Below are 55,465 nucleotides of genomic sequence, written 5' to 3'. Positions count from 1 at the left end.
CGGGGACGGCTCTGCCGAGCGAGTTGACCACCTGGAAGAGGCCGTTGGAGAGAATTTCGTCCTCTACGAAGGCGCTGATTTTCCCGGGCGGGGCCGCGGGGCCCGCGCTGCGGTTGTTGCGCTTGGTGGTGCAGTTGCCGGTGTGCGGGAACCAGTAGAACTCGAAGTGCTCGTTCTCGGCGTAGAGCGCGTCGAACTCGCCGGTGACCTTGTCGAAGGTCATCGGTTCCTCGCGGGCGGTGAGGAAGAAGATCGGTTCGACGGCGAAGGTGATCGCGCTGATCACGCCGAGCGCGCCGAGGCCGATCCGGGCCGCGGCGAAGACCTCGGGATTCTCCTTCTCGGAGCAGGTGAGGACCCTGCCGTCCGCCGTGACCAGCTCAAGTGCCGTGATCTGTGCGGAGATGGACGCCGAGTCACGGCCCGTGCCGTGCGTTCCGGTGCTGATCGCGCCCGAGACCGTCTGCTCCATGATGTCGCCCATGTTCGTGAGCGAGAGGCCCTCGCGGGCGAGCGCCGCGTTCAGGCGCTTCAGCGGAGTCCCGGCCTCCACGGTGACCGTGCCGGCCTCGCGGTCGATCTTCCTGATGCCGGTGAGGAGTTCGGGGCGTATCAGGAGGCCGTCGGTGGCCGCCGCCGCCGTGAAGGAGTGGCCGGTGCCGACCGGCTTCACCCTCAGGCCGTCCTCCCTGGCCTGCCGCAGCGCGGCGGAGAGCTCGTCGACCGACGCGGGGGTGACCTCCCTGGCCGGGCGGGCGGTGACGTTGCCCGCCCAGTTACGCCATGCTGCCGCGCTCTTCCCGCTGCCCGTGCCCGTTGCCGTGCTCATGGGTCCCTCCCCGTTGCGGAACCGGCTTCTTCAGCCGGCGATACCCAAGGAACCCGACCGCCACCGCGGCGGCCCCGGAGAATCCGGGGACCGCGTACCCGGCGTCCGATCCGGCGGAGTCGATGACCCAGCCGGCCGCGGAGGAGCCGAGCGCGACGCCGACCGCGAGTCCGGTGCTCACCCAGGTCATGCCCTCGGTCAGCTTCGCGCGTGGTACGTGCTGTTCGACGAGGGCCATCGTCGTGATCATGGTCGGTGCTATGGAGAGGCCCGCGATGAACAACGCCACGGCCAGAAACGGCAGGTTCCCGACCAACTGAAGCGGGATCATACTCACGGCCATCGCACAGACACCCAGCAGCCACCTCGGGGCCGGAGCGCCCTTGAAGTGCATGAGACCGAAGGCCGCCCCCGCAACACAGGAGCCGAGCGCGTACACCGCGAGCACCAGACTCGCCGCGGCCTTGTGGCCGTGGTCCTCGGCGTACGCGACGGTCACCACGTCGATCGAGCCGAAGATCGCACCTGTCGCCACGAAGGTCGCGACCAGGACCTGCAGCCCTCCGGAGCGCAACGCCGAGCCCTTGGTGTGGTGTTCACGCCCCTGCGGCACCGGCTCGGTGGCGCGCTGGGCCGTCAGCCAGAAGACACCCACGGCCAGGAAGACCCCTGCCAGGAGCGGCCCGGCCTCGGGGAACCACGCCGTGGAGAGCCCGATCGAGATGATCGGTCCGAAGATGAAGCAGACCTCGTCCACCACGGACTCGAAGGAGTACGCGGTGTGCAGCTGGGGAGTGTCCCGGTAGAGGACCGCCCAGCGCGACCTGATCATCGAGCCCACGCTCGGCACACAGCCCACGAGGGCGGCGAAGACGAAGAGCGTGAAGTCCGGGAGCGCGAGCTTCGCGGAGAGCAGGAGACCGGCGACCGCGGTCAGGGACGCCAGGGTCGCGGGGCGCAGCACCCGGCGCTGGCCGTACCGGTCGACCAGGCGCGAGATCTGCGGGCCGATCGCCGCGGCGGACAGCGCGACGGTCGCGGAGAGCGCGCCCGCGAGTCCGTACCGCCCGGTGAGCTGGGACACCATCGTCACGATGCCGATGCCCATCATCGACAGCGGCATCCGGCCGAGGAAGCCGGCCGTGGAGAACCCCTTGGTGCCGGGGGCGGCGAAGATGGCGCGGTAGGGGCTCGGCACGTGGGACTCCGCTGAGGCGCCGGGGCGGTTCCGTGGGGACCCTGTACAGAGCTGCTCCGGTAAGGCGTAAAGGTGGTCGATACAGCTTACGGCTCCGACAGGGCCGAACGCACCGGGATTCTCCGGCTGTCAGTGGCGGGTGGCAGGATCGGATGCATGTCCGATGCGCTCGATGCCACTCCCTATGACGCCCTGCTGCTGCTCTCCTTCGGCGGCCCCGAAGGACCCGACGACGTAGTCCCGTTCCTGGAGAACGTGACGCGGGGCCGCGGCATCCCCAAGGAGCGGCTCAAGGAGGTGGGGCAGCATTACTTCCTGTTCGGCGGGGTCAGCCCGATCAACGACCAGAACCGCGCCCTGCTCGACGCCCTGCGCAAGGACTTCGCGGAGCACGGCCTGGACCTGCCGGTCTACTGGGGCAACCGCAATTGGGCGCCCTATCTGACCGACACCCTGCGCGAGCTCGTCCAGGACGGACACCGCCGGGTGCTGGTCCTCGCGACCAGCGCGTACGCCTCGTACTCGGGCTGCCGGCAGTACCGCGAGAACCTGGCGGACTCCCTCGCCGTGCTCGCGTCGGAGGGCCTGGAGCTGCCGCGCGTCGACAAGCTGCGGCATTACTTCAACCACCCCGGCTTCGTCCGCCCCATGATCGACGGCGTCCTTGAATCCCTGGCCGGCCTCCCCGAGGACGTCCGCGAAGGGGCGCACCTGGCCTTCACGACACACTCCATCCCGACCGCGGCAGCCGACACCTCGGGGCGCGTGGAGGACCACGGAGACGGCGGCGCGTACGTAGCCGAGCACCTGGACGTGGCACGGCTCATCGCCGACGCGGTGCGCGAGGAGACCGGCGTCGAGCACCCCTGGCAGCTCGTCTACCAGTCCCGCAGCGGCGCCCCGCACATCCCGTGGCTGGAGCCGGACATCTGTGACCACCTGGAGGAGCGGCACGCGGCCGGCGCGCCCGCGGTGGTCATGGTCCCGATCGGCTTCGTCTCGGACCACATGGAGGTCCTGTACGACCTCGACACCGAGGCCGAGGCGAAGGCCGCCGAACTGGGCCTGCCGGTCCGCCGCTCGGCCACGGTCGGCGCCGACCCGCGATTCGCCGCGGCGGTCCGGGACCTCGTCCTGGAGCGCGCCGCCACGGAGAACGGGCACAAGGTCGCGCCCTGCGCCCTGGGCACGCTCGGCGCGAGCCACGACCTGTGTCCGGTGGGCTGCTGCCCGGCCCGCGCCCCGAAGCCCGCTGCCGCGGGCGCCGACAGTCCGTACGTGTAACCCAGGCACCCCGCGCCCTCGCAGGCACCCCCGTAGGCACAAGGAGCTCCGTGACCGACCCCGCAGACCAGCAGCTGAAGGCCGAACTCCTCGGTGTCGCCCTGGAGGCCGCGCACCGCGCCGGGGTGTTCCTGCGCGAAGGCCGCCCGGACGACCTGGGGGTGGCCGCCACGAAGACGAGCGCCGTCGACGTGGTCACCGAGATGGACATCGCCTCGGAGAAGCTGATCACCGACTTCTTCGCCGAGCGCAGGCCGGACGACGGCGTGCTCGGCGAGGAAGGGGCGAGCTCCGAGGGCAGCAGCGGCATCCAGTGGGTGATCGACCCGATCGACGGCACCGTCAACTACCTCTACGGGCGCCCCGACTGGTCGGTGTCCATCGCGGCCCTCAAGGACGGCGAGACGCTCGTCGGAGTCGTGCACGCCCCGATGCGCGGCGAGACATACCGCGCGGTCCTCGGAGAGGGCGCCTTCGTCAACGACAAGCCCGCCCACACCCGCCCCGCGCCCCCGTTCGAACAGGCCCTCGTCGGCACAGGCTTCGGCTACGTCACCGAGCGCCGCGTCCGCCAGGCCGACGTGGCCCGGCAGCTGATCCCGCTGGTCCGGGACATCCGCAGGGGCGGCTCGGCGGCGATCGACCTGTGCGATGTGGCGCTCGGCCGCCTGGACGCGTACTACGAGCGTGGCCTCAACCCGTGGGACTTCGCGGCCGGTGACCTCATCGCCCGGGAGGCGGGCGCGCTGACCGGCGGGCGCCCCGGCCAGCCCCCCACGGGCGAGCTGACCATCGCGGCCCCGCCCGGCCTCTTCGAGGATCTGCAGGGCCGCCTGGAGGAGCTCGGCGCCTGGCACGACTGACGCACACAAGCGCTCGACCGGCGCACAGAAGGGCCCCGGCATCTCGTCCACAGATGCCGGGGCCCTTCCGTTCGCGTACTCGATCAGGCGTGCAGTACGCCGACCTCCACGCCGTGCTCGGCGGCCAGCCGGTGCAGGTCCTCCAGCTCGGCCTGCTCGACCTCGGCAAGGAAGTCGTCGCCCGTCTCACGGGCCATCGTGAGGTCGGACTCCGTGGCCTTTATGCGCTGCAGGAGTCCTGCGGTGAATGCGTCCATGGTTGCGCCCCCTCGGCTGGGTCGTGGGTCGATGGCACGGGGGTGTGCCCTCAAGAAGGGGCGATCACGTCTCGGGCCGCTCTGGAGAAAGCGTGTTGTGGCGCGCCACATACAAAGCGTGATCGCGGGGTGTGAGGTCGTCCTCCCCGGGCTCCCTTCCACGGAAACCTCAACCGCCCGAGGAAATCCCGCATTCCCGGGTCAGCACACCGTCTTACAGCCGGTTTATGACCGAAAGGGGCAGGATGGAGGCCACACCCCACGTACAGACCTGCCCTCAGGGGCACAGAGGAAGGACAGCGCCGTGCGCGTACTCGTCGTCGAGGACGAGCAACTGCTCGCCGATGCGGTGGCAACCGGACTTCGCCGGGAGGCCATGGCCGTCGACGTCGTGTACGACGGAGCGGCCGCCCTGGAACGCATCGGGGTCAATGACTACGACGTCGTGGTGCTCGACCGGGACCTCCCGCTCGTGCACGGGGACGACGTCTGCCGCAAGATCGTCGAGCTCGGCATGCCGACCCGCGTCCTGATGCTCACCGCGTCGGGCGACGTCAGCGACCGCGTCGAGGGCCTGGAGATCGGCGCCGACGACTATCTCCCCAAGCCTTTCGCGTTCAGCGAGCTCACGGCACGCGTGCGTGCCCTCGGGCGGCGTACGAGCGTCCCGCTGCCGCCCGTCCTGGAGCGCGCCGGGATCAAGCTCGACCCCAACCGCCGCGAGATCTTCCGCGACGGCAAGGAGATCCAGCTGGCGCCCAAGGAGTTCGCGGTCCTCGAAGTGCTGCTGCGCAGCGAGGGCGCCGTCGTCTCCGCCGAGCAGCTCCTGGAGAAGGCCTGGGACGAGAACACCGACCCGTTCACGAACGTGGTCAGGGTGACCGTCATGACCCTGCGGCGGAAGCTCGGCGAGCCCGCCGTCATCGTGACGGTGCCCGGCTCCGGCTACCGGATCTGATCCCCGGTGGCCGCGACCCCGGCGCCACCAGCGGCGCCGCCGAAGCCGACGTGGGACCCGAGGAAGGCCGAACCGCCCTTCCCGTGGCTGCGCCCCACGATCCGTATACGCCTCACCCTGCTCTACGGCGGGATGTTCCTGATCGCGGGCATCCTGCTGCTCTCGATCATCTATCTGCTGGCCGCGCAGGCCCTGAACGTGGGCAGCGACCTGCCGTTCAAGATCGTCTCGGGGCAGGTGGCAAGCGACACCTGCAACTTCCCGTCGTCGCCGTCCGCCGGTGAGCTCAACAACGCCATGAACGCCTGCGTCAACGAACAGCGCCAGCACGCCCTGGACAACCTCCTGAGCCGCTCGCTGCTCGCCCTGCTCGGGCTCGCCGTGATCGCCTTCGCCTTCGGGTACGCGATGGCGGGCCGCGTCCTGTCACCGCTCGGCCGCATCACGCGCACCGCGCGCAGGGTGGCCGGCACGGACCTGTCCCGGCGCATCGAACTCGACGGCCCCGACGACGAGTTGAAGGAGCTCTCGGACACCTTCGACGAGATGCTCGACCGCCTGGAGCGCGCCTTCACCGCTCAGCAGCGGTTCGTCGGGAACGCCTCGCACGAACTGCGCACACCGCTCGCGATCAACCGCACGCTCCTCGAGGTGCAGCTCTCCGACCCCGCGGCGCCCCCTGAGCTCCAGCAGCTCGGCAAGACGCTGCTGGCCACCAACGAGCGCAGTGAGCAGCTCGTGGAGGGCCTCCTGCTGCTCGCCCGCAGCGACAACCAGATCGTGGAGCGCAAACCCGTCGACCTCGCCGAGGTCGCCTCGCGCGCCATCGACCAGGTGCGCACCGAAGCCGACGCGAAGAGCGTCGAGATCCGCGGGGAGCGCGGCCCGGCCGTCGTCCAGGGCAACGGCGTCCTGCTGGAGCGCATCGCCCTGAACCTCGTACAGAACGCCGTTCGGTACAACGCCCCGCAGGACGGCTGGATCGAGGTCACCACCGAGGCCCAGCACGGCCAGGCGGTCCTCGTGGTGTCGAACACGGGTCCTGTGGTGCCGGCGTACGAGATCGACAACCTCTTCGAGCCGTTCAGGCGGCTGCGGACCGAGCGCACGGGCAGCGACAAGGGCGTGGGACTCGGCCTGTCGATCGCCCGGTCGGTGGCGCGGGCCCACGGGGGCCGTATCATCGCGGAGCCGCGCGAGGGGGGTGGGCTCGTGATGCGAGTCACCCTTCCCCTCTGAGATGCTGCCGCGGGCTCGCCGCGATGTTCGCTTTTAGCGGAATTTTCGGGACCTGATCCAGGAGATTTCGTGTGCGATCGATCACAGGGGCGAATTTTCGGCCATCTACTCTCTGTGATCGTGAAAGTCGTTGGAAAGCCGGGAAAATCCGGGTTTTCAGGGGTCTTGATCACGGGAAGTACACGGGGTGGCGCCCGTGGAGTGCGACATTCGGACCGTGTACGGTCCCGATCGCCATCCAAACCGATCACCTCCCAAGGGGTGCGGTTGGGTGTCGATTGAGTAACAGACCTTGATGTGAGGCAAAATCTCCGCCTCAGGTCGGGCACAAGTCCGGCCTCTCACGCGTTACGTGCGCTGAGACACCGCAGACACCCAGAGGGGGAGAGCGACATGGCAACGGACTACGACACCCCACGCAAGACCGACGATGACGTCAACGAGGACAGCATCGAGGAACTCAAGGCGCGGCGGAACGACAAGTCGACGTCGGCCGTAGACGTCGACGAGTTCGAGGCCGCCGAAGGCCTTGAGCTGCCCGGCGCGGACCTTTCGAACGAGGAGCTCGCCGTTCGGGTGCTCCCGAAGCAGCAGGACGAGTTCACCTGCATGAGCTGCTTCCTGGTGCACCACCGCAGCCAGCTGGCCAAGGAGAAGAACGGCCAGCCGATCTGCCGCGACTGCGACTAGGGCAGGGTCGGCCGTGACTGGCTCGACCCCGCCGAGGAAGCGCCGCTTCCGCAAGCGCGGAGCGGACCAAGAAAGCGCCACCCACGACGGCGTGCGTGACGACGAGCGGGGCTCTTCCCCCACAGGAACAGCCTCGCTCGGACCAGCGGACGCCCTTGAGGTGGCACACGAAGTGGCAGACGACGAGACGGCGGCCGACAAGGCGTCTTGGACCAGAGCGTCCAAGGGTCGCGTTGCCGCCGTCACGGACGGAGTCAAGGCGGGCGTGCGCAAAAGCGGACGCGGCGCCAAGGCCGGGATCGGCTATCTCGCCGACCGGGTCATCGAGAACGCCCCGCGGATCCCGGTCCGTGACCTGGGCACCCTCCGCAAGCAGTTCCCGGGCCTCGGCCCCGAGCAGCTCGCGGACAAACTCATCGCCGGCGCGGCCAACGCGACCTCCACGGTCGGGGCCGGTGTCGGCGCCGCCGCGATGATGCCGGTGCCGCCCGCGATGCCCGCGGAACTGGCCGCCGAGATCACCGGCGTCGCGGCCATAGAGCTCAAGCTGATCGCCGAACTCCACGAGGTCTACGGCCTGCGCCCGCCGGGCAATCTCAAGGAGCGCAGCACCGCCTACCTCACCGCGTGGACCGAGGAGCGCGGCATCGACGTGGTGAAGCCCGCCTCGATCAACGCGGCCCTCGGCGGTCAGATGAAGCGCGAGCTGCGCCAGCAGATCATGAAGCGCATGGTGCGCAACCTCCCGAACCTGATGCCCTTCATGGTGGGCGCCGCGGTCGGGGCGGTGATGAACCGCCGTGACACCAAGAAGCTCGCTGAGCGGGTCCGTGCGGACCTGCGGAGGGCGCAGGTGCCCTGGGATGCCCTGCCCGCGCTGCCGCCCCTTGAGCAGCCCCTCAAGCCTCTGGACCCCTTGCGCCCGGAAGGGCCGCCCAAGGAGCTGGGGCGCTGACCGGCCCGGCCCCGACTACGACGCCCGCACCGCCGTCAGCGCCGCGGCGAGCGCCTCGGGGTGCCGCGTCGACACGTACACGTACGGAGTCGGGTCCTGAGGATCCGTGATCTCTACGCGCAGCGCCGTGGGGATGTAGGCGCGCAGCAGCATGAAGGCGCGCGCGTCGGCCTTCTGGCCGCGCCAGGCACGCGCCTCCTCCGCGTCGAGCACCTCCGGCTCTCCCAGCGCGGAGACCGGGATCTTCGCGTCCCCCATGACGAGCGAGCCCGCCACCACGCGGATCCGGGGGGAGCCGTACGAACTGGTGACCACCGCGGCGACCGCCGTCCCGCCCACCAGGCCCCCCAGCAGCGGCAGGGTCCCGAAGGGGACCATGACCAGCGCCGCCGCGATGCCCACCAGGAGCGAGACAAACCACCAGGAACGGGGCGCCGTCAGGCGTTCTTCGTAAGGCTGCATGTTCCCAAGCTTGGCATGATGAGAAGAGGTGGTGGACTCGCGGGTAAGGTCTGCGGCTGTGAGTGGTACTTCTGCAGCTCTGACGCCCCCGGCCGACGCAATAGCGCCCGTCCGCCACCCCGACGCGCCCGCCCCCGGCGAGCTCATCGGAGCCCACTACGAGCACTGCTTCGGCTGTGGTGAGGGGCAGGCCCACGGGCTGCACCTCGCGACGCGTGCCGGTGAAGGTGTGGGCGTCACCGCGGAGTTCACGGTCCGGGAGGCCCACCAGGGCGCGCCGGGCCTCGCCCACGGCGGGGTGCTCGCCACGGCGCTCGACGAGACGCTCGGCTCGCTGAACTGGCTGCTGCGGGTGATCGCCGTGACCGGTCGGCTCGAGACCGACTTCGCGCGCCCCGTGCCGCTGGGCACCGTGCTCTTCCTTGAGGCCGAGGTCACCGCCGTCTCCGGGCGGAAGATCTACTCCCGGGCCACCGGGCGGATCGGCGGCCCCGACGGGCCTGTCGCCGTCCGTGCCGAGGCCCTCTTCATCGAGGTCAAGGTCGACCACTTCATCGACAACGGCCGCCCCGAGGAGATCCGGGCCGCCATGGACGACCCGGACCAGATCCGGCGCGCACGCGCTTTCGAGGTGAACCCGTGACCCCCGTATCCGTGACCCCCGTATCCCGCCCGGAACTCGACGTCCTGATCCGTCGCGTCGACCCCGAAGTGCCGCTGCCGTCGTACGCCAAGCCCGGCGACGCCGGAGCGGATCTGCGGACCACCGAAGCCTGTGAACTCGCGCCGGGTGAGCGCGTGGTGCTGCCGACCGGAGTGTCTGTCGCGCTGCCGGAGGGGTACGCGGCCTTCGTGCACCCGCGTTCCGGGCTCGCCGCCCGCTGCGGTGTCGCCCTGGTGAATGCCCCAGGGACGGTGGATGCCGGGTACCGTGGAGAGATCAAGGTGATCGTGGTGAATCTCGACCCGCGCGAGTCCGTGCGGTTCGAGCGCTTCGACCGGATTGCCCAACTGGTCGTCCAGCAGGTCGAGAAGGTGCGCTTCCGGGAGGTGGCGGAGCTTCCCGACTCGGCGCGGGCCGAGGGGGGCTTCGGGTCCACCGGCGGTCATGCCGCCGTGGGTGCCGGCTCGGGTGAACAAACGGGTGGGAATCGATACGCATCGGTCGTATCTGACCGGGAAGGACAGTGACGTGTTCGGACGTCGCAAGAAGGACAGTGCCGCCGAGGACGCGGCGGGCGAGGCCGAGCAGGTCGTCGAGGACCCTGACGGTGCCGACACCGACGACTCGGCCGCGGCTCCGTCGCGCGTGAGGCTCGAGCCCGAGCCCCGTCCCGACGGTCCCTGGGACGTCTCGGAAGTCCGCGAGCCCGGCGAGGGGCGCGTGGACCTGGGCGGCCTCTTCGTGCCCGGTGTCGAGGGCATGGAGCTGCGGGTGGAGGTCGCGGGTGACGCGATCGTCGCCGCGACCGTCGTGCTCCAGGACAGCGCCATCCAGCTGCAGGGCTTCGCCGCCCCCAAGAAGCAGGGCATCTGGGGCGAGGTCCGCGAGGAGATCGCCTCGGGCATCACCCAGCAGGGCGGTGTCATCGACGAGGTCGAGGGCCCCCTCGGCTGGGAGCTGCGCGCGCAGGTGCCGGTGCAGCTGCCGGACGGCACGGGCGGGGTGCAGGTCGTGCGCTTCATCGGCGTCGACGGACCGCGGTGGTTCCTGCGCGGGGTCATCTCCGGCCAGGGTGCGGTGCAGCCGCAGGCCGCGGGTCTTCTGGAGCAGATCTTCCGGGACACCGTCATCGTGCGCGGTGAGGGCCCGATGGCTCCCCGTGACCCGATCGTCCTGAAGCTGCCGGACGACGCCCAGATGGTCGCCGAAGGCACCGTCCAGCAGGAGCAGCAGGAAGGCTCCCGCTTCTCGGGCGGCATGGGCCAGCTCCAGCGGGGCCCCGAGATCACCGAGGTGCGCTGAGGCGCCACCAGTCGCAGGCCGATGGGCCGTACTCCCTGACGGGAGTGCGGCCCATCGGCTTTTTCATGGACTGGTATGGAACGGCGTATGAGATTCGTCAATGGATTGGCCCGGGCCGTAAGGGAGGCGTCAACGGCGGTCAATTCCGGCCATGGAGGGGGTTTGCTCAAGACGTCAGACCACCCGAATCTCATCTAGGAGCACACGATGGCCGACGTGGCCTTCGTCGTCACCACGATCGCCGTTTTCGCGTTGGTGGCACTTGTCGCCAAGGGGGTGGCGAAGCTGTGACTGCCGAGAACATTGTCGGCCTCGTCGTGGCCGTCTCCCTGCTGGGTTATCTCATTCTCGCTCTCGTGTTCCCGGAGAGGTTCTGAGTACGTGATAAGCCCTGTTCTTGCTGGTGTGCTCCAGCTGCTGGCGCTGATGGCGGCGCTGGCCCTCGCATACCGTCCCCTCGGCGACCACATGGCCAGGGTCTACTCCTCCGACAAGCATCTGCGGGTGGAGAAGTGGATCTACAAGGGCATTGGCGCCAACCCGAATGCCGAGATGCGCTGGCCCGCCTATCTGCGCGGGGTCCTGGCGTTCTCCGCGGTGAGCGTGCTCTTCCTCTATCTGCTGCAGCGGCTGCAGGGTTCGCTGCCCGGATCGCTGGGGTTCAGGTCGATCGATCCGGACCAGGCGTTCAACACCGCGGCCTCGTTCGTGGCGAACACCAACTGGCAGTCGTACTACGGCGAGCAGGCCATGGGCCACGTCGTGCAGACCGGCGGCCTCGCGGTACAGAACTTCGTCTCCGCGGCCGTCGGCATCGCCGTGGCCGTCGCGCTGGTGCGCGGGTTCGCCCGTTCCCGCACCGGCGAGTTGGGGAATTTCTGGGCGGACCTAGTACGCGGTGTCGTACGCATTCTCATTCCGGTCTCGGTGATCGGCGCCCTCATACTGGTCGCCTGTGGCGCGATCCAGAACTTCTCCGGCATCCATGAGGTCGGGCAGTTCATGGGCGGCACACAGGAATGGAACGGCGGGGCGGTGGCCTCGCAGGAGGTCATCAAGGAACTGGGGACGAATGGCGGCGGGTATTTCAACGCGAACTCCGCCCACCCCTTCGAGAATCCCAACGCCTTCTCCAACCTGTTCGAGGTATTTCTGATCCTGGTGATCCCGTTCGCGCTGACCCGCACCTTCGGTCGCATGGTGGGCAGCCTGCGGCAGGGATACGCGATCCTGGCGACGATGGTGACGATCTGGGTCGGATTCACCGCGCTGATGATGTGGACGGAGTTCCATCACGGCGGTCCCGCCTTCGACATCGCGGGTGGGGCGATGGAAGGCAAGGAGACGCGGTTCGGAATCGGCGGATCGGCGATCTTCTCGGTCGCCACGACGCTCACCTCGACCGGTGCCGTGAATTCCTTTCACTCCTCGAACACCGGTTTTGGCGGCGGCCTTGATCTGCTGGGAATGCAGCTCGGAGAAATCGCGCCGGGCGGCACCGGATCGGGTCTCTACGGCATGCTGATCATGGCGATCATCGCGGTGTTCATCGCGGGACTGATGGTGGGCCGTACGCCGGAGTACCTGGGCAAGAAGATCGGCACCCGCGAGATCAAGCTCGCGGCCTGCTACATCCTCATCACCCCCGCTCTCGTGCTCGGCTTCACGGCGGTGTCGATGGCACTGCCCACGCCCAAGGACTCGATGCTCAACTCCGGGGCGCACGGCTTCTCCGAGATCCTCTACGCCTACACATCGGGCGCGAACAACAACGGCTCGGCATTCGCGGGGCTGAGCGCGGACACGAACTGGTTCAACACCACGATCGGCCTCGCGATGCTCCTGGGCCGCTTCCTGCCGATGGTCTTCGTGCTGGCGCTGGCGGGTTCGCTGGCGGAGCAGAAGCCGATCCCGGCGACGGCGGGCACGCTGCGTACGGAGAAACCGCTGTTCACCGGGTTGCTGGTCGGCAGCATCATGATCATCACCGGTCTGACCTACTTCCCGGCGCTCGCGCTTGGGCCGCTGGCCGAGGGGCTTGCGTCATGACCACCGACATAGAGAAGCAAGAGGAGCCCGGCTCCATGTCCACCGTTACCCCCACTCCCACCCGCGCACCGCACCAGGACGTGACCGGCGGGCACAAGGACGACGGCCGGGTCGGCGGGGGCCTGTTCGACCCCAGGCAACTTCTCAAGTCCTTTCCGGACGCCGTGAAGAAGCTCGATCCGCGGGTGATGATCAAGTCTCCCGTGATGTTCGTGGTGCTCGTCGGCTCGGTGATCACCACGGTCCTGGCTCTCAAGGACCCGGGGGACTTGTTCGGCTGGGCCATCGCCGGCTGGCTGTGGCTGACGACGGTCTTCGCCAACCTGGCGGAGGCGGTGGCCGAGGGCCGCGGCAAGGCGCAGGCGGACACGCTGCGCAAGGCCAAGACCGACACGGTCGCGCGCCGGCTGAACGGCACGGCCGAGGAGCAGGTGCCCGGCACGGAGCTGCGCGTCGGCGACCTCGTGGTCTGCGAGGCGGGCGATGTGATCCCCGGGGACGGTGACGTCGTCGAGGGGGTCGCGAGCGTCGACGAGTCGGCGATCACCGGCGAATCGGCCCCGGTCATCCGGGAGTCGGGCGGCGACCGGTCCGCGGTCACGGGTGGCACGAAGGTGCTTTCCGACCGCGTCGTCATCAAGATCACGACGAAGCCGGGCGAGACGTTCATCGACCGGATGATCAACCTGGTCGAGGGCGCGGCCCGGCAGAAGACGCCCAACGAGATCGCCCTCAACATCCTGCTGGCGTCCCTCACCATCGTCTTCCTGCTCGCGGTCGTCACGCTCCAGCCGTTCGCCGTGTACGCCGGTGCCGAGCAGTCCATGATCGTGCTGGCCGCCCTCCTGGTGTGCCTGATTCCCACGACCATCGGCGCACTGCTCTCCGCGATCGGCATCGCGGGCATGGACCGCCTGGTCCAGCGCAACGTCCTCGCCATGTCGGGCCGGGCCGTCGAGGCCGCCGGTGATGTGTCCACGCTGCTCCTGGACAAGACCGGCACCATCACCCTCGGCAATCGTCAGGCCGCCGAGTTCGTGCCGGTGCGCGGGACGACCGAGGCCGAGCTCGCGGACGCCGCCCAGCTCTCGTCACTGGCCGACGAGACGCCGGAGGGCCGCTCCGTCGTCGTACTGGCGAAGGAGAAGTACGGGCTCCGCGAGCGCCACCAGGGGGAGTTGGCGGGGGCCGAGTGGGTCGCCTTCACGGCACAGACGCGCATGTCGGGCGTCGACCTCTTCGAAGGCGGTACCGGCCGCAAGGTCCGCAAGGGCGCCGCCGGTTCGGTCGTCGCCTGGGTCACCGAGCACGGCGGCACGGTCTCCAAGGACGCCCAGGAGCTGACCGACTCCATCGCCCAGGCCGGTGGCACACCGCTGCTCGTCGCCGCCGAGGACGGCAAGGGAGCGCGCGTACTCGGCGTCATCCACCTCAAGGACGTCGTCAAGGACGGCATGCGGGAGCGGTTCGACGAGCTGCGCCGGATGGGCATCAAGACGGTCATGATCACGGGTGACAACCCGCTGACCGCCAAGGCCATCGCGGACGAGGCGGGCGTGGACGACTTCCTCGCCGAGGCCACGCCCGAGGACAAGATGGCGCTGATCAAGCGCGAGCAGGCCGGTGGCAAGCTCGTCGCGATGACCGGTGACGGCACGAACGACGCGCCGGCCCTTGCCCAGGCCGACGTGGGCGTGGCGATGAACACCGGGACCTCGGCCGCCAAGGAGGCCGGGAACATGGTGGATCTGGACTCCAACCCCACCAAGCTCATCGAGATCGTCGAGATCGGCAAGCAACTCCTGATCACGCGGGGCGCGTTGACGACCTTCTCGATCGCCAACGACGTGGCGAAGTACTTCGCGATCATCCCCGCCATGTTCGCGGTGGTCTATCCGGGCCTCGACAAGCTCAACATCATGAACCTGTCGTCTCCGGAGTCGGCGATTCTGTCCGCCGTCGTCTTCAACGCGCTCATCATCATCGCCCTCGTGCCGCTGGCCCTGAAGGGCGTGCGCTACCGGCCGATGAGCGCCGACAGGATGCTGCGGCGCAACCTCGGGATCTACGGGCTCGGCGGTCTCATCGCCCCGTTCATCGGCATCAAGATCATCGATCTGGTCATCTCCCTCATCCCCGGGCTGTAATTTCTGGAAAGCGTGCTATTCGTCATGAACAACTCCGTTGTAAGTACGGCGCGGTTGCTGGGGGCGGGCCTGCGTGCCCTGCTCGTGCTGACCGTGATCTGCGGTGTCGTCTATCCGCTGGCCGTGACGGGCATCGCCCAGGGTCTGTTCGGCAACAAGGCCAACGGCTCCGAGATCAAGAGCGAGGGGAAGGTCGTCGGTTCCGAGCTCATCGGACAGAGGTACGACCTGCCCCTGAAGAAGGGCCAGGAGACGCCGGCGCCCGACCTGAAGTGGTTCCAGCCACGGCCGTCCAACGGCCTCGGTTCCAACCGGGACGCGGGTGTGAACACGCGGTACGACCTGATCCTGTCCGGGGCGACGAACCTGTCCGGCGACAACAAGGACCTCATCGCGAACGTCAGGGCCGCCAAGGCCGCCGTGGTCAAGGACAACTCCACGGCCGGCTTCAAGGTCAAGCCCTCGGAGGTACCGGCCGAGGCCGTCACCTCCTCGGGTTCGGGTCTGGACCCGCACATCTCCCCTCAGTACGCGGAGTTGCAGGCTCACCGGGTCGCGGAGAAGAACGGCCTGGACGTGAACAAGGTCGAGAAGCTGGTCGGCGCGCACACCGACGGGCGGATCCTCGGCTTCATGGGGGAGCCCCGCGTGAACGTCCTCCAGCTCAACGTCGCGCTGAAGGAGCTTGTGGCCGCCAAGGGCTGACGCCCGCCCGACCCGCCTGTGGCCCGCGGTGATCCGGTCCTGCCGACCGGAGCGTCGCGGGCCGCCTTCGCGTACGCAGGCAGGCCCTCGGTCCTCGTGTCTTGACGTGAGCATGGTCTGTACCTATGGTCTCGGCCCAACACGCGTATTCAGAAAGGTACTTGAAGTTCACATACGAGAATGGATGGCCTTCGCATGGCTGACACCCCCACACCCGTGCGCCACCGCCGCAGAACCCGCACGACAGTCCTCGCGACCATCGCCTCCGTGGTGACCGCCCTGGTCGCCGCCCTCATCGCCTGGCCCGGCGCCGAACGAGCCGAGGCCGCGCCCAGTGCCTTCGCGCACCCCGGAGTCACCGTCTCCCGCGGCCAGCTGGACTTCACCAGGGAGAAGGTCAACGCCGGCGCCCAGCCCTGGAAGGGCGCATACGACCAGATGATGGGGAGCAAGTACGCCTCCCTGTCGCGCACCCCCAAGCCCCGCGCGATCGTCGAGTGCGGCTCCTACTCGGACCCCGACTACGGCTGCACGGACGAGCGTGAGGACGCGACAGCCGCGTACACCACGGCACTCGCCTGGTACGTCACCCGCGACGACCGCTACGCCAAGAAGTCCATCGAGCTGATGGACGCCTGGTCGGCCACCATCAAGGACCACACCAACAGCAACGCTCCGCTGCAGACCGGCTGGGCGGGATCGTCCTGGCCGCGGGCGGCCGAGATCATCAAGTACACGTACAGCGGCGCCTGGAGCAACTCGGGGCGCTTCGCGACGATGCTGCGGAACGTCTATCTGCCGAAGGTCATCAACGGCTCCAACTCCAACGGCAACTGGGAGCTTTCGATGATGGAGGCCGCCGTCGGCATCTCCGTCTTCCTGGAGGACAAGGCGTCGTACGACAAGGCGATGGCGAAGTTCCGCACGCGCACCGCCGCCTACGTCTACCTCGCCTCCGACGGCGCGCTGCCCAAGACGGTGCCGAGCCAGAACCTCGACACCCGCGAGAAGATCGTCAAGTACTGGCAGGGCCAGGGCACCTTCACCACCGGGCTCACCCAGGAGACCTGCCGCGACTTCACCCACACCGGATACGGACTCTCCGCGATCTCCCATGTCGCTGAGACCAGCCGCATCCAGGGCGAGGACCTCTACAGGACCGACGTCGGCGAGCGGCTGCGCCAGGGCCTCGGCTTCCACGCCAAGTACGAACTGGGTGAGGCACCGCCGAGCTCGCTCTGTGGCGGCTCCGTCGACCGGGGTCTCGGGCCGGTCACCGAGGTCGGCTACAACGCGCTCCACAACCGGCTCGGGCACGCCATGAGCAACACCCAGAAGCTCACCGAGCAGCAGCGCCCGGCGGGCTCCAACAACCTCTTCGTCGCCTGGGAGACCCTGACGCACGCGCAGAACCCGAGCTGAGTCGCTCCGGAACCCGCCACATCAGGGTTACGTCAAGGAGCACCCTCCCGTGCCCCATTGTCTGATTCGCGGCAATTGTTGGCCGTAAGGTCGACACTGCGTACAGAGCAGTTTCGGGAAGACAATGGGGCCATGGCACGCGGCAAGCTTCGGATATACCTCGGTTCGGCACCGGGCGTCGGCAAGACGTACGCCATGCTCTCCGAGGCGCACCGCCGCATCGAGCGCGGCACCGACTGCGTCGTCGCCTTCGTGGAGCACCACGACAGGCAGCGCACCGAGGTGATGCTGCACGGCCTGGAGCAGGTGCCCCGCAAGGACCTGGAGTACCGCGGCACCCTCTTCACCGAGATGGACGTGGACGCCGTACTGGAACGGGCGCCCGCCGTCGCCCTCGTGGACGAGCTGGCGCACACCAACGTCCCCGGCTCGCGCAACGCCAAGCGTTGGCAGGACGTCGAGGAGCTCCTCTCCGCGGGCATCGACGTCGTGTCGACCGTGAACATCCAGCACCTGGAGTCGCTCGGCGACGTCGTCGAGTCGATCACCGGCGTACGCCAGCGCGAGACGCTGCCGGACGAGGTGGTGCGCAGGGCCGACCAGATCGAGCTGGTCGACATGTCGCCACAGGCGCTGCGCCGCCGGATGGCACACGGCAACATCTACAAGTCCGACAAGGTCGACGCGGCCCTGTCCAACTACTTCCGGCCCGGCAACCTCACCGCCCTGCGCGAGCTCGCGCTGCTCTGGGTCGCCGACCGGGTCGACGAATACCTCCAGCAGTACCGCGGCGAGCACGGCATCCGCTCCACCTGGCAGGCCCGCGAGCGCATCGTCGTCGGCCTCACCGGCGGCCCCGAAGGCCGCACGCTGATCCGCCGTGCGTCGCGGATGGCCGCCAAGGGCTCCGGCAGCGAGATCCTCGCCGTCTACATCGCCCGCAGTGACGGCCTGACCGCGGCCTCGCCCAAGGAACTCGCGGTGCAGCGCACCCTCGTCGAGGACCTGGGCGGCACCTTCCACCACGTCATAGGCGACGACATACCGGCCGCGCTGCTGGACTTCGCCCGCGGTGTCAACGCCACCCAGATCGTTCTCGGCTCCTCGCGCCGCAAGGCCTGGCAGTACATCTTCGGGCCCGGCGTCGGGGCGACCGTGGCCCGCGAATCGGGTCCCGACCTGGACGTCCACATCGTCACGCACGGCGAGGTCGCCAAGGGGCGCGGCCTGCCCGTCGCGCGCGGGGCACGCCTTGGGCGGTCCCGGATCATCTGGGGCTGGCTGGTCGGGGTCGGCGGCCCAGCGCTCCTCACGCTGCTGCTCACCCATGTCGACGCACAGCTCGGCCTCGCCAACGACATGCTGCTCTTCCTGACACTGACGGTCGCCGCGGCACTCCTCGGCGGGCTCCTTCCGGCCCTCGCATCGGCCGCGTTCGGTTCGCTGCTCCTGAACTACTACTTCACGCCGCCGCTGCACCTGTGGACGATCTCCGACTCCAAGAACATCGTCGCCATCATCGTCTTCGTCAGCGTCGCGATCTCCGTCGCCTCCGTCGTGGACCTCGCCGCCCGCCGTACGCATCAGGCGGCCCGGCTGCGCGCGGAGTCGGAAATACTCTCGTTCCTTGCGGGCAGCGTGTTGCGCGGTGAGACGAGTCTTGACGCTCTCCTGGAGCGGGTGCGCGAGACCTTCGCCATGGAGTCCGTGGCCCTCCTCGAACGGGAGAGCGATGTCGCGCCCTGGACCTGCGCGGGCAGCGTGGGCCCCCGGCCGCTCGGCCGCCCCGAGGACGCGGACGTCGACATGCCGGTCGGCGACCACATGGCGCTCGCCCTGTCCGGCCGTGTCCTGCCCGCCGCGGACCGGCGCGTGCTCGCCGCGTTCGCCGCGCAGGCCGCCGTCGTCCTTGACCGCCAGCGCCTGAAGTCCGAGGCTGACCAGGCCCGCACCCTCGCCGAGGGCAACCGCATCCGCACGGCGCTGCTCGCCGCCGTCAGCCATGACCTGCGTACGCCCCTCGCGGGCATCAAGGCCGCTGTCTCCTCGCTGCGCTCCGACGACGTGTCCTGGTCCGAGGAGGACCAGGCCGAGCTCCTCAAGGGCATCGAGGACGGCGCCGACCGCCTGGACCACCTGGTCGGCAACCTCCTGGACATGTCACGCCTGCAGACCGGTACCGTCACCCCGCTGATCCGCGCGATCGACCTCGACGAGGTCGTCCCGATGGCGCTCGGCGGTGTCCCCGACGGCAGCGCGGAGCTCGACATCCCCGAGACGCTGCCCATGGTCTCCGTCGACAAGGGCCTCCTGGAGCGCGCGGTCGCCAACATCGTCGAGAACGCGGTCAAGTACAGCCTCGACGCCGAACCCGTCCTGGTGGCCGCGAGCACGCTAGGCGACCGCGTCGAACTGCGCGTCGTGGACCGCGGCCCCGGCGTCCCGGACGGAGCCAAGGACCGCATCTTCGAGCCCTTTCAGCGCTACGGTGACGCTCCGCGCGGCGCCGGCGTCGGTCTGGGCCTCGCGGTCGCCCGCGGTTTCGTCGAGGCCATGGGCGGCACGCTCGAAGCCGAGGACACCCCGGGCGGCGGCCTCACCATGGTCCTCACCCTGCGGGCGGCGGCGGGCGGACCTGCGGCCCTGCCGGACCTCTCCGCCCACATGACCTCATGACCGCCACCATCGACAAGATCCACGAGCCCGAAAGGCAGGCACGCATGCCGCACTCTCCCGGGGGAGACCCCCGGACCCCCACGAGGGTGCTCGTGGTCGACGACGAGCCGCAGATCGTCCGCGCCCTCGTGATCAACCTCAAGGCACGCAAGTACGACGTGGACGCCGCCCCGGACGGAGCCACCGCGCTCCAGCTCGCCGCCGCCCGCCACCCCGACGTGATCGTGCTCGACCTCGGTCTGCCCGACATGGACGGGGTCGAGGTCATCAGGGGCCTGCGCGGCTGGACGCGCGTGCCGATCCTGGTGCTCTCGGCGCGGCACAGCTCGGACGAGAAGGTCGAGGCGCTCGACGCGGGCGCCGACGACTACGTCACCAAGCCCTTCGGCATGGACGAGCTCCTGGCCCGGCTGCGCGCCTCCATCCGCAGGGCGGAGCCCATCGGGGCGGGCGAGGACGACGTGATGGTGGACACGGAGGACTTCACGGTCGACCTGGCCGCGAAGAAGGTCAACCGCGCCGGACGTGACGTACGCCTGACACCCACCGAATGGCATCTGCTGGAAGTTCTGGTCCGCAACACCGGACGCCTGGTCAGCCAGAAGCAGCTGCTCCAGGAGGTGTGGGGCCCTTCGTACGGCACGGAGACGAACTACCTGCGCGTCTACATGGCGCAGCTGCGCCGCAAGCTGGAGGCGGATCCGGCGCATCCGCGGCACTTCATCACCGAGCCGGGGATGGGTTACAGGTTCGAGCGATGAGTAAAGAGTCGCGGGGTGGCTGAGCGGGCATAAGCACAGATGAGCGCACCCATTGCGGCGCTGTCGGTGACCCCCGGTACGCTTCTTGTATGAGTGCTGTTCCTGGTTCAGAGAAGCCGGCAGGCCGCTTCCGGCGCATGCTCGACCGGCTGTCCTCCTCCCAGGAGGATCTGGAGTCGGAGGAGCTGCGCGAAGACGCGGAAACGGCGGGGTGCACCCGCATCGGAGACTGCCACGACCGCCAGATAGTCACGGTTACTGGTACCTTGCGCACGGTCACCCTGCGACCACGCGCCGGCGTCCCCGCCCTGGAGGCGGAGCTGTTCGACGGCTCCGCGGCGCTGGACGTGGTGTGGCTCGGCAGGCGCTCCATAGTGGGGATAGAACCGGGGCGCAAGCTGATCGCGTCCGGCCGGATCTCGTTGAGCCGCGGCCGCCGGGTGCTCTTCAACCCGAAATACGAACTCAGACCCCTCGGACGGGAGTAGCCGGTGACGTCCCTCGACAAGCCGACGGACCAGGGAACCACGGATCAGGAAGCCGATTCCAGGGCCGTGACCGAGGCCGCGCTCTTCGAGGCCTTCGGCGGCGTGCGGGGCATGGTGGAGACCGTTGTCCCGGGCCTCCTCTTCGTGACGATCTTCACGCTCAACAAGGACCTGCACATGTCGGCCATCGCGGCCCTCGCGGTGTCTCTGGTGCTCGTGGTGGTCCGCCTGGTCATGAAGGACACCGTCAAGCACGCCTTCAGCGGCGTTTTCGGCGTCGCCTTCGGCGTGGTCTTCGCGATGATGACGGGCAACGCCAAGGACTTCTACCTCCCGGGCATGCTCTACACTCTGGGCCTCGCCCTCGCGTACATCATCACGACCCTCGCGGGCGCCCCCCTGATCGGCCTGATCCTCGGCCCGGTCTTCAAGGAGAACCTCTCCTGGCGCACCCGCAACCCAGGACGCAAGAAGGCGTACGCGAAGGCCAGTTGGGCCTGGGGCCTGATCCTGCTCGCCAAGTGCGCGGTCCTCTTCCCGCTCTACTGGTGGGCGGACACGACCCAGTTCGGCTGGGTCCTGATCGCCCTGAAGATCCCGCCGTTCCTGCTCGCCGTCTGGCTGACCTGGGTCTTCCTCGCGAAGGCGCCGCCGCCGATCGACGTCTTCGCCGAGATGGAAGCGGAGGACGAGCGCAAGGCCGCCGCCAAGCGCGAGGTCTAGCCGCAGCTGGAACAGATAGGGGCGCCCGGAAGACTCCGGGCGCCCCTATCTGCGTACAAGCGAGCGCGGCGACTAGCTCGTCGCGCCTTCCCTGCGTACCGACAGCAGGTCCTCCAGCTGCTCCTCGCGCGCCTGCGCGGCCACGAAGAGGAGTTCGTCGCCGGCCTCCAGCGAGTCGTCCGGGGTCGGCGCGAGAACGCGCGTGCCGCGGATGATCGTGACCAGCGAGGTGTCCTCGGGCCACTCCACATCGCTGACCTGCGTGCCCGCGAGCGCCGACTCGGGCGGCAGCGTCAGCTCGACGAGGTTCGCGTCGCCGTGGCTGAAGCGAAGCAGCCGGACGAGATCGCCGACGCTCACCGCCTCCTCGACGAGCGCGGACATCAGGCGCGGGGTCGAGACGGCGACGTCGACGCCCCAGGACTCGTTGAAGAGCCATTCGTTCTTGGGGTTGTTCACGCGGGCGACGACCCGCGGGACGCCGTACTCCGTCTTCGCGAGCAGCGAGACGACGAGGTTGACCTTGTCGTCGCCGGTCGCGGCGATCACCACGTTGCAGCGCTGGAGCGCCGCCTCGTCGAGCGAGGTGATCTCGCAGGCGTCGGCGAGGAGCCACTCCGCCTGCGGGACGCGCTCGACCGAGATGGCCGTCGGCGCCTTGTCGATGAGCAGAATCTCGTGCCCGTTCTCCAGGAGCTCACCGGCGATGGAACGACCCACCGCGCCGGCTCCGGCAATGGCGACCCTCATCACTGACCGCCTTCCTCGGGGCCTTCGGCGAACGCCGCTTCGACCTTCTCGACCTCGTCGGTGCGCATCATCACGTGCACCAGGTCGCCCTCCTGGAGCACCGTCTGGGAGGTCGGCAGGACCGCCTCGCCCAGCCGGGTGAGGAAGGCGACGCGGACGCCGGTCTCCTCCTGGAGCTCGCTGATCTTGTGGCCGATCCAGGACGAGGACGTGTGCACCTCGGCGAGCTGCACACCGCCGGTGGGGTCGCGCCACAGCGGCTCGGCGCCGGAAGGCAGCAGCCTGCGCAGCATCTGGTCGGCGGTCCAGCGGACCGTGGCGACGGTGGGGATGCCCAGGCGCTGGTAGACCTCGGCTCGGCGCGGGTCGTAGATGCGGGCCGCGACGTTCTCGATGCCGAACATCTCGCGGGCCACGCGGGCGGCGATGATGTTCGAGTTGTCGCCACTGCTGACCGCGGCGAAGGCCCCCGCTTCCTCGATGCCGGCTTCGCGCAGGGTGTCCTGGTCGAAGCCGATGCCGGTGACGCGACGGCCGCCGAAGCCGGAGCCCAGACGGCGGAAGGCGGTGGGGTCCTGGTCGATCACGGCGACCGTGTGCCCCTGTTGTTCCAGGGTTTGCGCGAGAGCCGATCCGACTCTCCCGCAGCCCATGATGACGATGTGCACGCCCGTCCTTCCGGCTGTGTCAATACTTTTTGCTCAGGCTGAACGGTAAAAGCGTCTCAGACCGACGCCCAAGCTACACACGCGCGGTCCGTGGAGGGCACCCCCGTGCACCTGCCGGTCCTGGCGGACTCGGCGCGGTCTCGGCGCGGACTCAGTCCACGCTGCGCAGGAGCCCCTCGACGGACTTGAGCCGGTAGCCGAGCTCGACGATCTGCAGCCGCGCCGCCTCCTGCTCGGACCTGGCGCGTTCGACGACCTCGCGGTACTGCTCCATCGCCTCGGCCCACTGGCGGTCGCGCTCGCGATTCCGCTGCGACTGGAAGTAGGCGACCGACACGACCGCGCCGGCGAGTATCAGGAAGAAGGCAACCGGAATGATCACGTCGTCCACTAGGACGTCCCCTTTGCTGAGTGCTGTCCGTCATCACCCGTCTGGCCCTGCCGGACGGCCGCGACGATCGTATCCACGTTCAACCGCACGTCGAACGGCGTCAGTTCGAAGTACTTGAGCGCCTTGCCGTCGTCGGAGAGTTCCAGGCGGCCGACGACGAGACCTGCCTTCTCCATACGTTCGAGATGCATGTAGAGCAGGGGGCGGGAGACCCCGAGGCGCCGGGCCAGTTCGCTGACGTACAGCTGGCCGGAGGCGAGCTCCGTGATGATCCGGAGGCGCTGCGCGTGGCCGACGGCCGCGAGAAAGGCGAGTAGCTCCTCGCTGTCCATGGCCCGCCTTCGTGCTGGTCCCGAAACCTGTCAGCCAAGGCTTACGCATGACGGGTTCCACTGTCAATCCGCTTCCTCGCGCCCTTGAATGACAGTTGACGGCTCGTTCCTTCACCTGTCAGTCTCCACTTACACATGAAGGGCGAAGGGGTGGGGTTGGCATGAGTAAGAGAACCGTGACGGTGCGCGTGGCGAGATGGAGCGCGCTGAATCCATGGCGGGCGATCACCGGCTGGCTGCTGTTCGTGGTGCTGTGCCTCGGCGGCGGGATCGCCGCGGGGATGAACAGTGCGACCGCTGAGGACTTCCGCGTCGGCGAGGCGGGAAGGGCCGAGGCCCTGGCGACGGAGGGCGGCGTCCAGCCGCGGTCCACGGAACACGTGCTGATCCGGGCCGCTTCGGGCCCGCTGGACAAGGCGGCGGCCGATGCCGCGGTCAAGGACGTCACCGCCCGGATGAAGGCGCTGCCGGAGGTCGCATCGGTCGCGACCCCGGTGCGCTCCGCCGACGGGCGCGTCCTGCGGGTCCAGGTGGAGCTGAACGGCTCCGAACAGGACGACCAGGAGAACGTGCCGCCGCTCCAGGCCCAGACCGAACAGGCCGCGAAGGCCCATCCGGGTCTGGTGATCGAGGAGACCGGCGACGCCTCCGTGAGTAAGGGCGTCGACGACCAGCGCGACAAGGACCTGCAGTTCTCCGAGGCGATCACGCTGCCCGTCACGCTGATCACGCTGGCCGTGGTCTTCGGCTCGGTGGTCATGGTCGGCGTACCGCTGCTGCTCGCCGTCACCTCGATCATGGCGACCATGGGCCTGGCGATGCTGGCCTCGCACCTGCTGCCCGACACCGGCGTGGGCATGAGCATGATCCTGCTCATCGGCATGGCCGTCGGCGTCGACTACACGCTCTTCTACCTCAAGCGCGAACGCGAGGAGAGGGCCCGGGCGGGCGGCCGCCTCACCTCCGAGGCGCTCGTCGAGGCCGCCGCCGCGACGGCGGGCCGCGCGATCGTGGTCTCGGGACTCGCCGTGATCGTCTCCACCACCGCGCTCTTCCTGGCCCGTGACGTCATCTTCGACTCGCTCGCGACCGGCACCATCCTGGTCGTCGCCGTGGCCATGGTCAGCTCGGTGACGGTGCTGCCCGCCCTCCTGGTCAAGCTCGGACGCCGGGCCGAACGGCGGGCGGCGGGGCGCCTGGCGCGGGGCAAGTCCGTACGCCCGTACGGCGAGAAGAAGCCGGGGCGCGCCTGGAACGCCCTGCTCACGCCCGCCCGCAAGCGCCCCGCGCTCACCCTGTGCCTCGCGGTCCTCGCCATGCTGGGGCTCGCGCTGCCCGCGCTGAACATGAACCTCAAGAACCCGGCACGGGACAGCTTCTCGCGCGACATCGAGGCGATGCAGGGGTACGACAGGCTGCTCAAGGACTTCCCGGAGTTGCGCGTCCGGCATCTGGTCGTGGTGCGGGCCGAGGCCTCGCAGGCCGGCGACGTGCGGGAGGCCCTGACGGCGCTTGACCGCGAGGCGAAGGCTGACCCGCTCTTCTCGCACCCCTCAGGCGCTCCGGTCCTCCGCTCCTCGGAGGACCGGAGGACCACCACCCTGGAGCTGAACACCTCACACCCCACGTACTCCAAGAAGGCCGAGGACTCGCTCCGCCACCTGCGCGCCGGCCATCTCCGCGCCACCGTCGGCAAGTTGCCCGGCGCCGAGACGGCCGTCACCGGCGAGGTGGCGCGCGGCATGGACTACGTGGAGCACCAGAACCAGAAGCTGCCGCTCGTGCTCGGCTTCCTGCTCCTGATGACCTTCGCCATGACGGTCTACGCCTTCCGCTCCGTCGTCCTCGGACTGCTCAGCGCCGCCCTCAACCTGCTCTCCGCCGCCTCCGCGCTCGGACTGCTCGTACTCGTCTTCCAGGGCGACTGGGCCGAGGGCCTGCTCTCCTTCGTCTCGCTCGGCGGCATCTCCTCGCGCGTCCCGCTCTTCCTCTTCGTGATCCTCTTCGGGCTCTCGATGGACTATCAGGTCTTCGTGGTCAGCCGGATCCGGGAGGCCGCGCTGAACGGCGTACCCACCCGGCAGGCGGTCATCGAGGGCATCGGCTCCTCGGCCAAGGTCGTCACCAGCGCCGCGATCGTCATGGTCACCGTCTTCGCGAGCTTCGTGATGCTGCACATCCTGGAGATGAAGCAGATGGGCTTCGTCCTCGCGGCGGCCGTACTGCTCGACGCGTTCGTGATCCGCGTCATGATCCTGCCCGCGGCGCTGCTCCTCCTCGGGCGCGCCACCTGGTGGCCCTCGGGTGCGATCCGCCGCGCGGAGGAGCAGGTCGCGGCTCGGCGGACGGCGCGGCAGACGGCGCGTCACGCGGCGCCCGTGAGTGCCGAGGAGCGTCCGTTTTCCCGTCACTCCGCAGGGCGCGGGATCTCACGGAACGGATAACTGGAGCAGTTGGGGGGTGGGGAGTGGGCGGGCGCCCATTCGAACGCTTACGATCCTCTGCGTGTCCAAACTGACCGACGTGCCCAAACGGATCCTCATCGGGCGCGCACTGCGCAGCGACCGGCTCGGAGAGACTCTCCTGCCGAAGCGCATCGCTCTACCCGTGTTCGCGTCCGACCCGCTCTCCTCCGTGGCCTACGCACCGGGGGAAGTGCTCCTAGTCCTCTCGATCGCGGGTGTGTCGGCGTACCACTTCAGCCCCTGGATCGCTGTCGCGGTCGTCGTGCTGATGTTCACCGTCGTCGCGTCGTACCGGCAGAACGTGCACGCCTATCCGAGCGGTGGCGGCGACTACGAAGTCGCCACCACCAACCTCGGCCCCAAGGCGGGACTCACCGTGGCGAGCGCCCTGCTCGTCGACTACGTCCTGACCGTGGCGGTGTCGATCTCCTCCGGCATCGAGAACCTCGGCTCGGCGGTCCCGTTCGTCGTCGAGCACAAGGTGCTCTGCGCCGTCGCTGTCATCGTGCTCCTTACGCTGATGAACCTGCGCGGCGTGAAGGAGTCCGGCAAGCTCTTCGCCATCCCGACGTACGTCTTCGTGGCCGGCGTCTTCATCATGATCGCGTGGGGTGCCTTCCGGGGCATCGTCCTCGACGAGACGATGAAGGCGCCCACCGCGGACTACGAGATCAAACCCGAGCACCAGGGCCTCGCCGGCTTCGCGCTGGTGTTCCTCCTCCTACGGGCCTTCTCCTCCGGCTGTGCCGCCCTCACCGGCGTCGAGGCGATCAGCAACGGCGTCCCGGCCTTCCGCAAGCCCAAGAGCAAGAACGCGGCGAGCACCCTGGCCCTGATGGGCGCCCTGGCCGTCACCATGTTCTGCGGCATCATCGCGCTTGCCATGACGACCAAGGTCCGCATGGCCGAGTACCCGGGCAAGGACCTGTTCCACAACGGCGTCCCGGTCGGCGTGGACTACGTCCAGAACCCGGTCATCTCCCAGGTCGCCGAGGCGGTCTTCGGCAACGGCAGCTTCCTGTTCATCGTGCTCGCCGCGGCCACCGCGCTTGTCCTGTTCCTCGCGGCCAACACCGCGTACAACGGCTTCCCGCTGCTCGGCTCCATCCTCGCCCAGGACCGCTACCTGCCCCGCCAGCTGCACACCCGCGGCGACCGGCTCGCCTTCTCCAACGGCATCGTGCTGCTCGCGGGCGCCGCGGCCCTCCTCGTCGTCATCTACGGCGCGGACTCGACCCGCCTCATCCAGCTCTACATCGTCGGCGTCTTCGTCTCCTTCACGCTCAGCCAGATCGGCATGGTCCGGCACTGGAACCGCCATCTGCGCAGCGAGAAGGACCAGGCCAAGCGCCGCCACATGCTCCGCTCGCGGGCGATCAACACCTTCGGCGCCTTCTTCACGGGCCTCGTCCTGATCGTCGTACTCGTCACGAAGTTCACGCACGGCGCCTGGGTCGCGCTGCTCGGCATGGTGATCTTCTACGCGACGATGACGGCGATCCGCCGCCACTACGACCGCGTGGCCGAGGAGATCGCCGCCCCCGAGACGCCGTCCGACGACAGCGTGCGCCCTTCCCGGGTGCACTCCATCGTCCTGGTCTCCAAGATCCACCGGCCGACGCTCCGTGCCCTGGCCTATGCCAAGCTGATGCGCTCGGACACCCTTGAGGCGCTCAGCATCAACGTCGATCCGGTGGAGACCAAGGCGCTCAAGGTCGAGTGGGAGCGGCGCGGCATCACGGTGCCGCTGAAGATCCTCGACTCGCCCTATCGCGAGATCACCCGGCCGATCATCGAGTACGTGAAGAACCTGCGCCGGGAGAGCCCGCGCGAGGTCATCAGCGTGATCATCCCCGAGTACGTGGTGGGCCACTGGTACGAGCACCTGCTCCACAACCAGAGCGCGCTCAGGCTCAAGGGCCGCCTGCTCTTCACGCCGGGCGTGATGGTGACCTCGGTCCCGTACCAGCTGGACTCCTCCGAGGCCGCCAAGAAGCGCGCCCGCAAGCGTTCGGAGTGGAACGCGCCGGGTGCGGTGCGCAGGGGCCCCGTGGAGAAGCGCGCGAAGGAGACGAGCAACGGCAGGGGCAACAAGTCCTGACGGTCGCGCTGTGCGTTCCCTGTGGTTGGTGAGCGGCCGGACGACACCCACGTAGACTGGTGGGCTGTAGTCCGGCCGTTCCCGTTCGGCCGATCCCCTTTTACGTTGTGGAGTCACCCCGCCATGCAGGCAGATCCGAAGAATTCGCAGGCGGGGAACGTGCAGGAGGACTCGCTCTCGCAGGAGAACTCGCTCGTCGGCAAGGAGTACGAGGTCGAGGTCGGCCCCGTGGCCCACGGCGGCCACTGCGTCGCCCGCACGGCAGAGGGCCGGGTGCTGTTCGTCCGCCACACGCTCCCCGGCGAGAAGGTCATCGCGCGCGTGACGGACGGCGACGAGGACTCCCGCTTTCTGCGCGCGGACGCGGTGACGGTCCTCGACCCCTCCAAGGACCGGGTCGAGGCCCCCTGCCCCTACGCGGGTCCCGGCCGCTGCGGCGGCTGCGACTGGCAGCACGCGAAGCCGGGAGCCCAGCGCCGTCTCAAGGGCGAGGTCATCACCGAGCAGCTGCAGCGGCTGGCGGGGCTGACCCCCGAGGAGGCCGGATGGGACGGCACGGTCGTCCCGGCCGAGGGCGACAAGCTGCCCCCGGGTGAGGTCCCGGCCTGGCGTACGCGCTTGCAGTACGCGGTCGACCCCGACGGCAACGCGGGTCTGCGCCGCCACCGCTCGCACGAGGTCGAGCCGATCGAGCACTGCATGATCGCCGCTCCCGGGGTCTCCGAGCTGGGCATCGAGAAGCACGACTGGTCCGGCATGGAGTCGGTCGAGGCGATCGCGGCCACGGGCTCCCAGGACCGCCAGGTGATCCTGGAACCGAAGCCGGGCGCCCGCCTCCCGCTGGTGGAGCTGGACAAGCCGGTTTCAGTCCTCCGGGTCGCCGAACAGGACGGCGGCATCCACCGCGTCCACGGCCGCCCCTTCGTCCGCGAGCGCGCCGACAACCGCACGTACCGCGTCGGCAACGGCGGCTTCTGGCAGGTCCACCCGAAGGCGGCGGACACCCTGATGCTCGCCGTCATGCAGGGCCTCACGCCCCGCAAGGGCGACACGGCCCTCGACCTCTACTGCGGCGTCGGCCTCTTCGCGGGCGCGCTGGCCGACCGCGTGGGCGACAAGGGTGCGGTCGTCGGCATCGAGTCCGGCAAGCGAGCGGTGGAGGACGCCCGCCACAACCTTGCCGCCTTCGACCGCGTCCGCATCGAACAGGGCAAGGTCGAGGCGACCCTGCCGCGCACCGGCATCACGGAGGTAGACCTCATCGTCCTCGACCCGCCCCGCGCGGGCGCGGGAAAGCAGACGGTGAAGCACCTGACGAAGCTGGGGGCGCGGAGGATCGCGTACGTGGCGTGCGATCCGGCCGCGCTGGCACGGGACTTGGGGTACTTCCGGGACGGTGGGTACCGGGTGCGGTCTCTGCGGGCGTTCGATCTGTTTCCGATGACGCATCATGTGGAGTGCGTGGCGATTCTTGAGCCGGTGAAGAAGGACGACTGACCTGCGCTCGGGTGCTGTGCGCCGCTGGCGCGGGGTGCCGAACTGACCGGCGTTGATCAGCCATGGGCATCGGTACCCGCGACCATCCACTGTCACGGTTGCGGGCGCTCGCCTGGTTCAAGGAGCGCTGAACGTCCCACGGGCAGGGGCGTCCTTGACAAGCCAAGGCGTAAGTGGAGCGCCCCGCCCGGAACTTGGTCCGGCGGGGCGCTCGTGGGTGCGGCAGCGTCAGCCTTGGGTCGCGTACGAGACGAAGCTCTGCCACGTCTCAGCGGTGACGGCAAGCTGCGGGCTCTGCCGCAGCTTTGAATCCCGGACATGCACAGCCTCGGGGCATGTGGCCACCTCGACGCAGTCGCCTTGGCTGCCGCTGCTGTAGCTGGACTTGTGCCAGGAGAGGGCTACTTCGACGCAGTCGTCGCCGTCGGAGCCGCTGTAGCTGCTCTTGAACCAGGCCAGTTCGGACATGCTCATAGCGCTCCTCGCATCCGCTTCAACAGGCCCTTGGAGTCCTCGGGGGTGAGGGCCTGTGAACGCAGTCTCGCATAGCGCTGGAGCATGATGCTGACCTCTTTGGGGTCCGCGATCAGCAGGCCACCGCGCTGCCCTTCGGCGTAGCCGTACCACCTGTTCTCGGAGGTCTCCAGCACCCGCAATGGCCCGTCGAACCCCGCATGATCCGGCTGCAACAGCGGCATGACCTGCAACTCCACGTTGAACTGCCCCGCGCGCTCCAGCAGATGGCCGAGCAGCTCCCGCGTCGCCTCTGGCCCGCCGGTCCGACGCTCGATCAGCGCCTGCTCGATGATGAAACTGAACGTGATCGGCGGCCGTCGCTCGAAGAGCTTCTGGCGTTCCAGGCGGGCTACCACCTGCTGGTCGACCTGCTCGTCATCCTTCACTGGAGGCACGCTGACGGTCACCGCCCTTGCGTACGCCTCCGTCTGCAACAGACCTGGAATGACCCGGCATTCGTAGGTCCAAAGAGTGACCGCCTCCGCCTCCAGCCGCGCCCACTGCCGGAACCAACTGGCAAGCCCCGGCTGCCGCGACAGATGCCGCGCCGCGCCCCGCAGCGCCCCGAACGCGTCCAGCGCCTCCTCCGCCCGCTCCACAAAATCCGGCTGCGGAAAGCGGCGGCCCTGTTCGATCTTGGCGACCGTCTGGACCGAGTACGGGACCAGTTCCGCGAACTCCTCCTGCGTGAGGCCTGCCCGTTTGCGGAAGGCCTTGAGGACCTCGCCGAATGTCCTGAGGCTGTCCGACACCTCCGGCTCGCTGCCGCCCGGCGACCCGCCCGTACCGTCCGTCATGCGAGGACCCCTCCCGTACGCCTGCCCCGCGAACCACTTCCGACCCGGTCATGGTTACGGTCCGTGGCCGCCCCTGTCTACCCTCCGTGCTCGTACTCTCACTCAGAGTGCTAGTCGCTGACCTGGTGCGCGAGGCTCGCGGGCGGCCACTTTGGGGCAATGACGCCGACCCCCGCCCCCCAAATCCCGGTTACCGTACGCGTGTTCACCCAGCGGTTCAGTTCCACTCCACGAGGGGCCCGTCTCGCCCGCCATCTCGCCCTGCATCGGCTGGACGTCTGGGGCATCCCGTACGGCTGCGACTCCTCGGACACCGCAGCGCTGCTGGTAGCCGAACTCGCAGCCAACGCCGTCACCCATGGCCGCGTGGCCGGGCGGGACTTCGAATTGAGGTTGAGTCTCGACGCCCGCACGCTTCGGATCGACGTATCGGACGCCCGCGGTGAATGCCGCCCGGTCGGGCCAGGCGCGCTCACGGCTCCGGCAGGAGGGGCGGAGGGCGGTCGGGGGCTGCTTCTCGTCGAGGCGCTGGCCGACCGGTGGGCGGTGCTGGACCGGCTGCCCGTCGGCAAGACCGTCCGCGCCGAACTGGACTTGCCATCGGAGGACAACGGGACGATCTCCACCGCGCTGTTCCGCTTCAAGGGGCCCTTCGGTGCGCACTAAGTAGCCACGGGCGCACCCTCAGCGGCCCTGGTCGCTCGGTTCGTCCGCGCCGAGATAGGCGAGGACCGCCCGGACCCGGCGGTTGGTGTCGTTGTCGGTGGCGAGGCCGAGCTTGGCGAAGATCGTCGTCGTGTACTTACTGATGGCGCCCTCGCTCAGGAACAGCCGGGCCGCGATCGCCGTGTTGGAGAGGCCTTCGGCCATCAGCGCGAGCACCGAGCGTTCCCGCTCGGTGAGCGTGGCGAGCGGGTCCGCCCGCTTGGGGCGGCCGAGGAGTTTCGCCACCACGGTCGGGTCGAGTGCCGTGCCGCCCTCGGCGACGCGGCCCAGCGCGTCCATGAACTGACCGGCGTCCAGGACGCGGTCCTTGAGCTGGTAGCCGATGCCGCCGTGCCCGTCGGCGAGGAGTTCGCGCGCGTACAGCTGTTCCACGTGCTGGGAGAGGATGAGTACGGGCAGCCCGGGAATCTCCCGGCGGGCGGCGAGAGCGGCCTGAAGTCCCTCGTCGGAGAACGTCGGCGGCAGCCGGACGTCGACGATCGCCGCGTCAGGACGCAGGGTGAGCAGCGCGTCGAGCGTGGCGGGGCCGGTGTCGACCGCCGCGACCACGGTGTGCCCGTGCGCCTCGACGATGCGGACCATCCCGTCGCGGAGCAGGAAGAGGTCTTCGGCTACGACAACGCGCACGGCACCGCCACGGTGATCCGAGTAGGTCCCCCAGCGGGGCTTTCGACTTCCAGACGGCCGCTGAAGGCCGCCATCCTGCGCTCGATCCCGCGCAGCCCGGAGCCCGCCGACGCGACGGCTCCGCCGATCCCGTCGTCGGTCACCGTCGCGGTGAGCAGCTGCTGCGCGTAGACGAATTCGACGTTCACCCGCGAGGCCCCGGCATGCTTGGCGACATTCGCCATCAGCTCGGCGACGGCGAAGTAGACCGCCGACTCGACGGGACGCTCGACCCGGGAGGGGACCGTGCTGTGCACGGAGATCTCGACCGGGGCGTCGAGTGCCAGGGCGCGGACGGCGTCCACCAGGCCGCGCTCGGCGAGCACGGGCGGATTGATGCCGCGTACCAGTGAGCGCAACTCGGCGAGCGCGGTCGCGGACGCCGTACGGGCTTCGGCGAGGATCGCCTTCGCGGCGGCGGGATCGGTGTCGACGAGCTGCTCGGCGGCGCCCACCGACATGCCCATGGCCAGCAGCCGGGCCTGGGTGCCGTCGTGCAAGTCCCGCTCGATGCGCTCCAGTTCGACCGCCTGGGTCAGGGTCAGGTCCGCCTGGATGGCTTCGAGCTCCTCCACCCGCCTGCCGAGCCACGAGCGCGGGATCGGCCCGAGGAACCGACGCGCCACGGGCCCCAAGATCCGCCAGGCGAACGGGGCGCCGGCCAGACTCGCGACGATCGGGACGACGCCGTACCCGATGAGGTCCGGTGTCAGCGCCATGTACACGCCGCCGACGAGCCCGAGCAGCGGCAGGGCCGCGACCGGCAGCACCGTCACACCGGCGATCAGGCCCCACAGCCCGTCCCAGTGCAGTTGCGGGTCGTGGAAGCGGGCGTGCACCCCGGCCCTGCGGCGTGCTTCGCGCTCGGAGCGGTGGTACTCGTGGCCGTCCCACCAGTAGCCCGTCGACATGCGGCTGACCTGGGGAATGGCGCGGTACGTCACTTCGAGTCGTACGCCGAGCCAGCGTTCCGCGCAGCCGCGTGCGGCCTTGGCGAGGGGGCGGCTGGTCGGTGGGTGCACGATCCAGACGGCGATGGTGATCCACAGGATCACCATCAAGACCTGCCCGACGGTCACCAGCGCCCGGACGGCCGGCGGCGCGCTCAGGCCCTCGGACCAGGAGCTGACCACTTGGGAGCCGCCGATCCCGACGCCCAGGCAGACAGCCGGCATCAGCCACGTCAGCCCGGTCAGTACCGCGGACCGGTACAACCCACGCACGATCTCGACGATCACGGGTGGCGGACGCTCACCGCGGTGGTGACCAGGCCCTGGCGGACGGTCCACCGCCCCTCGAAGTGCCCGAGCCGCCGGGTGCCCACCAGGGGGCCGGGGACGAGGAGTTCGGCACGGAAGCTGCCGTACGACGCCGTCGCGGGGTCCACGTGGAGGGCGATGTCCGCTTCCTCGAAGCCGAGCCACTTCCCCGTCAGCGGGAACCACGCCTTGTAGACGGACTCCTTCGCGCTGAACAGCAGCCGGTCCCAGTGGACGGCGGGGTGCCGGGCGGCGAGGAGGTCCAGGCGCTCCCGTTCGGCGGGGAGCGCCACGGTGTGCAGGACATCGTCCGGGAGCGGGCCGTGGGGTTCGGCGTCTATGCCGAGGGAGGCCAGGTCGGTGGCGCGGACCAGGGCGGCGGCGCGGTAGCCGTCACAGTGGGTCATGCTGCCGAGCAGTCCGTCCGGCCACTGCGGGGCGCCGCGCTCACCGGGCAGTACGGGCTGGGGCGGCACGCCGAGCTTCTCCATGGCACGGCGGGCGCAGGTGCGCGCGGCGGTGAACTCGCGGCGCCGCTTGACCACCGCCCGTGCGATCACGGCCTGTTCCGCGGGGTAGAGCGGTCCCTGGTCTGCGTCGTCGTCGCCGTAGGACTCCACGACCACCACCGCGTCCGGAAGCAGTTCCTCGATCACCGGCCGAGTCCTTCCACCGGCAGGATGCGGCGCGGAATGCCGGGCGGATCGGGCCGCTTGCGCCACTCGCGGGGATAGCCCACCGACACCTCCTCGAAGCGGACCCCTTCGTGCCAGGTCGTACGCGGGATGTGGAGATGGCCGTACACCATGGCGGCCACGCGGAACCGGCGGTGCCAGTCGGCGGTCAGCTCAGTGCCGCACCACATGGCGAACTCCGGGTACCAAAGGACGTCCGTGGGATGGCGGTCCAGTGGGTAGTGGTTGACGAGGACCGTGGGCAAGTCGTCGGGGAGCTCGGCCAGTCGGCGTTCGGTCGCGGCCACCCGGTCCCGGCACCAGGCCTCGCGGCTCGGGTAGGGGTCGGGGTGCAGCAGATATTCGTCGTTGCAGACGACGCCGGTCTTGTACGCGTAGGCGAGCCCCGCGTCCTTGGTGGTGTGGCCGGCCGGCAGGAAGCTGTAGTCGTACAGGAGGAACAGCGGTGCCACGGCGACCGGGCCGCCGGGGCCGTCCCAGACCGGGTAGGGGTCCTCGGGGGTGATCACGCCCAAGTCGCGGCAGTTCTCGACGAGATGCTCGTAGCGGGCGACGCCGCGCAGGGTGACGGCGTCTTTCGGATGGGTCCACAGTTCGTGGTTGCCGGGAGCCCACACGACCTTGCGGAAGCGGCTCGCGAGGGTCTTGAGGGCCCAGTCGATATCGGCCACGGTCTCGGCGACGTCACCGGCCACGATCAGCCAGTCGTCGTCGGAGCCGGGCACCATGCGCTCGACCAGAGCACGGTTCTCGGCGTAACTGATGTGCAGGTCGCTGATGGCAAGCAGCTGCCCCGTACCGTCGTCCATCGTTGTGTCCCCCTCGCCCCGCCCGCACACACGTCGGATGTCACGAGAACACATTCCGGCGTGCCCGGACAAGGGAGTTCCAGTGCGCTCCAGTCCACCGCCGTACCGCGAAAGGCCCTGCTGTCAGGAAGCCTTGGGGAAGACGGCGCGCAGTGCGGCGACCTTGAGGACGACCGCGGCATGCACGAGGCCCAGGGCGGACACTCCCTGCATCACGGCGAACCACGCCGGGCAGAGGCCGGGGATCAGGTCTACGCCGATGATCGCGATCGGCAGGATGACGGTGAGCGTGCTCAGACGCTCGTACGCCTGACGTGATCCCTTGGAGACGTCGACGGCCATCCGGTGGATCAGCACGGTGACCGCGAGCAGGATCGCGGAGCGGACCCACATGAACGACGACACCGACTGGCCGCCGATCGCCATCACGGCGACCGTGGCGAGGATGATGGCGCTGACGGTGCCGTAGAGCACGATGCTCTTCTTGAGCGTGTCGAGGGCGTCCTGGGCCTGCGGGGTGGCGAGCTGCGCTTCTTCGACGCCGGTCGCAGCGGGCTCGGCGGGCTTGTCGGGCTCGGCGGTCTTGGTGGTCTTTCCCATGGCTTTCCCTGCCTCCGTCTCGATGTGATGCCGACGCTACGGAGCGCGTGAGGGGGCGCGGTATGGGTCTGAACGTACGACTGAGTGGGTCCAGACCCACCACCCCACCACCGGCGACGCGCGTCGCACGGCGCTCGCGGGTGTGCCCCACAAGAGCGCGGGTATGCGACGCGTATGAACGCGGGGAAGACGACGGTCCAGGCGCAGGCGGGGTACGCCCATCACGGCAACGCCCCGGTGGACGCGAGGGACCTGCGGACCACGGTGGCCCTGGAGGGTGACGGCCCTTGCATCGCGCGGGCCCGGCACCTCGCCGCGGACTTTCTGGCCGGCGTGCAGGCCGAGCTCGGCCTGCCGGTCTACCGTCGCGCGCTGGACGTCACCCAGCTGGTGGTCAGTGAACTGGTCACCAACGCGTGCAAGTACGCGCCGGGCCCGATCCTGATGGAGCTGGGGATCTCCGACGCACTGGTCGAGGTGAACATCTGGGACTCCAACCCGGCTCTGCCGCTGGCCCGGCCCGCGAACGCCGACCGCATCGGCAGGCATGGCCTGGAGATCGTCACGGCGCTCGCCCGGAGCGTCGAGGCCCGGCGCGAGCCGGTCGGCAAGCGCATCATCGTGGGCATCGCTCTCACGGACGATGCCCACGATGATCCGGACGCTGCGGACGCTCCGGGTGCTTTGATCACTCCCGATGATCCGGACGGGGCAGCACCCGCGTAGCCGCGGTGGCCGTCCGCGCTTCCTCGACCATCGCGGGTCCCCAGGGCGCCGGTCCCGACCCCTCTGCCCAGGCGGTGAGCGCATCGCCGTCCACGCAGCGGATACCGCATGCCGCGGCGTACTCCTGGGCCGGTTCCGTGAACTGGCCGGTCGTCACGACCGCCGCGAGCTGAGCTCCGTGCACCGTCCAGCAGGTGCCGCCGAAGCGTTGGAGGTCCTGGGAGCCGACCTTGTTCGAAGCGCCGTACTGCTTGCACTGCACGACGACGCGCCGTCCGTCGGGCGCGGTCGCCAGGATGTCGGCGCCGAGGTCACCGGCGCCCCCGACGACCTCGACATCCAGGCAGCCGTCCCGTTCGCACAGCGCGGCGACGGCGGCCTCGAAACCATCGGGGTCGGTGGATCCGTCCCACACCGGAGGGGCGGGGACGACGTCCACCCGCGCCGTCTCGGCTATCTCGCGGTCGGCATCGGCCATCCCCGCACGGGCGGCGCGGCGCAGCTCCCGGGCCCTCGGCATCGCGCGGAACAGGGTGTAGAGCACGGGAATGGCCAGCAGCCCGACGAGTACGGCAGCCGGCGGATGCGCCCCGGCCCAGTGAGCGAAGCGCAGGAAGAGCAGCACGGCGGCGCCGAGCAGTACGCCGACCAACGCGAGGGCGACGACCGGCCCGCGCAGTGACTCCGCGGCTTTCGGGCGGCCGGTGTCACTCTTGGTCTCCCGCATCAGCACTGGGCCTCCTCGACGTCGTTACGAATCTCTTCGTACGACTGAGTGCCCCGAACGAGGCGATCCATGATCGACTCGGCGTACCGCAGGAGACAGCGGGAACTCGGCCCGGGGAACGCGGTCTTGTGGACGCAAGGCCGCAGGAGGAGGGTGGTGCCGAGTGCGGCGCACGCCTGCGGCTTCGTCCGACGCCGGGTGCCTCTGCCCGCGGGACGGAGTTCCCCGTGACCGCCGACTACGGAGACGCTGCCCCGCAGAGCGCCACCATCGTCGACCTGCTCCTGAACACCGAAACCCTCGACGAGTTCCTCCACGCCCTGGCCGTCGCGGCGATGGGCTTCGCGCCGAAGGCCGACGGCTGCGGGATCACCCTGCAGTTCGACGGCCGGTTCCTGACCATGACCAGCGTGGGCCCCAACGCACCCGCCCTTGACGAGAGGCAGTACGGCCTCGACCAGGGCCCGTGCCTTGAGTCCCTGCGCACCGGCACGGAGATCCACATCCCCGACCTCATGGACGAACAGCGCTGGGGCCCCTACCCCGCGCACGCCCTCGCCTGCGGTGCCCGTTCCTCCTTCTCGCTCCCCATCGCCGCACGCACCGACACCGCGGGCGCCCTCAACCTCTACTCGCCCAAGTCCCACGGCTTCGACGACGTCGACCTGACCGCGCTGCGCGCCCTGGCCTCCCAGGCCACCGGTGCCATCGCGCTGGCCCGGCGCATGACGAAGTCCAAGCAGTTCACGGAAGACGTACAACACGCCCTGCACTACCGCGGGGTCATCGATCAGGCCATCGGCGTCATCATCGCCCAGCAGGGCTGCACCGCCCGGCAGGCGTTCGCGATCCTGCGCAGCGCCTCGCAGAACCGCAACGTCAAACTCCGCGAACTGTGCGTCGACCTGATCGCCCGCCTCACCGGAGAGCAGCCTCCCGACCCGCCCGGACTGCGGCCCCGCCCCTGACGACCGTGGCCGCGGTTGAGGGTGCGAGGCGAGAAGAGGCAGGTCAGAGCCTGTTCCGATCATGCGGGAGTAAGACTTATCCTCGGCTGTGGAGTTAGGACGCAGCTCCGTGGCCACACCGGTAGCTGTCCTACGCCTTTCCACTCGGCGCCGATCGGCACTCCCAGGGCCAGCGGGAGCCGCATCACCGACAACGCGGCTCCCGCCAGAGCCCTTCGCGGTGGGAATTCCCGCATCTCACCTGTGGAGGGCACCGCGCGAGGAATCGACGAGGGGGAGCCTCGTTCCTCGCGCCCGGGGCGGCCGTCGCCACCCAGATGCGCGGCGGCCGCCATCAACTTGCCGCTCCTGTCGCACCGTTACGAATGTACTCCGCCTACCTTTCACTGTCCGTACACAAGTGCGGTATTGGTACGAACCGTCGTCTTCTGCCGGTGCGGCTCAGGGGAAGGAGACCACCGTGGACGGCACCGTCGACGTGCCCGACGTGGGGGCGCCGATGTTGTTGATGACGTGGGCGTACTGGCCCTTGCCGCCGAGTGAGACGACCTGGAGGTGGTGGAACTTCACGCCCGGCTTGTTCGGGGCGGCGAAACCGTGCTCCTGGATGATCGTCGGGTCGACGTTGTAGAAGCAGTAGCTGCCCAGGCCCCAGCCCTCGTGGGTGGTGACGGAGTCGGCGACCTTGTAGGAGGCGAAGCCCCTGGTGGAGCCGTTCTGGATGGCGGCCTGGTTGGGGGCGTCGTACGCCTTCTCGTTCTGGTAGAAGATCGTGCGTCCGCGCTCGCCCTTCCACTGCACGTCGTACTTGTTGAAGTGCTCCACGAACAGACCGGTGGCCAGGACGTCCGCGCCGTTGACGACGACTCCGTAGTCGGCGCGGTTGGTCTCCCAGCCGACACCGTCGCCGTGGTCGGCGCGCCAGATCCAGGTGTGGTCGACGATGGTGTGGCGGCTGTTGACCACCAGACTGGTGGTGGCCTTGCCCGCGCCCGCCCCGCCGATGCGGATGAACACGTCCTGGACGGTGGTCGGGTTGCCGACGTGCGAGGCGCTCGCGCCCCCGGGGCCGATCTCGACGAGCGTGTTGGACCTCTGCGGCCCGGCGTCGACCAGGAATCCCGCGAGACGCACCCCGTCCACGTCGGCCGTCTTCAGCGCGGTCACGCCGCCGTCCGGGACGAGGGTGGCGTAACCGAGGCCCAGGACCACGGTGTTCGCTCTCTTGACCTCGATCGGCCGGTCGAGGTGGTAAATGCCGGGCGTGAGCAGGAGGTTGAGCCCCTGGTTGAGGGCCGCGTTGAGGGTGGCCGCGCTGTCGCCCTGCTTGGCGACGTAGAAGGCGGAGAGGGAGAGGGACTGACCCTGCGGGGTGCCGTGGCCCCAGCTGGTGCCGCGGGCGTTGGTGCGCAGGGCGGGCAGGAAGACCTTGTACTCCCCGCCGGCGAGGTAGAGGAAGGGCTTCTCCCGGGAGTACGGGGTGGTGTTCAGGGTGGTGTACGGCGGGTTGGGGAAGGAGTCGCCGGGCGCGCCCTCCACCCCGGAGAACACCATGTTCCACACCGCGTTGAGCCAGCCGCCGATCGAGCTGTCGCGGGTGTACCACTGCTGCTGGGAGTACGGCTGGACGGTGCCGTCGATGCGGCTGTCGGCTATGTAGCCGCCGCTGGCCCAGCCGTAGCCGTTGGGCGCGAGGTTCAGGTCGCCGCGCACGTGCATCCGGCGGAACGGGGCGGCCTGGGCGACCGCCCAGCGGTTGGCGCCGCTGACCGGAGCGAGCGAGAGGTTCTCCGCCGAACGCCAGAAGTTCTGGGTGGCGTTGCCGTTGAACCAGCCTGCGTCGACCGTGACGTCACCGTTGATGTGGGTGTCGTCGGGGGACAGGCCAAGGCCCATGATCGAGGTGTAGAACCCGATCTGGGCGTTGAGGCCGCTGTAGGTGCCGGGCTTGAACAGCAGGGCGTAGCGCCTGGTGCCGAACTGGGCGGACTCCTGCTGCTTGAAAACCTCGTCCAGCTTCGCCTGGATGCCTCCGGTGGACGGGTCGAAGATGATGACGTTCGGGCCGAAGTCGGGAGCGGCGGCGTTGGCCGGCTTCGGGCGGGCGACCGGAGCCTCTGGCGCCGACGCGCGGGGAGCGGCGGTCGCGTGGGAGGCGAGCAGACCGGTGGCCGGGACCGCGAGGGCGGCGGCCAGGGCGGTGCGGCGGGAGAGGGAGGATCCGGATTCCGTGGCGGTCGGGGACTGGTGCTCAGACATGGGCGGCTCTTCCTGATAGCGGGGGATGGGTACGCCGGTGGGCGGTGCCGCATGGGGCCAGATGAGTTCAGAACCTGAACGGTGATCCCTGTGAGAGCGCTCTCACGCGTTGGATAGTTGTGTCTGCGGCAAGGTGCGTCAAGGGGGTGCGCACGATGTCGCGAGGACTGGGCGGAGAGAAGTCAACTAGGTCGCCCCGTGAGCCAGTTGGCCTCAATCGCTCATACGTGGGGGCATTTGTCCGCGGGCGCGCCTCCACCCCGATCGCTGCGACGCGCCCGTCCCCCGGGTTGCTGTGAGGCGGCGGTGGCAGGCCGCTCAGGGCAGGAGTGTCACCAGCGTGACCATGGTCCCGGCCGGGCAGGCGGCGATGTCGAAGTGGTCCGTGAGCGCCTCTGCCAGCCACAGGCCGCGGCCGTTCTCGGCTTCGTCGCAGTCGGGCAGGGAGGCCGGTCCTGCCCCCGGTTCCGATCCCAGATCCGATCCCGGGTGTGACGGTGCCCGCAGGTCCGGACCCGGCCCGCTGTCGGTGACGACGCAGCGCAACCTGGCGCCCACGTGGGCGAGTTGGAGGTAGCCCTTGCCGCCGCCGTGCACGACGGCGTTGCTCGCGACCTCGTGCACGGCGAGCACGAAGTCGCTGAGCCGGGGATCGCAGAGGCCCGCGTCCTCGGCGCGGCGGCTGACGTGGAGGCGTAGCCGTGCCAAGTCGGCGATGGTGAAGTTCAGTTCCAGGAGGGTGGTCCTGTCCGGTGCGGCTGCTGGTGTTGGTGCTGGTGCTGGTGCTGGCGCGAGGGTGCCGTTGATGTGCTCCTGCCGGGCAGCCGGTTCGCCGCCGTTTTCGTCGTTGCCGATGCCGCGGTTGAGGATCACTGCGCGGATTACCCTTCGCCCAGGACGAGTTGAGGTACTTCGGCGGCTCCGCAGAGCCGGATCACCTTGTGTTGTTCGGGTCGGCAGTGGACCGTGAGGAGCTGGTCGCGGGGGATCCCGCGCGCGAGCCGCACCAGCGTCGAAGCGCTGTGTACGTCCATGAAGCAGAGCTCCGTCAGGTCGACGGCCCCGGGGCGGCCCGGGCCGGTGAGGGCGTGCCTGAGCGCCGAGTCGAACTCCTCCCGCGTGGCGAGGTCGACGTCACCCGCGACCCGCAGCTGGGGCCCCGCCCGGGTGATGTCCAGGGATCCCAGGCGGGGCAGGGCACGCTTGGGGTGGGCCAGGTGGATCCGGTCCAGGAGGCTCTCGTCGAACCTCCGCCGGTCGTACTCACAGATGGCGGTGAAGCCGATCTCCGTGAACAGGGGCGAGAGTTCGGCCTCGTACTTGACCAGCATGTCCAGGTCGACGCCCGGTTCGGCGGCCCAGCCCATGTCACCGACCGCCCGGAGCCCGGCGAAGCCGTTGTGGCGGGCCTCTTCGGTCAACTCCACCCAGGTGTGCGCCCGTTCGGCCGGGTCGAAGCCGGTGACCGGGTCGTACCCCGGGACTTCGTTGACCACGACCAGGCGGCCGTCCGTGAGCGCGGGACCCAGCGGGAATCCGCCGGTGGACAGCTGCTCGGCCGCGACGGCGGGCGTGGTCGCCGGGTCGGTGAAGAACATCACCTGCTCACCGCGTGACAGACCGATGTCGGCGTACGCGGCGCGGAGTTCCCAGCGGGCTTCGTCGTCGTCGAATCCGAGACAGGCGTGGTCCCCGGAGTTCATACGTGTGACAGAGACCGTCCTGGACACGGAACTGGCATCCATGGAGCGCAGCCTAGGGGTGCGCGAGGCGCCACGGCGTTCGTGATCACAGTTGACTGAAGTCGTTCCGGGACCGCGATATTTCGTTGCGTGACGCGATCGCGGAAGTGATGATCCCCGCATGGTTTCGACTCCCCCTGACGGTCGCGCCGGTATCGACGCGGCCCTGGTGAAACGTCTGATCACCACACAGTTCCCCCGGTGGAGCGGACTTCCGGTGAGACCCGTGGAGGTCGACGGCTGGGACAACCGGACCTATCGCCTGGGCGACTCCATGACGGCCCGGCTGCCGACCGCCGCCGGCTACGTGCCGGCCGTCGCCAAGGAGAGCGAGTGGCTGCCCCGGCTCGCGCCGTCCCTGCCGGTCGCCGTCCCGCCGATCCTGGGCAAGGGCGTGCCGGGCGAGGGGTACCCCTTCCCGTGGTCCGTGCGCGGCTGGCTCGACGGTGAGACCGCGGCCCGCGAACGCATCGGCGACATGGAGCGGTTCGCGGTATCGCTGGCCGGATTCCTCCTCGCCCTCCAGCGCTGCGACACCACAGGCGGCCCCCTCGCGGGCGAGCACAACTGGTACCGAGGGGCGTCGCCCGCGTACTACGACGAGGAGACCCGGCGGTGTCTGGCCGCGCTCGACGGCCGCCTCGACACGGGCAGGGCCGCCGCCGTCTGGGAGGCCGCCCTCGCCGCCGAGTGGCGCGGGGAGCCCGTCTGGTTCCACGGCGACATCGCGTCAGGCAACCTCCTGGTCGCCGACGGAAAACTGACCGCCGTCATCGACTTCGGCACCTCGGGTGTCGGCGATCCCGCCTGCGATCTGGTCATCGCGTGGGGCATGTTCTCGGGCGAGAGCCGCGAGGCCTTCCGCCACGCGATGGGCCAGGACGACGGCACCTGGGCGCGGGCCCGCGGCTGGCTGCTGTGGAAGTGCCTGCTGAACCTGTCCGGGTGCGTCGACACGGACCAGGAAAAGGCCGCCCTCAACCAGCGCGTGATCGCGGAGGTCCTGGACGACCACGAGCACTTCGGCTGAGAGCAGGCGGGAGGGGCGGGGGCGCCTTGCGTAGGCGTTACGTAGGCACGACCGTGGCCTCCGTCGCCTTCACGCTCGTCCACACCGGCGTCCCGTCTGCGAGGCCAAGTTCGGCGGCGGCCTGCGGGGTGATCTCGGCGACGAGGTCGGGGGCCTGGGGTGAGGTGATCAGGAGCCGGAGGCGGCTGCCGCTGGTGGTGATCTCGCGGATGGTGCCGGGCCAGACGTTGCGGGGGCTGCCGCCGGGCTTGTCGCGGTGCACGGAGACCGCCTCCGGGGCGATGATCGCCAGCGCCTCGGTGCCCGGAGGCAGCGGGTCGGCGACCACGAGGGTGCCGCCGCCGGGCAGGGCGAGACCCTCGGGTCCCGCGACGCCGGGCCATGCGTTGCGCCCCAGCATCCTGGCCACCCACGGGGAGCGAGGATGCCGGGTCACTTCGGCGGGCGTCTCGTCCTGGAGGGCCAGGCCCTGGTCCAGTACGAGCACCCGGTCGGCCAGCGACACCGCCTCGACGGGGTCATGGGTGACGATCAGGCAGACACCGCCGAAGGTGTCGAGGTGCGTGCGCAGGGTGTGGCGTACGTGGGCCCGCGTCGTCTGGTCGAGGGCGGCGAGTGGTTCGTCCAGGAGGAGAAGCCGGGGTCGGGCCGCCAACGCCCTGGCCAGCGCCACCCGTTGGGCCTGGCCGCCGGAGACCTGGGCCGGTCTGCGGTGCGCGAGGTGACCGACGCCGAGCCGGTCGAGCCACTCCTGCGCGCGGCGCCTGGCCTCGCCGCGTGGGACGCCTCGCGCACGCGGACCGTACGCGGTGTTGGCGAGGGCGCTCATGTGCGGGAACAGGGCGCCGTCCTGCGGGACCCACGCGACGTGGCGGCGGTGCGGCGGCAGCTCGGTGACGTCGGTGCCGCCGAGGCGCAGCGTCGCGTGGGCGCGCGGGGTGAGGCCGAGGAGGGCGCGCAGCAGGGTGGTCTTGCCCGCGCCGTTGGGGCCCACGACGGCGATGGTGGTGCCCGGTTCGGCGTCCAGGACGAGCTGGTTGAAGCCGGTGACTTCGGCGTGCAGGGACCAGCGTTCCGCGGGCGGCGCGGCGTCCACCGCGGGGACGTCCGGGAGCGCGGGAGGAACCGCCTCGTCCGACAGGGGTTCGGGCCGCCCGCGGCGGAGGTCGCCCGGAGTGCCGATCCACCGGCCCCGCAGCGCGACGAGCACCGCCATGGCGATGGCGAGCAGGAGCAGGGACACCGATGTCGCGGCCTCGGGGGAGTCCTGGAGCAGCAGGTACACCTGGAGGGGCAGGGTCTGGGTGGTGCCGGGGAGGTTGCCGGCGAAGGTGATGGTCGCGCCGAATTCGCCGAGCGCCCGCGCCCAGGTCAGGGCCGCTCCCGCGATGAGTCCAGGGGCGACCATGGGCAGCGTGACCGTGCGGAACACCCGTACCGGCGAGGCTCCCAGGGACGCCGCGGTCTCCTCGTAACGCGGGCGGAGCCCACCGAGCGCGCCTTCGAGGCTGATCACCAGGAACGGCATCGCGACGAACGTCGCCGCCACCACAGCGCCCGACGTCTGGAACGGCAGGGTGAGCCCGAACGTGTCCTCCATCCACGGGCCCAGCAGACCGCGCCGCCCGAAGGCGAGGAGCAGGGCGACGCCGCCCACGGTGGGCGGAAGCACCATCGGGAGCAGGACCAGGGAACGTACGAGCGCCTTGCCCGGAAAGTCGACACGGGCGAGCAGCCAGGCGAGCGGCACCCCGAGCAGCAGGGAGAGCCCCAGCGCCCAGAATGAGACGACAAGGGACAGCTTCAGCGCCTCGGTGGTTCCCTCACTGGTCAGATGGGCGCCGAGGTCGCTCCACTGGGTACGCGCGAGAATCCCGAGCAGCGGCAGCATCAGGAACGCGATGGCGAGCAGCGCGGGGATCGCCAGGGCGATCGGGGTACGGGGGCCAGGGGTGCGGCCGCGGAGGCGTTTCATCGTGGTCCCTGGAGTGCGCTCGGTGCGGTGGTACGAGGTGAGGGGGCGTCCGGGGCCGCCGGGGACGGCCCGGCTGCCCCGGCCCGGGGAGGCGGCCGGCCCCCTCACCTCGGTCGGCGTGACCGTGGCCGGGGTGGGTTCCGCTACGGCTTCTCGAAGCCCGCGTCCCGGAGGATCTTCTGCGCCGCGGGCGTGGACAGCCACTTCACGAACGCCGCCGCGGCCTCGCCGTGCTTCGACGTCTTCAGCGTGGCCGCCGGGTAGTCGGCGATCGCGTTCTCGCCGTCGGGGATCTTGACCGCGTCGACCTTCTTGGGCGCGGTGGCGGCGTCGGTCTTGTAGACCAGGCCCGCGTCCGCCTCGCCCAGCTCGACCTTGCTCAGCACGGCGCGGACGTTGGGCTCCTGCGAGACCGGCTTCACGTCGATCTTCTGGTCGTCCAGGATCTGCTTGCTGTAGCGGCCGACCGGCACCTCGGACGCGGCGAGGACGACCTTCAGCTCGCCGGCGGAGAGGTCCTTCAGCTTCGCGATCTTCTTCGGGTTGCCCTCGCCGACCGCGATCACCAGTCGGTTCTTGGCGATCACGGTGGGGCTGCCGGTGTCCGACTTGAGGCCGTCCATCGTCTTGGTGTCGGCGGTGACCAGCGCGTCGGCCGGGGCGCCCTGCTTGACCTGGGCGGCCAGCTCCTGGGAACCGGCGAAGGAGAAGTTGACCTTCGTGCCCGGGTTCTCCTTCTCGTACGCGGCTCCAGCGGTCTCGAACACATCGGTGAGCGAGGAGGCGGCGAGCACGGTCAGGTCGGCCTTCGGCGCTCCGGCGGAGCCACCGCCCTTCTTCGCACTGTCGTTCTTGCTGTCGTCGTTGCCGCAGGCGGCGAGCGGCACGAGCAGGGCCGCCGTCAGAACGGCGGCGGCCGTGCGGCGCCTGGCGGGGCTGAGAGCGAGAGACATGAGCGTGAGACTCCTTGGGGACGCGGCCGGCGGCGCGGTCCGGCCGTGATTGAGGACCCTGGGGTGCGGACCAGGGGTCGGTCAGGTGCGGTCGATGTGCACGCTGGTGGACTTCACGCGGGCGGTGGCCTGCATGCCGACCTCCAGGCCCAGCTCCTCCACGGCCTCCCGGGTCAGGAGCGAGACGAGCCGGTGCGGGCCCGCCTGGATCTCGACCTGGGCGGCGACGTCGCCGAGCTTCACCGCGGTGACGATGCCGGGAAAGGCGTTGCGGGCGGAGGTGTAGGGGACGTCGTCCTCGCCGCTGCCCCCCTGCCCCTGGCTCTGCGCGACCTCGACGGAGAACGCGGCGAGGTCACGGCCGTCGATGAGGCGACGGCCGCCTTCCTCCCGGTGGGTCGCGACCCGCCCGGCGTCGGCCCAGCGGCGTGCCGTGTCCGGGCTGACGCCGAGCAGACGCGCCGCCTGGCCGATCGTGTAGGACTGCATGCGCGCCACGATATGCCGCCTGGCCTGGCATCTACAACATTCCTGGGGGTTCCTCCATGGCAGATGCGGGGCGCCTTGGAGGAAGTGTCAAGCGCCCTGTTTCGCCTGCTTCACCTGCGGCACCTGCTCCAACGCGATGCCGAAGTGGGTGGCGTACGCGTCGAGCACGTCGGCGTCCGTGGCCAGCTCGGCGGTGCGGCGCTCTCCGCCCTCCGTCGTCGTGAGGGTCCGGCCGCTGAGGGTGATCCGGCCGGACTCGGTGAGCAGCGAGCAGACCAGGGACTGGGTGAAATGGGACCGGGGCGAGGTGCGGTGCCACCAGGCGCCGGACGTGAAGTCGGCGAGGGCGCGCGGGCGCAGGTCGATCACGTACTGCGGCTTGCCGTCCATGAGGACGTCAAGATCGCCTTCGGGAGTCTCGGCGACGCGGAAGGTGCCGCCGGGATCCGACTGGTCGCCGCGCTCGCCGAAGGCCAGCGGGAAGTGGCTGTGGGCGCCGAAGCCGACATCGGCGATCCAGTCGCCGCCGTCGGAGGTGAGCACACGCAACGCCAGGTGGTCGTAAGGGATTCCGGGGTGCCCGGATGGGTCGTACACACGGGCCTGCAACAAGGTGACCTCGAAGCCGAGGGCGGTGAGCAGCGCGGCGAACGCCCCGTTGAGTTCGTAGCAGAAGCCGCCGCGGCGGGCGCCGACGACCTTCGCTGCCAAGGCCTTCTCGGTCAGTTCGATGTCCTCGCCGAGGTGGATGGAGAGGTTCTCGAAGGGAACGGCGAGGAGGTGTGCGAGCTGCAGGTCGTGCAGCGCGCGGGTGGTGGGCGCCGCGGGGGGCGCGGCGTCGATGCGGCGCAGATAGGCAGCTGTCTCAGCAAAATCCATGGGCGTATTCTCACGCGTCGCGCATCATGGGCGTGCCCGTCGGAGGACTGCTTGCCGCTTGCCGCTTGCCGCTTGCCGTTTGCCGCTCGCCGCTCGCTGCGTCCGGTGACGGGCTGCATCTGCCCCCTGCATCGAAGGAACCATGCCGACCGAGCCCGCTCCCTTCCGGACCTCCGTCTCCGATGACGTGCTGAACGACCTGCGGTCACGCCTGAACCGCACCCTCTTCACCCAGCCCTCCGACTCCACGTACTGGGCGGCGGGCACCGACCCCGGCTATCTGCGCGAACTGGTCGCCTACTGGGCGGACGGCTTCGACTGGCGCGCCGCCGAGGCCGCGCTCAACGCCTTTCCCCAGTACGTCGCCGAAGTCGCCGGACGGCGCGTGCACTTCGTCCATCTGCGGGGCCGGCGGCCCGAAGGGGCCCCCGCGCCACTGCCGTTGGTCCTCAGCCATGGCTGGCCGAGCAGTTTCGTGGAGATGCTGCGGGTCGCCGACCGCCTCGCCGACCCGGCCGCGCACGGCGGCGACCCGGCCGACGCCTTCGACGTGGTGATTCCCTCGCTGCCGGGCTTCGTCCACTCCGAACTGCCGCGCGAGCCGTTCACGCGCAGGGGCGTCGCCGGGATCTGGCACGAGCTGATGACCCAAACCCTGGGCTACGAACGCTTCGGGGCCTTCGGCGGGGACATCGGGGGCGGGGTGACGCAGTGGCTCGGCGCCCTGTATCCGCAGGAAGTCGCCGGGGTGCACGTCACGTCCGCGGTGATCACGGAGCAGTTCGACGACGCGGCGCCGCCGACCCCCGACGAACAGACGTTCCTCGACGCGCTCGCAGCGTACGACGTGATCGACCAGGGCTACAGCGAGATCATGTGCACCCGCCCCGACACGATCGCCGCAGCCCTGATGGACTCCCCGGCGGGGCTCGTCGCCTGGATCGCCGACAAGTACCGCGACTGGAGCGACTGCGGGGGCGACCTCGAAAGCCGCTGGGACAAGGACACCTTGCTCACCGTCGCGACGCTCTACTGGGTCACCGGCAGCATCGGCTCGTCCTTCCGGCAGTACTACGACTACCCCCGGAACAAGCCCGTGCCACGCATCACCGTGCCCGCGGCCATCACCCTCAGCCATGAACCGGCGTTCGCGGACTTCCCCAGGAGCCTTGCCGAGCGCACCCTCACGGATCTGCGCCACTGGAGCACTCCGAAGCGAGGCGGGCACTTCATGGCGCATGAGGAGCCGGAGCAAGTGGCGCGGGAGCTGCGGGCGTTCTTCCGGCCGCTCAGGGGCTGAGCGGCGGAGGTGGTCTCCTGCCGGCACTGGCACACTGGACCGCCTGCTCCGTGTCGCTGTTGGGCTGAACGGGTGAGGTCGCGTAAGAATGACTCAGTGCAGATATCCAGTGCGAGCCAGGACGGGGTGGATCGTTGAACAGCCACGACGTCACCGATGAACAGTGGGAAGGGCTCGCCCAGGTCGTACCGCTGCGCAGCCGCAACGAATGGCCGTCCTGGCCCGGCCACCGTGCGCTGCCCGACGCGGAGACCGAGGCGCGACGGCGATTTGTGGTGATGCGGGTCAACGTCTTCTCGGACGCCCGCGAGGTCGCCGAGACCGTGATGGCGCAGATCCCGGTCCTGCTCGACCTGACCGGGGCGGAGACGGAAGTCGCCAAGCGCGTCCTTGACTTCAGCAGCGGTGTGGTCCTCGGCCTCGGCTGCGGAATGCACCGGGTCGACAAGAACGTCTTCCTGCTCGCCCCGCCCGGCACCGAGGTGAAGGGCCTTGTCGCGGCGGCGCAGTCGTAGGTGACCCTTCTCTGCTAATCCCTCATTCGTAGGAAGGTCACTTGGGCGGAACGGTTCCCCAGGCACCTTGCCGCTTACCTTCCGGACATGACAGCAGTGCACCTCCCGGAGGCGGTCGCCGAACCACCGTCGGGCCCGGAACGGAGCCGCGTCACCGAACTGCGGCTCTCGGCCTTCGCCTCACACCGGGGCGCCGTGTTCCCGCTCGGCCCGCTGACCTTCGTATCGGGGCCGAGCGGCAGCGGGAAAACCACCGCGCTCGCCGCGTACGAAGCACTGGCGCGGCTCGGCGCCGGTGAGGAACTCGTCGATGTCTTCGCCGATCCGGTGGCCTGCGTGCCCGAAGGCGCACGGGCCGACGGACAGCGGCGGCGCGGGTTCCGCATCGGCTGCACGATCGAGGGGCCGGTCGGAGCGGTGCGGCTCGACGTCGCCGTACAGGCCGAGCCCGAACTGCGCGTCGTCGGCGAGCGGCTGACCCGGGACGGGCTCACCCTGCTCGAGACCGCCCTGCGCGACCCGGGGCGGCGCGCCGTGCAGGCGGCCTGGCATACGGCGGGCGCGTCACCGGTCACGCGCGGCCCGCTGCCGGACGACCGGCTCGGCACGGCGCTCCTTCCGCTGCGCGTCGCGGGCAAGACGGAAGGGCAGCGCCTGGTGCTCGCGGCGGCGGAACAGGTGGTGGTCGCGCTCCGTTCGGTGTTCCCGTGCGCTCCCAGGCCCGGCCCGATGCGGCTGCCGGTGCCGCCCGGACTCATCGGTTCGGGACGCCTCCTGAGCGGCTGCGACAACCTCGCCGAGGTCCTTCTTCGTACGAGGGAGGAGTGCGGCAACCGTCATGGGCGACTGGTGGCTGCCGTGCGCGCCGGGTGCGCGGGGCCGGTCGCCGACGTGCGCGCGGAGGTGGCCGAGGACGGGTCGGTGCACGCGCTCATCGAGCGGGGCGCGGGGATCAGGACACCGGTCGGGCGGCTCGGGGACGGCGAGTTGAGGTATCTGGCGCTCGCCCTGGTGCTGCTCACCGGCCCGGGGGTGCTCGAGGTCGACCCGGTGGCCGAGGTGCCGGGGGCGTACCAGAACCTCACCGTGGTCGCCGACGGCATCGACCACTGCCTCGACCCGCGGCAGAAGCGCGCACTCGGCGAACTGGCGGCGCGTTCCTGCGGGAGCGGGCACATCCGGCTCGTGGGGACGGTGAGCGACGGGGCATGGGCCGCTGAAGTGGGCGGGGCCTCGGTGGTAAACCTGGAGCCGTGACTGAACTTGATGTAGCGGGACTGCAGCGCAGACTGGCCGACTTCGCCGCGAAGCGGGACTGGGAGCAGTACCACACGCCCAAGAACCTGGCCGCCGCGCTCAGCGTCGAGGCCTCCGAACTTGTCGAGATCTTCCAGTGGTTGACGCCCGAGGAGTCGGCGCGGGTGATGGAATCCCCGGACTCCGCGCACCGGGTGACGGACGAGGTCGCCGACGTGCTGGCCTATCTGCTGCAGTTCTGCGAGGTGTTGGGCATCGACGCGCTGGCGGCGCTCGCCGCGAAGATCGACCGGAACGAGGGGCGTTTCCCGGCGCCGTGAGCTCGTCTGCGAGCCCGTCCGTGAGCTCGTCCGTGAGCCCGTCCACCGCCTCATTCTCTGTACGATCGTCACTCTCCGGAGTGGACACGTTGTCCCCAGTCGATAACTTGTCCACAGATTTCCTGGTTGCTCTGGCTTTTCGTCCCGCTGGCCCTCACTCTGGGTAGTGAGCAAGGGAGCCGAGGCGATCGTGCGACGGGTGCGCGCGGGACGGGCGGGGGTGAGCATGGACGCGATGCGACTCATCGAGGCGAGCAGACGCGCTCTGGCACGGAGCCAGGAGCCGGCGGGCATCGTGGCGGAAGTGTGGCAGTCCCAGGCTCTCGCGCAGGCGATCGGCAGCCGTCTCGCGGTCGCCGGGCCACAGGAGTTACGGAGCGAGGCGCTCGGCCTGAGCGAGGTCGGCGGCAGGGGCTGCGGGGTTCTCGACGCCCCGGGCCTGGGCACGGAGGGCATCCGGGCGTCGCGGCTTACGACGATCGGCGAGGCCCAAGAAGTGCTGGGAGGGCTTGACGAACTGCTCGGCGATGTGGGTATCGCACTGGTCGCCGTGGCGATGGGGGCGGACGACGAGGGGGTGTATTGGCAGTGCATGGAGGCGATCGACGCCGCCGACGAGGCGAGGGACCGGGTGCTCGAGATGCTGCGCAGGCTCGCGGTGCGCGAACAGAGCCTGCCCGAGCCCGACTCGGCGACGGGGCCACCGTGAGGTCAGAAGCGGGGTCACTGGGGCGGAGCCGCACCGGCCGCCGGGTTGACGGATTTTCACCCGGCGGGGGCGGCGCGTGGCGGGCGGGACCGCGGGAGTTGACGGAGGCGCGGGCGGGACCGGCCCGACCTGCGCCGCCCGCCTCGGGTCCCGCAGGACCCGCCCAGGACCGGTCAGCCGAGCTGCGGCATGACCTGGGAGGAGATCAGCTCCAGATGGTCAAGGTCGTCCAGGTCGAGGATCTGGAGATACATGCGCTGCGAGCCGACGGCCTGATAGGCGGCGATCGTCTCGACGACCTCCGCGGGGGATCCGGCGAGCCCGTTGGCCTTCAGGTCCTCCACATCGCGCCCGATCGCGTCGGCGCGGCGCTTCACCTCGGCGTCCGTCTTGCCCACGCAGGCCACCAGGGCGTTGGAGTAGACGAGGTCGTCGGCCTTGCGACCGTGCTCTTCGGCGGCGGAGCGTACGCGCTTGAACTGCTGCTCGGCATCGGCCAGGGAGGCGAAGGGGATGTTGAACTCGTCGGCGTAGCGCGCCGCGAGGGCGGGTGTCCGCTTGGCGCCGTGACCGCCGATGAGCAGGGGCACCTTCGGCTGGGCGGGCTTGGGAAGGGCGGGGGAATCGGAGAGCTGGTAGTAGGTGCCGTCGAAACTGAAGCGTTCACCGACCGGGGTCTCCCACAGGCCGGTCACAATGGCGAGTTGCTCCTCGAGCCGCCCGAACTTCTCCTTCGGGAAGGGGATCCCGTACGCGGTGTGCTCAGCCTCGTACCACCCGGAGCCGAGACCGAGCTCGATGCGGCCGCCCGACATCTGGTCGACCTGCGCGACCTGGATCGCCAGGACGCCGGGCAGCCGGAAGGTGCCCGCGGTCATCAGGGTGCCGAGCCGGATCCGCCGTGTCTCACGGGCAAGACCGGCGAGGGTGATCCAGGCGTCCGTGGGGCCGGGAAGACCGTCGGACGAGCCCATCACGAGGTAGTGGTCGGAGCGGAAAAAGGCGCTGTAGTCGAGGTCCTCGGTGGCCTTGGCGACGCGGAGGAGCGTCTCGTAGGTCGCACCCTGCTGCGGTTCGGTGAAGATTCGAAGATCCATGCAGCTATCTTGCCCGGCGGCCGGTTCCGGTTTGGGTCCCGACCGGCCCGTGTTGCCGCCGCCGGGTCCACGGGCCGGGATGGGCCCGGTCACATGCCCCCTGGTCCGGCGGCTAGGCTTCGGCACCGGCTGTCCGGGCAAGGGGCCCGGAGATGGTGTTGTTGGGGTTGAGATGGTCGCTGGCAGAGTTGTCCGGTTCGACGGCGCGCGGGGTTACGGATTCATCGCCCCGGATCATGGCGGGGAGGACGTGTTCCTGCACGCCAACGATCTGCTGATTCCGGAGCCTTTGGTGTACACGGGGGCGCTGGTCGAGTTCGAGATCGAGGAGGGCGAGCGCGGGCCGAAGGCTTCGTCGGTGCGACTCCCCAAGGGAGCGCAGGCGCCCACGGGACCTCCGTTCGTGGGCAGGGCGCAGGTACCCCCGTCGATTCAGGCGTCGGCCGCGGCGCTCGACGACGACGAGGACCCCACGTGCGATGTGCTCAGTGTCGCGGAGTACTCGTTCGAGGTGACGGAGCTGCTGCTCAGCACGGCGCCATGGATGACGGGCGAACAGATCAAACACCTCCGCGAACAGCTGGTGCAGCACGGCAAGAGCCATGGATGGGCTGAGGGCTGAGCGTGCCTCGTGCGAGGCGGTCTGCCTGCTGGTCAACCGCCTTCGGGACGGGACCGTTCACGACTGGTGAGGGGCCGGGCCGCGTCCGGCCGGTGGAGTGGAAATTCTCGTGTGCGGCTGCGGTGTCCGCTGTACGTTCTAGAGGAACCGCGCCAGACGACGCGGTCCGTATCCGCAGCTCAGACCATGTCTTGAGGCCCAACCACCGTGTTCTTGACGATCAGCACCTCCGGCAGCCCTGACCGCCCCGCCACCGACCTCGGGTTCCTGCTGCACAAGCATCCCGACAAGGCCCAGCCCTTCTCCACCTCTTACGGCACCGCGCACGTCTTCTACCCCGAGGTGTCCGAGGCGCGGTGCACGGCCGCGCTGCTGCTCGAGGTGGATCCCGTGGCGCTGGTCCGGCGGGGCAAGGGGAAGGGCAAGGGGCGGGGCGGTGCGCCCGACGCGGCGCTCGCGCAGTACGTGAACGACCGGCCCTACGCCGCGTCGTCGCTGCTCGCCGTGGCGTTGAGCGCGGTGTTCTCCAGCGCGATGCGCGGGGTGTGCAACGCGCGACCCGAGCGGGCCGGGCAGCCGCTGCCCCTGCGCATCGAGGTGCCCGCGCTGCCCGCGCGCGGCGGTGCCGCGCTGGTGCGCAAGCTGTTCGAGCCGCTGGGCTGGACGGTGACGCTGACGCCGGTGGTGCTGGACGAGCGGTTCCCCGAGTGGGGTGAATCGCGCTACGTCCATCTCGTACTCGACGTACCGGACGGGAAGCTGACCCTGAGCCAGGCGCTTCGGCACCTCTATGTCCTCCTCCCCGTGCTCGACGACGCCAAGCACTACTGGGTCTCGCCCGACGAGGTCGACAAGCTGCTGCGCGCCGGTGAGGGCTGGCTCGCGGGCCACCCGGAGCAGAAGGTCATCACCAGCCGCTACCTCTCGCGGCGCTGGTCGCTGACCCGGGAGGCCACGGAGCGGCTCGAACTGGTGCGGCTCGCCGACGCGGACGACACCGACGTCGAGGAGATCGACAACGCGGTCGACGAGGAGAGCGACACAGAAGAGAAGCCGGTGCCGCTCGCCGTGCTGCGCCGCGAGGCGATCCTCGCGGCCCTGGCCTCCGCGGGCGCCGGACGCGTGCTCGATCTCGGTTGCGGTCAGGGCCAGTTGGTGCAGGCGCTGCTCAAGGACACCCGGTTCACCGAGATCGCCGGAGTCGACGTGTCCATGCGCGCGCTGACCATCGCGTCGCGGCGGCTGAAGCTGGACCGCATGGGTGAGCGCCAGGCGGAGCGCGTCAAGCTCTTCCAGGGCTCGCTGGCGTACACCGACAAGCGGCTCAAGGGGTACGACGCCGCCGTGCTCAGCGAGGTCATCGAGCACCTCGACGTGGAGCAGCTGCCCGCCCTGGAGTACGCGGTGTTCGGCTCCGCGCGGCCTCGCACCGTGCTCGTGACGACGCCGAACGTCGAGTACAACGTCCGCTGGGAGACGCTCCCCGCCGGGCATGTGCGGCACGGCGACCACCGGTTCGAGTGGACGCGTGCGGAGTTCCGCGCATGGGCCGGTGAGGTGGCCGAACGGCACGGCTACGGCGTGGAGTTCGTGCCTGTCGGTGACGACGACCCCGAGGTCGGGCCGCCCACCCAGATGGCCGTGTTCACGCAGAACGACAAGAGCGACACAAGAGTGCAAGACCACAAGACTGCGAAGGGGGTGCGGGCGGCATGACCAATGAAACCGGCACCGGCACTGGCACCAGCACCGCAGTCACCCGCGCGGGGCGGGTGCTGCCCGTCACCGATCTCTCCCTCGTGGTCCTCGTCGGCGCCACGGGATCCGGCAAGTCCACCTTCGCCCGCGAGCACTTCAAGCCCACCGAAGTGCTCTCCAGTGACTTCTGCCGCGGCCTCGTCGCCGACGACGAGAACGACCAGGGCGCGAGCCGCGACGCCTTCGACGTGCTGC

General features: G+C 69.7%; 57 protein-coding genes (2 of these 57 only partly in view). 33 read left to right on the top strand and 24 right to left on the bottom strand.

Annotated elements, in window-relative coordinates; all coding sequences use genetic code 11:
* A protein-coding gene (locus tag ACGFX9_RS31940; RefSeq protein ID WP_393480841.1) for a D-arabinono-1,4-lactone oxidase crosses the window boundary here: on the bottom strand, window positions 1-829 show its 5' portion. Its footprint begins 503 nt before the window's first position; 829 of the gene's 1,332 nt are visible here — the first part of the coding sequence; the start codon lies at window positions 827-829; the stop codon falls past the left edge of the window.
* Window positions 777-2,027 carry an MFS transporter gene (locus tag ACGFX9_RS31935; RefSeq protein ID WP_393480837.1) on the bottom strand — a complete coding sequence of 417 codons (1,251 nt, stop codon included), beginning with the start codon at window positions 2,025-2,027 and terminating at the stop codon, window positions 777-779. The genes ACGFX9_RS31940 and ACGFX9_RS31935 overlap by 53 nt, the downstream gene beginning before the upstream one ends.
* Window positions 2,028-2,183: 156 nt before the next feature.
* Between ACGFX9_RS31935 and ACGFX9_RS31930 the strand changes: the two genes are divergently transcribed.
* The gene (locus ACGFX9_RS31930; RefSeq protein ID WP_393480832.1) at window positions 2,184-3,311 is read left to right on the top strand and encodes a ferrochelatase; all 1,128 of its coding nucleotides are present in this window, start codon (window positions 2,184-2,186) and stop codon (window positions 3,309-3,311) included.
* Window positions 3,312-3,361: 50 nt separating this feature from the next.
* Window positions 3,362-4,174, top strand: coding sequence for an inositol monophosphatase family protein (locus tag ACGFX9_RS31925; RefSeq protein WP_393480827.1), 813 nt, complete (start codon window positions 3,362-3,364; stop codon window positions 4,172-4,174).
* 83 nt (window positions 4,175-4,257) lie between these two features.
* On the opposite strand, the gene ACGFX9_RS31920 is transcribed toward ACGFX9_RS31925, so the two are convergent.
* Complete coding sequence (locus ACGFX9_RS31920; RefSeq protein WP_190082458.1) at window positions 4,258-4,431, bottom strand: hypothetical protein; 174 nt, start codon at window positions 4,429-4,431, stop codon at window positions 4,258-4,260.
* A 304-nt stretch (window positions 4,432-4,735) separates the two neighbouring features.
* Between ACGFX9_RS31920 and ACGFX9_RS31915 the strand changes: the two genes are divergently transcribed.
* From ACGFX9_RS31915 to ACGFX9_RS31900, 4 genes are all read left to right on the top strand, one after another.
* Window positions 4,736-5,389: a response regulator transcription factor gene (locus tag ACGFX9_RS31915; RefSeq protein WP_135331070.1), complete on the top strand. Its 654-nt coding sequence runs from the start codon at window positions 4,736-4,738 to the stop codon at window positions 5,387-5,389.
* A 6-nt stretch (window positions 5,390-5,395) separates the two neighbouring features.
* A complete protein-coding gene (locus tag ACGFX9_RS31910) occupies window positions 5,396-6,628 on the top strand; it encodes a sensor histidine kinase (RefSeq protein WP_393480822.1) in 1,233 nt (410 codons plus the stop codon).
* Window positions 6,629-7,021: 393 nt separating this feature from the next.
* Window positions 7,022-7,318 carry a DUF4193 domain-containing protein gene (locus ACGFX9_RS31905; RefSeq protein WP_055563079.1) on the top strand — a complete coding sequence of 99 codons (297 nt, stop codon included), beginning with the start codon at window positions 7,022-7,024 and terminating at the stop codon, window positions 7,316-7,318.
* A gap of 13 nt (window positions 7,319-7,331) precedes the next feature.
* Window positions 7,332-8,273, top strand: a complete 942-nt coding sequence (locus ACGFX9_RS31900; protein ID WP_393480818.1) for a hypothetical protein — start codon at window positions 7,332-7,334, stop codon at window positions 8,271-8,273.
* A gap of 15 nt (window positions 8,274-8,288) precedes the next feature.
* Here ACGFX9_RS31900 and ACGFX9_RS31895 read toward each other — a convergent pair whose 3' ends face one another.
* Complete coding sequence (locus ACGFX9_RS31895) at window positions 8,289-8,735, bottom strand: DUF3093 domain-containing protein (protein ID WP_393480814.1); 447 nt, start codon at window positions 8,733-8,735, stop codon at window positions 8,289-8,291.
* A gap of 58 nt (window positions 8,736-8,793) precedes the next feature.
* Between ACGFX9_RS31895 and ACGFX9_RS31890 the strand changes: the two genes are divergently transcribed.
* The 12 genes from ACGFX9_RS31890 (at window position 8,794) to ACGFX9_RS31835 (ending at window position 21,672) form a co-directional block, all read left to right on the top strand.
* The gene (locus tag ACGFX9_RS31890; RefSeq protein ID WP_393480809.1) at window positions 8,794-9,378 is read left to right on the top strand and encodes a PaaI family thioesterase; all 585 of its coding nucleotides are present in this window, start codon (window positions 8,794-8,796) and stop codon (window positions 9,376-9,378) included.
* Entirely contained in the window at window positions 9,375-9,926 is a 552-nt protein-coding gene (gene dut, locus ACGFX9_RS31885) for a dUTP diphosphatase (RefSeq protein ID WP_393480805.1), read from the top strand. The genes ACGFX9_RS31890 and dut overlap by 4 nt, the downstream gene beginning before the upstream one ends.
* Window position 9,927: 1 nt before the next feature.
* A complete protein-coding gene (locus ACGFX9_RS31880) occupies window positions 9,928-10,701 on the top strand; it encodes a DUF3710 domain-containing protein (protein WP_393480801.1) in 774 nt (257 codons plus the stop codon).
* A gap of 287 nt (window positions 10,702-10,988) precedes the next feature.
* A complete protein-coding gene (gene kdpF / locus ACGFX9_RS31875; protein WP_190127323.1) occupies window positions 10,989-11,078 on the top strand; it encodes a K(+)-transporting ATPase subunit F in 90 nt (29 codons plus the stop codon).
* Between the two features lie 7 nt (window positions 11,079-11,085).
* Entirely contained in the window at window positions 11,086-12,750 is a 1,665-nt protein-coding gene (kdpA, locus tag ACGFX9_RS31870) for a potassium-transporting ATPase subunit KdpA (protein WP_393481337.1), read from the top strand.
* Window positions 12,747-14,897: a potassium-transporting ATPase subunit KdpB gene (gene kdpB, locus ACGFX9_RS31865; RefSeq protein WP_393480797.1), complete on the top strand. Its 2,151-nt coding sequence runs from the start codon at window positions 12,747-12,749 to the stop codon at window positions 14,895-14,897. Before kdpA ends, kdpB begins: the two co-directional genes overlap by 4 nt.
* 24 nt (window positions 14,898-14,921) lie before the next feature.
* Window positions 14,922-15,602, top strand: coding sequence for a potassium-transporting ATPase subunit C (locus ACGFX9_RS31860; RefSeq protein WP_393480793.1), 681 nt, complete (start codon window positions 14,922-14,924; stop codon window positions 15,600-15,602).
* A gap of 195 nt (window positions 15,603-15,797) precedes the next feature.
* Entirely contained in the window at window positions 15,798-17,024 is a 1,227-nt protein-coding gene (locus tag ACGFX9_RS31855) for an alginate lyase family protein (RefSeq protein ID WP_393480790.1), read from the top strand.
* 132 nt (window positions 17,025-17,156) lie between these two features.
* Window positions 17,157-19,700, top strand: coding sequence for an ATP-binding protein (locus ACGFX9_RS31850; RefSeq protein ID WP_393480787.1), 2,544 nt, complete (start codon window positions 17,157-17,159; stop codon window positions 19,698-19,700).
* A 44-nt stretch (window positions 19,701-19,744) separates the two neighbouring features.
* A complete protein-coding gene (locus ACGFX9_RS31845) occupies window positions 19,745-20,461 on the top strand; it encodes a response regulator (protein ID WP_393481330.1) in 717 nt (238 codons plus the stop codon).
* A gap of 89 nt (window positions 20,462-20,550) precedes the next feature.
* Window positions 20,551-20,949, top strand: coding sequence for an OB-fold nucleic acid binding domain-containing protein (locus ACGFX9_RS31840; protein WP_393480784.1), 399 nt, complete (start codon window positions 20,551-20,553; stop codon window positions 20,947-20,949).
* Window positions 20,950-20,952: 3 nt separating this feature from the next.
* Window positions 20,953-21,672: a DUF3159 domain-containing protein gene (locus tag ACGFX9_RS31835; protein WP_393480781.1), complete on the top strand. Its 720-nt coding sequence runs from the start codon at window positions 20,953-20,955 to the stop codon at window positions 21,670-21,672.
* 72 nt (window positions 21,673-21,744) lie between these two features.
* On the opposite strand, the gene ACGFX9_RS31830 is transcribed toward ACGFX9_RS31835, so the two are convergent.
* The 4 genes from ACGFX9_RS31830 to ACGFX9_RS31815 form a co-directional block, all read right to left on the bottom strand.
* Window positions 21,745-22,422: a potassium channel family protein gene (locus ACGFX9_RS31830; protein WP_393480777.1), complete on the bottom strand. Its 678-nt coding sequence runs from the start codon at window positions 22,420-22,422 to the stop codon at window positions 21,745-21,747.
* The gene (locus tag ACGFX9_RS31825) at window positions 22,422-23,090 is read right to left on the bottom strand and encodes a potassium channel family protein (RefSeq protein ID WP_393480774.1); all 669 of its coding nucleotides are present in this window, start codon (window positions 23,088-23,090) and stop codon (window positions 22,422-22,424) included. The genes ACGFX9_RS31830 and ACGFX9_RS31825 overlap by 1 nt, the downstream gene beginning before the upstream one ends.
* A gap of 151 nt (window positions 23,091-23,241) precedes the next feature.
* The gene (locus ACGFX9_RS31820) at window positions 23,242-23,481 is read right to left on the bottom strand and encodes a hypothetical protein (RefSeq protein ID WP_393480770.1); all 240 of its coding nucleotides are present in this window, start codon (window positions 23,479-23,481) and stop codon (window positions 23,242-23,244) included.
* Complete coding sequence (locus ACGFX9_RS31815; RefSeq protein WP_393480765.1) at window positions 23,481-23,813, bottom strand: ArsR/SmtB family transcription factor; 333 nt, start codon at window positions 23,811-23,813, stop codon at window positions 23,481-23,483. Before ACGFX9_RS31815 ends, ACGFX9_RS31820 begins: the two co-directional genes overlap by 1 nt.
* A 161-nt stretch (window positions 23,814-23,974) precedes the next feature.
* Between ACGFX9_RS31815 and ACGFX9_RS31810 the strand changes: the two genes are divergently transcribed.
* The 3 genes from ACGFX9_RS31810 to ACGFX9_RS31800 all read left to right on the top strand — a co-directional run bounded on the left by ACGFX9_RS31810 (window position 23,975) and on the right by ACGFX9_RS31800 (window position 29,876).
* Window positions 23,975-26,257, top strand: a complete 2,283-nt coding sequence (locus tag ACGFX9_RS31810; RefSeq protein WP_393480760.1) for an MMPL family transporter — start codon at window positions 23,975-23,977, stop codon at window positions 26,255-26,257.
* A 61-nt stretch (window positions 26,258-26,318) separates the two neighbouring features.
* Window positions 26,319-28,379 carry an APC family permease gene (locus ACGFX9_RS31805; RefSeq protein WP_393480756.1) on the top strand — a complete coding sequence of 687 codons (2,061 nt, stop codon included), beginning with the start codon at window positions 26,319-26,321 and terminating at the stop codon, window positions 28,377-28,379.
* A 123-nt stretch (window positions 28,380-28,502) separates the two neighbouring features.
* On the top strand, window positions 28,503-29,876 hold the full coding sequence (locus ACGFX9_RS31800; protein ID WP_393480753.1) for a class I SAM-dependent RNA methyltransferase: 1,374 nt from the start codon (window positions 28,503-28,505) through the stop codon (window positions 29,874-29,876).
* Window positions 29,877-30,104: 228 nt separating this feature from the next.
* On the opposite strand, the gene ACGFX9_RS31795 is transcribed toward ACGFX9_RS31800, so the two are convergent.
* Together ACGFX9_RS31795 and ACGFX9_RS31790 are read right to left on the bottom strand one after the other, a co-directional pair.
* On the bottom strand, window positions 30,105-30,350 hold the full coding sequence (locus ACGFX9_RS31795; RefSeq protein WP_393480750.1) for a DUF397 domain-containing protein: 246 nt from the start codon (window positions 30,348-30,350) through the stop codon (window positions 30,105-30,107).
* Window positions 30,347-31,189 (bottom strand): helix-turn-helix domain-containing protein, encoded by an 843-nt coding sequence (locus ACGFX9_RS31790; RefSeq protein WP_393480746.1) that lies wholly within the window; start codon window positions 31,187-31,189, stop codon window positions 30,347-30,349. The genes ACGFX9_RS31795 and ACGFX9_RS31790 overlap by 4 nt, the downstream gene beginning before the upstream one ends.
* Window positions 31,190-31,348: 159 nt before the next feature.
* On the opposite strand from ACGFX9_RS31790, the gene ACGFX9_RS31785 reads away from it, so the two are divergent.
* Complete coding sequence (locus ACGFX9_RS31785; protein ID WP_393480743.1) at window positions 31,349-31,855, top strand: ATP-binding protein; 507 nt, start codon at window positions 31,349-31,351, stop codon at window positions 31,853-31,855.
* 18 nt (window positions 31,856-31,873) lie between these two features.
* Here the strand turns inward: ACGFX9_RS31785 and ACGFX9_RS31780 are convergent, their stop codons facing one another.
* The 5 genes from ACGFX9_RS31780 to ACGFX9_RS31760 form a co-directional block, all read right to left on the bottom strand.
* Window positions 31,874-32,542: a LuxR C-terminal-related transcriptional regulator gene (locus ACGFX9_RS31780; protein ID WP_393480738.1), complete on the bottom strand. Its 669-nt coding sequence runs from the start codon at window positions 32,540-32,542 to the stop codon at window positions 31,874-31,876.
* Window positions 32,527-33,804 (bottom strand): sensor histidine kinase, encoded by a 1,278-nt coding sequence (locus ACGFX9_RS31775; protein WP_393480734.1) that lies wholly within the window; start codon window positions 33,802-33,804, stop codon window positions 32,527-32,529. The genes ACGFX9_RS31780 and ACGFX9_RS31775 overlap by 16 nt, the downstream gene beginning before the upstream one ends.
* An 11-nt stretch (window positions 33,805-33,815) precedes the next feature.
* Window positions 33,816-34,496: a 4'-phosphopantetheinyl transferase gene (locus tag ACGFX9_RS31770; protein ID WP_393480729.1), complete on the bottom strand. Its 681-nt coding sequence runs from the start codon at window positions 34,494-34,496 to the stop codon at window positions 33,816-33,818.
* Window positions 34,493-35,344 carry a metallophosphoesterase family protein gene (locus ACGFX9_RS31765; protein WP_393480724.1) on the bottom strand — a complete coding sequence of 284 codons (852 nt, stop codon included), beginning with the start codon at window positions 35,342-35,344 and terminating at the stop codon, window positions 34,493-34,495. The genes ACGFX9_RS31770 and ACGFX9_RS31765 overlap by 4 nt, the downstream gene beginning before the upstream one ends.
* A gap of 123 nt (window positions 35,345-35,467) precedes the next feature.
* The gene (locus ACGFX9_RS31760) at window positions 35,468-35,944 is read right to left on the bottom strand and encodes a hypothetical protein (protein ID WP_393480720.1); all 477 of its coding nucleotides are present in this window, start codon (window positions 35,942-35,944) and stop codon (window positions 35,468-35,470) included.
* A 174-nt stretch (window positions 35,945-36,118) separates the two neighbouring features.
* Between ACGFX9_RS31760 and ACGFX9_RS31755 the strand changes: the two genes are divergently transcribed.
* Window positions 36,119-36,670 (top strand): ATP-binding protein, encoded by a 552-nt coding sequence (locus ACGFX9_RS31755; protein ID WP_393480716.1) that lies wholly within the window; start codon window positions 36,119-36,121, stop codon window positions 36,668-36,670.
* On the opposite strand, the gene ACGFX9_RS31750 is transcribed toward ACGFX9_RS31755, so the two are convergent.
* On the bottom strand, window positions 36,633-37,397 hold the full coding sequence (locus tag ACGFX9_RS31750) for a restriction endonuclease (protein WP_393480713.1): 765 nt from the start codon (window positions 37,395-37,397) through the stop codon (window positions 36,633-36,635). The genes ACGFX9_RS31755 and ACGFX9_RS31750 overlap by 38 nt on opposite strands.
* A gap of 227 nt (window positions 37,398-37,624) precedes the next feature.
* Here ACGFX9_RS31750 and ACGFX9_RS31745 point away from each other — a divergent pair, with 227 nt between their 5' ends.
* Window positions 37,625-38,365 (top strand): GAF and ANTAR domain-containing protein, encoded by a 741-nt coding sequence (locus tag ACGFX9_RS31745; RefSeq protein ID WP_393480709.1) that lies wholly within the window; start codon window positions 37,625-37,627, stop codon window positions 38,363-38,365.
* Between the two features lie 441 nt (window positions 38,366-38,806).
* Here the strand turns inward: ACGFX9_RS31745 and ACGFX9_RS31740 are convergent, their stop codons facing one another.
* The 3 genes from ACGFX9_RS31740 to ACGFX9_RS31730 all read right to left on the bottom strand — a co-directional run bounded on the left by ACGFX9_RS31740 (window position 38,807) and on the right by ACGFX9_RS31730 (window position 42,369).
* Window positions 38,807-40,624 (bottom strand): coagulation factor 5/8 type domain-containing protein, encoded by a 1,818-nt coding sequence (locus tag ACGFX9_RS31740; RefSeq protein ID WP_393480705.1) that lies wholly within the window; start codon window positions 40,622-40,624, stop codon window positions 38,807-38,809.
* Window positions 40,625-40,942: 318 nt separating this feature from the next.
* A complete protein-coding gene (locus ACGFX9_RS31735; RefSeq protein ID WP_393480700.1) occupies window positions 40,943-41,497 on the bottom strand; it encodes an ATP-binding protein in 555 nt (184 codons plus the stop codon).
* 8 nt (window positions 41,498-41,505) lie between these two features.
* Window positions 41,506-42,369, bottom strand: a complete 864-nt coding sequence (locus tag ACGFX9_RS31730; RefSeq protein ID WP_393480695.1) for an MEDS domain-containing protein — start codon at window positions 42,367-42,369, stop codon at window positions 41,506-41,508.
* A 118-nt stretch (window positions 42,370-42,487) separates the two neighbouring features.
* On the opposite strand from ACGFX9_RS31730, the gene ACGFX9_RS31725 reads away from it, so the two are divergent.
* A complete protein-coding gene (locus tag ACGFX9_RS31725; RefSeq protein WP_393480691.1) occupies window positions 42,488-43,396 on the top strand; it encodes an aminoglycoside phosphotransferase family protein in 909 nt (302 codons plus the stop codon).
* A gap of 37 nt (window positions 43,397-43,433) precedes the next feature.
* Here the strand turns inward: ACGFX9_RS31725 and ACGFX9_RS31720 are convergent, their stop codons facing one another.
* The 4 genes from ACGFX9_RS31720 to ACGFX9_RS31705 all read right to left on the bottom strand — a co-directional run bounded on the left by ACGFX9_RS31720 (window position 43,434) and on the right by ACGFX9_RS31705 (window position 47,692).
* Window positions 43,434-45,371: an ABC transporter permease gene (locus ACGFX9_RS31720; RefSeq protein WP_393480688.1), complete on the bottom strand. Its 1,938-nt coding sequence runs from the start codon at window positions 45,369-45,371 to the stop codon at window positions 43,434-43,436.
* A gap of 143 nt (window positions 45,372-45,514) precedes the next feature.
* Entirely contained in the window at window positions 45,515-46,324 is an 810-nt protein-coding gene (modA, locus tag ACGFX9_RS31715) for a molybdate ABC transporter substrate-binding protein (RefSeq protein WP_393480683.1), read from the bottom strand.
* Window positions 46,325-46,405: 81 nt separating this feature from the next.
* Window positions 46,406-46,813: a molybdopterin-binding protein gene (locus ACGFX9_RS31710; protein ID WP_393480679.1), complete on the bottom strand. Its 408-nt coding sequence runs from the start codon at window positions 46,811-46,813 to the stop codon at window positions 46,406-46,408.
* A gap of 87 nt (window positions 46,814-46,900) precedes the next feature.
* Window positions 46,901-47,692 (bottom strand): arylamine N-acetyltransferase, encoded by a 792-nt coding sequence (locus ACGFX9_RS31705; RefSeq protein WP_393480674.1) that lies wholly within the window; start codon window positions 47,690-47,692, stop codon window positions 46,901-46,903.
* Window positions 47,693-47,834: 142 nt separating this feature from the next.
* On the opposite strand from ACGFX9_RS31705, the gene ACGFX9_RS31700 reads away from it, so the two are divergent.
* From ACGFX9_RS31700 to ACGFX9_RS31680, 5 genes are all read left to right on the top strand, one after another.
* Window positions 47,835-48,992 carry an epoxide hydrolase family protein gene (locus tag ACGFX9_RS31700; RefSeq protein ID WP_393480669.1) on the top strand — a complete coding sequence of 386 codons (1,158 nt, stop codon included), beginning with the start codon at window positions 47,835-47,837 and terminating at the stop codon, window positions 48,990-48,992.
* A 134-nt stretch (window positions 48,993-49,126) separates the two neighbouring features.
* Window positions 49,127-49,507: a cell division protein SepF gene (locus ACGFX9_RS31695; protein ID WP_393480666.1), complete on the top strand. Its 381-nt coding sequence runs from the start codon at window positions 49,127-49,129 to the stop codon at window positions 49,505-49,507.
* A gap of 87 nt (window positions 49,508-49,594) precedes the next feature.
* Window positions 49,595-50,764: an AAA family ATPase gene (locus tag ACGFX9_RS31690; RefSeq protein WP_393480663.1), complete on the top strand. Its 1,170-nt coding sequence runs from the start codon at window positions 49,595-49,597 to the stop codon at window positions 50,762-50,764.
* Window positions 50,761-51,084, top strand: a complete 324-nt coding sequence (locus tag ACGFX9_RS31685; protein WP_393480660.1) for a nucleotide pyrophosphohydrolase — start codon at window positions 50,761-50,763, stop codon at window positions 51,082-51,084. The genes ACGFX9_RS31690 and ACGFX9_RS31685 overlap by 4 nt, the downstream gene beginning before the upstream one ends.
* 226 nt (window positions 51,085-51,310) lie before the next feature.
* Window positions 51,311-51,793, top strand: a complete 483-nt coding sequence (locus tag ACGFX9_RS31680) for a DUF6099 family protein (RefSeq protein WP_393481326.1) — start codon at window positions 51,311-51,313, stop codon at window positions 51,791-51,793.
* A gap of 173 nt (window positions 51,794-51,966) precedes the next feature.
* Here the strand turns inward: ACGFX9_RS31680 and ACGFX9_RS31675 are convergent, their stop codons facing one another.
* Window positions 51,967-52,890 (bottom strand): LLM class F420-dependent oxidoreductase, encoded by a 924-nt coding sequence (locus tag ACGFX9_RS31675; protein ID WP_393480657.1) that lies wholly within the window; start codon window positions 52,888-52,890, stop codon window positions 51,967-51,969.
* Between the two features lie 172 nt (window positions 52,891-53,062).
* Here ACGFX9_RS31675 and ACGFX9_RS31670 point away from each other — a divergent pair, with 172 nt between their 5' ends.
* From ACGFX9_RS31670 to ACGFX9_RS31660, 3 genes are all read left to right on the top strand, one after another.
* Window positions 53,063-53,512, top strand: a complete 450-nt coding sequence (locus tag ACGFX9_RS31670; protein WP_393480652.1) for a cold-shock protein — start codon at window positions 53,063-53,065, stop codon at window positions 53,510-53,512.
* 207 nt (window positions 53,513-53,719) lie between these two features.
* Window positions 53,720-55,228 (top strand): 3' terminal RNA ribose 2'-O-methyltransferase Hen1, encoded by a 1,509-nt coding sequence (locus ACGFX9_RS31665; protein WP_393480647.1) that lies wholly within the window; start codon window positions 53,720-53,722, stop codon window positions 55,226-55,228.
* Window positions 55,225-55,465 carry the 5' portion of a polynucleotide kinase-phosphatase gene (locus tag ACGFX9_RS31660; protein ID WP_393480642.1) on the top strand. It continues 2,375 nt past the right edge of the window, so the window shows 241 of its 2,616 coding nt (coding positions 1-241); the start codon lies at window positions 55,225-55,227; its stop codon lies off the right edge, out of view. The genes ACGFX9_RS31665 and ACGFX9_RS31660 overlap by 4 nt, the downstream gene beginning before the upstream one ends.

Origin of the sequence: Streptomyces sp. NPDC048436 (assembly GCF_043200355.1) — a bacterium.
Taxonomy (GTDB): domain Bacteria; phylum Actinomycetota; class Actinomycetes; order Streptomycetales; family Streptomycetaceae; genus Streptomyces.
The sequence above is the reverse complement of the archived record's forward strand: the minus strand, read 5'-3'. Positions and strand labels throughout refer to the sequence as shown.

Bases quoted from the DNA above. Each gene is read 5' to 3' on its own strand.
- ACGFX9_RS31860 (WP_393480793.1), top strand. From the start codon at position 14,922: ATGAACAACTCCGTTGTAAGTACGGCGCGGTTGCTGGGGGCGGGCCTG.
- kdpB (WP_393480797.1), top strand. From the start codon at position 12,747: ATGACCACCGACATAGAGAAGCAAGAGGAGCCCGGCTCCATGTCCACC.
- ACGFX9_RS31840 (WP_393480784.1), top strand. From the start codon at position 20,551: ATGAGTGCTGTTCCTGGTTCAGAGAAGCCGGCAGGCCGCTTCCGGCGC.
- ACGFX9_RS31690 (WP_393480663.1), top strand. From the start codon at position 49,595: ATGACAGCAGTGCACCTCCCGGAGGCGGTCGCCGAACCACCGTCGGGC.
- ACGFX9_RS31845 (WP_393481330.1), top strand. From the start codon at position 19,745: ATGCCGCACTCTCCCGGGGGAGACCCCCGGACCCCCACGAGGGTGCTC.
- ACGFX9_RS31920 (WP_190082458.1), bottom strand. From the start codon at position 4,431: ATGGACGCATTCACCGCAGGACTCCTGCAGCGCATAAAGGCCACGGAG.
- modA (WP_393480683.1), bottom strand. From the start codon at position 46,324: ATGTCTCTCGCTCTCAGCCCCGCCAGGCGCCGCACGGCCGCCGCCGTT.
- ACGFX9_RS31765 (WP_393480724.1), bottom strand. From the start codon at position 35,344: ATGGACGACGGTACGGGGCAGCTGCTTGCCATCAGCGACCTGCACATC.
- ACGFX9_RS31815 (WP_393480765.1), bottom strand. From the start codon at position 23,813: ATGGACAGCGAGGAGCTACTCGCCTTTCTCGCGGCCGTCGGCCACGCG.
- ACGFX9_RS31855 (WP_393480790.1), top strand. From the start codon at position 15,798: ATGGCTGACACCCCCACACCCGTGCGCCACCGCCGCAGAACCCGCACG.
- ACGFX9_RS31725 (WP_393480691.1), top strand. From the start codon at position 42,488: ATGGTTTCGACTCCCCCTGACGGTCGCGCCGGTATCGACGCGGCCCTG.
- ACGFX9_RS31905 (WP_055563079.1), top strand. From the start codon at position 7,022: ATGGCAACGGACTACGACACCCCACGCAAGACCGACGATGACGTCAAC.
- ACGFX9_RS31710 (WP_393480679.1), bottom strand. From the start codon at position 46,813: ATGCAGTCCTACACGATCGGCCAGGCGGCGCGTCTGCTCGGCGTCAGC.
- ACGFX9_RS31680 (WP_393481326.1), top strand. From the start codon at position 51,311: ATGGACGCGATGCGACTCATCGAGGCGAGCAGACGCGCTCTGGCACGG.
- ACGFX9_RS31760 (WP_393480720.1), bottom strand. From the start codon at position 35,944: ATGGGAAAGACCACCAAGACCGCCGAGCCCGACAAGCCCGCCGAGCCC.
- ACGFX9_RS31895 (WP_393480814.1), bottom strand. From the start codon at position 8,735: ATGCAGCCTTACGAAGAACGCCTGACGGCGCCCCGTTCCTGGTGGTTT.
- ACGFX9_RS31730 (WP_393480695.1), bottom strand. From the start codon at position 42,369: ATGGATGCCAGTTCCGTGTCCAGGACGGTCTCTGTCACACGTATGAAC.
- ACGFX9_RS31795 (WP_393480750.1), bottom strand. From the start codon at position 30,350: ATGAGCATGTCCGAACTGGCCTGGTTCAAGAGCAGCTACAGCGGCTCC.
- ACGFX9_RS31740 (WP_393480705.1), bottom strand. From the start codon at position 40,624: ATGTCTGAGCACCAGTCCCCGACCGCCACGGAATCCGGATCCTCCCTC.
- ACGFX9_RS31830 (WP_393480777.1), bottom strand. From the start codon at position 22,422: ATGAGGGTCGCCATTGCCGGAGCCGGCGCGGTGGGTCGTTCCATCGCC.
- ACGFX9_RS31755 (WP_393480716.1), top strand. From the start codon at position 36,119: ATGAACGCGGGGAAGACGACGGTCCAGGCGCAGGCGGGGTACGCCCAT.
- ACGFX9_RS31705 (WP_393480674.1), bottom strand. From the start codon at position 47,692: ATGGATTTTGCTGAGACAGCTGCCTATCTGCGCCGCATCGACGCCGCG.
- ACGFX9_RS31785 (WP_393480743.1), top strand. From the start codon at position 31,349: ATGACGCCGACCCCCGCCCCCCAAATCCCGGTTACCGTACGCGTGTTC.
- ACGFX9_RS31670 (WP_393480652.1), top strand. From the start codon at position 53,063: ATGGTCGCTGGCAGAGTTGTCCGGTTCGACGGCGCGCGGGGTTACGGA.
- ACGFX9_RS31675 (WP_393480657.1), bottom strand. From the start codon at position 52,890: ATGGATCTTCGAATCTTCACCGAACCGCAGCAGGGTGCGACCTACGAG.
- ACGFX9_RS31750 (WP_393480713.1), bottom strand. From the start codon at position 37,397: ATGCGGGAGACCAAGAGTGACACCGGCCGCCCGAAAGCCGCGGAGTCA.
- ACGFX9_RS31720 (WP_393480688.1), bottom strand. From the start codon at position 45,371: ATGAAACGCCTCCGCGGCCGCACCCCTGGCCCCCGTACCCCGATCGCC.
- ACGFX9_RS31930 (WP_393480832.1), top strand. From the start codon at position 2,184: ATGTCCGATGCGCTCGATGCCACTCCCTATGACGCCCTGCTGCTGCTC.
- ACGFX9_RS31810 (WP_393480760.1), top strand. From the start codon at position 23,975: ATGAGTAAGAGAACCGTGACGGTGCGCGTGGCGAGATGGAGCGCGCTG.
- ACGFX9_RS31800 (WP_393480753.1), top strand. From the start codon at position 28,503: ATGCAGGCAGATCCGAAGAATTCGCAGGCGGGGAACGTGCAGGAGGAC.
- ACGFX9_RS31790 (WP_393480746.1), bottom strand. From the start codon at position 31,189: ATGACGGACGGTACGGGCGGGTCGCCGGGCGGCAGCGAGCCGGAGGTG.
- ACGFX9_RS31850 (WP_393480787.1), top strand. From the start codon at position 17,157: ATGGCACGCGGCAAGCTTCGGATATACCTCGGTTCGGCACCGGGCGTC.
- ACGFX9_RS31700 (WP_393480669.1), top strand. From the start codon at position 47,835: ATGCCGACCGAGCCCGCTCCCTTCCGGACCTCCGTCTCCGATGACGTG.